Below are 57,671 nucleotides of genomic sequence, written 5' to 3'. Positions count from 1 at the left end.
AACGCACTGAACACATACCAAGCCGATGTTTGTCCATTATCCTCATCTCCGCAATATCCATCGGGGGTAGGAGCATAAAGTTTGGTCATTACCTCACGAATTTTCTCTTGGGTTTTATGAGGCTTACCAACGTAGTTGTACAAATAAATCATATGTTGAATCGGTTGGTTACCATGTGCATAATTGCCCATATCCATAATCTGCATCTCTCTGATTTCGTGAATAGTAAATCCATAATACGAGTGATCGAACAGAGGTGGCATTTCAAAAACCTCATCTAATTTTTTCTCAAAGGCAGCACCTCCTCCCATCAAATTTGCTAATCCTTGAATGTCATGGAAAACTGACCAAGTGTAGTGCAAACTATTACCCTCGGTGAAAGCATCACCCCATTTCAGTGGATTGAAAGGTGATTGAAATGTCCCATCTTCGTTTTTACCTCGCATCCAACCACTTTCTTTGTCAAACATATGGTGATAATTCAACGATTTTTGTTTGTAAGTCTGAGCAATGTCGTTTTTACCCATCGCTTTAGCCATTTGGTAAATGGTAAAATCAGCATAGGCATACTCCAAAGTACGAGCTACATTTTCATTAATACCCACATTGTAAGGAACATATCCTAATTCATTATAGAAATCAACACCCTCACGCCCCACGGATTTGACAGGTCGTCCTTCGTTTTGAGTAGCGTTTTTCAACATGGCTTCAAGCAAAATTTCGGCATCTTCATTGGAAATATTTCCTTTTAGAAAAGCATCAGCTATGATAGGAGCTGAATTTGACCCAATCATGCAATCACGATGCCCCGGACTCGCCCATTCGGGTAACCAACCTGACTCTAAATAGGTATTTACCAATCCCTTCATAAATTTCTGATTCATCTCTGGATACATCAGATTAAAGAACGGAAAAACAGCTCGAAATGTATCCCAAAAACCATTGTCAGTGAACATATAACCTTTCTCGATCTTTCCGTTGTAGGGACTGTAATGTACAATTTCGCCTTTTTCGTCCAATTCATAGAACGTTCGGGGAAAAAGTAACACACGATAGAGGCATGAATAGAATGTTCGTATATTATCAATATTGCTATCTTTGACACGTATCTTAGCAAGTTCTTCTTCCCAACGGTTCAGAGCCTTATTTTTGGTTTGTTCGAACGAATCGTTGCCTATTTCAGCGTTCAAATTACGCTCAGCTTGTTCCCAACTGATAAACGATGACGCTACTTTCACTCGCACTTCTTGCCCCCGTTTGGTAGCAAATTTCACAATTGCTCCAACGTGATTTCCTTCACTTTCAGTATTGTTTTCCAACAATCTCCATTGATCGCCCCAAGTAATAACATTCTCAAAATCAGTATCAAACTCTGCTACAAAATAATTATGGAAATTATCAGGAACACCTCCGTTATGATTCCGAGCATAACCTATAATTTTCCGTTTTTCAGGAATAATTTTTACCATCGACCCTTTGAAATAAGCATCCAAAAGTATGTAAGCCTTCTGCGATTCTGGAAATGTAAACTTAAATTGAGCTGCTCTTTCGGTTGGAGCTATTTCAACAGTAGTATCATAATCAGCCAGATATACCTTATAGTAATGCGGTTTAACTATCTCTGCTTTATGCGAAAACCAAGATGCTCGTTCACTTTCTTCAATTTTCAAATCGCCCACCACAGGCATCAAAGCAAAAGCTCCATAATCGTTGATCCATGGACTGGGTTGATGGGTTTGTTTAAATCCTCGAATTTTGTTGGCTTGATACTGATACGTCCATCCATCGCCCATTTTATTGGTTTGAGGTGTCCAAAAATTCATTCCCCAAGGTAAAGCTATGGCTGGATACGTATTTCCATTGGAAAGCTCGAACTTTGAATCTGTTCCCATCAAAGGATTCACATAGTCAATCAGTGGAGTCTGCTCCTCCAAAATAGGTTTCTCTTGGTGGTGACATCCATAGAGAAAAAAAGAAGATAACAAAAATAAAAGTCTGATTTTCATAGATTTATATTTTTTTAGGTCGGTTGATATATTTTTTGACTTCTTTTGGCTCGAAAACTGTCAAAAAAATAGCAATATTTCAGGGGGTAAATTGAGCCAAAAGACTTTTTAAATACTGAATTTGATTATCTTTATCCTGTAGCTGTGCTTTATATAGTTCAATTAATTTATTAACCGTATCTTTATTTTCTACAACCAAATTTTGTATATATCCATTGCAGTAGGCTTCACCGTTATAGACCTGTGAATGAATGTTTATTCCGCTGTTATCAAAGAAATCACTCACATTTGTTTCTAAAATTTTGGCTATCTGAAATAACCTATCCACTGTAATCTTAGTATCTTCACTTTCCATTCGTGCATAGGACGCTTGACTGATATTTAGTTTATTTGCCACATATTCTTGTGAATACCCCCGTAGTTCTCTTACTTTACGAATGTTTACCCCTATTTTATACATATTTTGCATATTATTATACGTTTTAAACATACAAATATAAAAACATTTTTGGGCATTCCAAAAAAATATTTATTTTTGCACCCTCGAAAAGCTGATAGGACTAAGGATTAATGATACTATATAGAGAGAGATGATAAAGTTAATGTAATCCTTTACCTTCAGCTTTTTCTTTCAAGTAACTGGAGGACTTCCACTAACAGTTGTACACTCTCTAAAGGCATTGCGTTGTAGATAGATGCTCGATAACCTCCTACACTTCGGTGTCCTTTAATCCCGCTAATTCCTGCTTCTTCACAAAGTGCATCAAATAATATTTCTGCAGATGTATCTTTCAAATTAAACACAACATTCATCAAAGAACGATCCTCTGTATTAGCGTACCCTAACACCAAAGGATTTCTATCTATCTCATTATAAATCAATTCAGCCTTAACTTGATTCAATTTTTCCATTCCTTGTAGTCCACCCTTTGCCTGAATCCACTCTAAAACCAACAAATTCACGTATATTGAGAACGTAGTTGGGGTATTGAACATACTCTCATTTCCAATTTGATTTTCATAACTCAAAATTGACGGAATTTTTCGAGATACTTTGCCTAAAACGTCTTTCTTGATTAACACAAGTGTACTACCTGATGGACCTATATTTTTCTGAGAACCAGCGTAAATGACACTGAACTTTGAGTAATCCATTGTTCTTGAAAAAATATCCGAACTTGCGTCTGCCACTAAGGGGACTTTCGTTGTAGGCAAACTGTGGTACTGCGTCCCGTAAATGGTATTATTGGTTGTAATATGTAAATAATCAATATCTTTAGGAATTGAATACTCCTTTGGAATATGCCGATAACCAGTATCTTTAGAGGAAGCAATAACCTCTACCTTTCCAAACATTTGAGCTTCTTTTAAAGCTTTATTTGCCCACGTTCCTGTGTCAATATAAGCAGCTTTATTTTCTAACAAATTATACGGAACTGACAAAAATTGAGTACTCGCTCCTCCGTGCAAAAACAACGCTTCATACGAATCATCCAATCCGGCCAATTCCAAAGCCAAAGCTCTGGCTCGTTCAATAACATTCAGAAATTCAGAACTTCGGTGGGAAATCTCTAAGATAGAGAGTCCCGTATTTTCGAAATCAATTACTGCTTGTGAAGCCTTTTCAAAAACAGTTTGAGGCAAGATAGAAGGCCCTGCACTAAAATTATGTTTTTTCATTCGTTTCTATGGTATATTCGTTAAAAATGCAACCGTGTCCACTCCATCAGCATAATCCCACAATGCTGGTTGTTGGGTTTCTCCAAAATGAATTTCATTGTGCGAAAATCCATCTGAGACAACACATTGAATTTTATGAAGGTCGGTTAGCAATTTATTTTTCAAATTGTTAATATCGGTATAGTATTCGTAAAAAAGCGTTGCTATAGGAGAAGCATATCGCTCATCTTCTTTCAAAATCAAAAAGCCGTTTTCACGAAGTTTGTACAAACTCATCAAATAAACAGCCTTGTTATAGTCATAATTGTTAGCATATTTCTGCCCATTGATGATGTCACTATAAGGGAAAATTGCCTTGAAAAAGATATCTAAATCATAATTTTCAGGAATAAAAATCTTAGAAACACTTCTACACCCCAATCCAAAATACGTAAAAATATCCTTTCCTAACTGAAAAAGCTGCTCCTGAGTCTCTTTTCCTGTTAAAACAGCTATCGAATTTCTATTTTTTCGAATAATATGAGGCTTATTTCCGAAATAATACTCAAAATATCGAGCAGAATTATCACTTCCTGTAGCAATGACAGCATCAAAGTGGGTCATTCGTTCGTTTGTGAACTCAAATTTTCCACGCCAACTCGGTTCTATATGTTGAAGGTAATTCGCTAAAAAAGGAAGTAGCACTTGGTCATCCGAAGATAGTTTGACCACAGCACGATGTCCTGAAATTAGTACACATAAAAAATCATGAAACCCCACCAAAGGAATGTTTCCCGCCATAATGATGGCTATATCTTTAGGAGTAATTCCATCAAAGGTGTAGTTTGATAGCCAACGTTCTATATTGTTCCGTTGCAACGCTTCCGCCCAAGATTTACAAGCAAAACGCAAATTTTCAGAAGTAAACCAACCGTTTTGTTGCTCAGCCAATCCTAAAACCTCAACAAAACCATCAAAAAAGACTTCATTCTGAGGCAAAGAAACGTTTTTTACATACGGAAAAACCGAAAACTGCTCCAAAAACTGCCCTAAAACAACAAAACTATCTATTTTATTTTTCATAAAGTGGTTTTAACATTCCTTTTCGGACATTTTTATTACATTTACTCTATAAAAGTAAAAGAATTTAATATTTTTAAAATATACACGCTTTTTTTCTTAATACTTAATTTTTCCTTTTTGAATGAAATGTTTTAATTTTTGTAAAAAGAATAATTCTTTTATCTCTGCGATATATTTTTTTAAGAATACAACTTTCTGATTTTATCTTAAAAATATCCGCTTTTTTTTCTGTCTTCCATTGCAGCTTCGGAGATGCGGTCGTCAATTCGGGTTTCTCCTCGCTCACTGGTTCGGGTGGCGGTAATTTCGTTGATAATATCATCAATCTGATAGGCTTCGGACTCTACCGCTGCCGTACAGGTCATATCCCCAACGGTTCGGTAACGTACTTTGCGTTTTACTATCACGTCATTTTCGTCAATCTGAATATATGGCGAAACGGCAATCAGTTGTCCGTTGTGGTCAATTACTTCGCGTTCGTGCGAGAAATACACACTCGGTAGCTCTATTTTTTCACGACGAATGTAGTTCCAAACGTCCAACTCCGTCCAATTGCTAATAGGAAACACACGCACGTTTTCGCCTTTATGTATTTTTCCGTTATAGGTATGCCAAAGCTCGGGGCGTTGTAATTTCGGGTCCCAACCGCCGAAGTCGTCACGCACGGAAAAAATTCGTTCCTTAGCACGAGCTTTCTCCTCATCGCGTCTTGCTCCACCGATACAAGCATCAAACTCAAATTCTTCGATGGTATCCAACAAAGTGTAAGACTGTAAGGCATTACGACTTGCAAATTTTCCTTTGGGTTCGGTCAAGCCCTTTGCTTTAATGGTGTCTTCTACCTTGCGGACGATGAGTCGCTCACCGAGTTTCTTCACTAAATTATCGCGAAAGTCCAACGCTTCTTGGAAATTATGCCCCGTATCGATATGCACAAGCGGAAACGGAAACTTACACGGACGAAACGCCTTCAATGCCAAATGCACTAACACGATGGAGTCCTTCCCACCACTGAAAAGCAATGCCGGTTTTTCGAACTGACCACCAACCTCGCGGAATATATGTATGGCTTCTGCCTCCAATTGTTCTAAATAATCCATATCTAAATGTTCAATATTATTTGTTATTTTCTTAATTTACCAAACTCAGGAAACAAATATATTATTAATTTCTATGCTTCCATCAGGTGAATACGAGCAAAAAAAATCAAAATACCTATTTCGAGATTAGTTAGCATATTCGCATACTTCAAATTGAAATATTTTGCAAATATACATTTTTCATTACATTTTTCATAGAAACAAAAGGTTGTAAAAAAAGGTATTGTGATGCCATCCTTTTACTTTGTAGAATGCAACCCACACTCTTTTTTACTTTTGTCCTCCCACCACCATCTACCTGCACGAAAGTCTTCTCCATCCTTAACAGCTCGTGTACAAGGCTGGCAACCTATGCTTATAAAACCTCTATCGTGTAATGGATTGTATGGCACTCCGTTAGCTCTTAAAAAATCCAAAACTTCGGTAGTTTTCCAATGCAAAATTGGGTGGAATTTGATAATCTGGTTGCCTTCATCCCATTCAACCATAGGCATTTGCTCTCGATTTGAAGATTGTTCGGCTCTCAACCCTGTAATCCATACTTTATTTCCTGTTAATGCTCGTTTTAAGGGTTCCACCTTGCGAATGTAACAGCATTCTTTTCGAAGTTCAACAGATTCATAAAAAGCGTTTATACCATTTGTTTTTACATAGTTCTCAATAAATTCTGCTTTTGGATAATAAGGAGTTATCTTTGTGTCGTAAGCCATCGCTGTTTTGTCCCAAGTGGCATACGTTTCTGCAAACATACGCCCTGTGTCAAGAGTAAAAATATTGATAGGTATGCGGTTTTTGAATATCAAATGGGTAATGACTTGATCTTCCATACCAAAACTCGTCGAGAAAACGACCTGATTAGGAAATTGTCCAGCAAAATAACGCAGGGTTTCTATCTCGCTTTTATCAGCAATTTCTTTCAGATATAAATCTATTTGTTCTTTCATAAACATAGTATAACGGAAGCAAAAGTACACATTTATTACCAAAATAAAAACATGATTTTCTTATACAGACTGTATCTGAATAACATCCAAAATATGTTGGTGAGATGTTGATTTTAAACACAAAAAAATTCATATCTTTGTACCCTATGCTTATTTAACAATTAAAACAACGATGAAAAACATTTCAGGATTTTCCAAACTGACTAAACAGCAAAAAATACAATGGCTTTGCGACACTTATTTCCCTGATGATAAGGATGCTTTCTCTAATTTTAAAAAATACCACAACGCCGATGAAACTCTCCAAAAATTACACGATGAATTTATTGAGAATACGGTAACGAATTTCTACCTACCGTTTGCCGTAGCTCCAAATTTTGTTATCAATGGAAAAACTTACACCGTTCCAATGGCAATTGAAGAAAGCTCTATTGTAGCGGCTGCAAGTAGAGCTGCAAAATACTGGGAAACACGTGGAGGATTTAAAGCCGAAGTCATTTCCACAGAAAAAAATGGACAAGTACATCTCATGTTTTATGGTAAAAAAGCTGATTTAGAGTGTTTTTTTGAGAAAATACACTCAAAAATGCTTACTGATGCAAAACACATTACCTCTAATATGGAAAAAAGAGGAGGAGGCATTTCAACACTTCGCTTGGTGGATAAAACCTCAGAATTAGCCAATTACTACCAATTGTTTGCTTCCTTTGAAACGCTGGATGCTATGGGTGCAAATTTCATCAATTCGTGCTTAGAACAATTTGCAGAAACATTTCGTCAAGAAGCTTTAAAACATCCTGAAATTGATGGGAAATACGAAATCGTAATGTCAATTTTATCGAATTATGTACCCGAATGTTTGGTAAAAGTAAGTACATCCTCGCCTGTGGAGGATTTGGCTGTTGCAGGATTGAGCGGTAAGGAATTTGCTGAGAAATTTGTACGAGCCATCGCGATAGCTAATTCCGAAGTACGACGAGCAACTACGCATAACAAGGGTATCATGAACGGAATGGATGCTGTCATTTTAGCCACAGGGAATGATTTCAGGGCTGTGGAGGCAGGAGTTCATGCCTATGCCGCTCGTTCAGGAAAATACCAAAGTTTGACAAAGGCGCATATCAAAGATGATATTTTTCATTTCGAAATCGAAGTACCGTTGGCTTTGGGCACAGTAGGTGGACTAACAAACTTACATCCTTTGGTAAAAACAGCCTTACAAATTTTAGAAAAACCCTCTGCCTCTGAACTAATGCAAATTGTAGCCACCGTTGGCTTGGCTCAAAATTTTGCAGCTGTAAGTTCTTTGATTACTTTGGGAATTCAGAAAGGACATATGAAGATGCATCTAATGAACATTTTAAACCAATTAGGAGCAAGTGACAGACAAAAAGAACAAATCACCGAATACTTCAAAGATAAAACCGTTACACACAGCGAAGTAGTTCGTATTTTTGAACAAACAAAATGATATTATACACACGTAAATACATATGAAAAAAATCTTCTCTCTTGGCTTTCTATTTCTCTTTTTAGGAACTGCCTATGCTCAAATTATTTCAGAAGAATTTTCGTCACGAAAATTGGGTGAAAAACGAAAATTAGCCATTTATCTACCTGAAAAATATTCTGATAAAGAGGCTTATCCACTATTAGTAGTGCTAAACGCCAGTTCTTTGATGGAGCCTGTACTTGCAAACGCTCGTTACTATGAGTATTTTGAAAATATGCCTAAATGCATCATCGTTGGAGTTTACAACACTCTTGAGGACGTAAAAACTGGAAAAAACGGGGAACTGACTCGCCAATCAGCTAATTTTTTGGATTTTATGGGCGGAGAACTCATTCCTTATATTCATGGAAAATATAGCGTAAATAACTTCAAAGGAATTATTGCCAAGGATGAAGGTGCTTATGTAAGTAATTATTTCTTTTTAGGAAAAGAACCTTTATTTAACGTCGTTATCAGTCTAAATCCCAAGACATTACCGGCTATTTCGGAAACCATTTCGGATAAACTCAACGCTGTTAAAAGAACTGTTTTCTACTACATTGCTACAACAAACTACGATCATGAAACAGCCTACACTAACACAAAAAGTTTGAATAGCCAAATTGTTAATAACCTAACAACTAAAGATGTAAAATTATTTTTCGACGATTTTCCAAAAACTTCATTACACTCGGTAGCTTTATCAGGAATACCAAGAGCTTTTGACCTGATTTTCAGCTCCTATAAACCAATTGATGCTAAAGAGTTCAAGGAAAACTTACAACCTTTATCTGAAGATATTTTTTACTATTTAGAGGATAAATACAAAAAAATAGAATCGGAATTAGGGTTCAAAAAAACACCTGTTTTGAATGATATTATGGCAACTTATGATGTAATTATAGAAAAAGAAGACTGGGATTCATTAATAAAACTATCTGATTATGTGAAAGATAATGGATATGAGAAAACAGCTATGCCAAATTTCTTCTTAGGAGAATACTACGAGCATACTGGAGATAACAAGAGAGCATTACGTGCCTATCAAAAAGCATATACTGAACTTCCTATTGATTTCATAAAAAAGGACATTATCGACCAACGTATCGTAAAGCTAAGAAAATGAAAATAAAAACATCATACTTTTGTCAGAATTGTGGTACTCAGTACAGCAAATGGCGGGGGCAGTGTTATGCTTGTAAACAGTGGAACACTATTGTTGAAGAAATCATCCAAAAAGAAGCAAAAAAAGCATGGCAGGACGATACTCCGAAATCCAAAAAAACACCTAAATATGTTCCCATTTCTGAAATAAGTACGCAAGAAGAAACTCGGCTCAACAGCAATAATAACGAACTGAACAACGTACTGGGCGGTGGCATTGTTCCCGGATCCGTAACTTTATTGGGCGGCGAACCTGGCATCGGAAAAAGTACACTTCTACTGCAAACCGCCTTAAATCTGCCTTACAAAACGCTTTATGTTTCGGGAGAAGAAAGCGAAAGACAGATCAAAATGCGAGCCGATCGCATTGTACATAAATTGGATAATTGTTTTATACTCACAGAAACAAAAACACAGAATATATTCCAACAAATCAAAGAGTTACAACCTGAAATTGTTATTATTGACTCCATACAAACCTTGCAATCGGATTATATTGAGGCTTCGGCAGGGAGTGTCTCACAAGTCAGAGAATGTGCTTCCGAGTTGATAAAATTTGCAAAAACTACACATACACCTGTTATCCTTATCGGGCATATCACCAAAGATGGGCAAATTGCAGGTCCTAAAATTTTGGAACACATGGTCGACACCGTATTACAATTCGAAGGCGACCGAAATCATGTTTATCGCATACTGCGATCACTGAAAAACCGCTTTGGTTCTACCTCTGAACTTGGAATTTACGAAATGTTGAGCAACGGATTGCGAGAAGTTAGCAATCCCTCAGAAATTTTGATTTCAAAAACTGAGGAAACCATTAGCGGAACAGCAATTGCGGCTACTTTGGAAGGAATGCGTCCATTGATGATTGAAATTCAAGCACTTGTAAGTACTGCTGTTTATGGAACACCACAGCGAAGTGCTACAGGATTCAATGCTAAACGCCTCAATATGTTACTGGCTGTACTAGAAAAACGAGCTGGTTTCCGATTGGGAGCTAAGGACGTGTTTTTAAATATCACTGGAGGGATTAATATTGACGACCCTGCTACTGACTTGGGAGTAGCCATGGCGATTCTATCCTCCAACGAAGACATTGCTATTGAAAAAAACATTTGTTTTGCTGGAGAGGTAGGCTTAGGTGGGGAAATACGACCTGTACAGCGTGTGGAGCAACGCATTACCGAAGCGGAAAAATTGGGTTTCACCACCATTTTTGTATCAAAATATAGCAAAGTGGCTTTGAAAAATACGGCTATCAACATCGTAAAAGTAGCCAAAATAGAAGATGCAATCCAAGAATTATTCGGATAAAAATCATAGAATAAAAATGACCTACTACGAAAAGTACATGAAACGCTGTATCCAACTAGCTAACAATGGATTAGGAGCTACCTACCCCAATCCAATGGTAGGGAGTGTCGTTGTTTTTGAAGATAGCATCCTAGGTGAAGGATGGCATCAAAAAGCTGGTAAACCACACGCTGAAGTAAATGCTATTGATTCAGTCAAAAATAAGAACCTACTTTCAAAAAGTACCATTTTTGTAAGTTTGGAACCTTGTAGCCATTTTGGAAAAACCCCTCCGTGTGCTGATCTTATTATTAAACACGGGATTCCCAAAGTAGTCATCGGAACAACTGACCCCTTCGCTAAAGTGTGTGGTAATGGCATAAAAAAACTGAAAGAAGCCGGTTGTGAAGTTATTGTAGGGGTTTTAGAAGATGAATGTCAAGAACTTAACAAACGTTTTTTCACTTTCCATCAGAAAAAACGCCCATACATCTTTTTAAAATGGGCCGAAACTTCTAACAAGTTCATTGCACCTGAGCAAAAAAAGGAAGTAAACCCTCATTGGATAACTAACTTATTTTCAAGACAATACACACACAAAATTCGCAGTAAAGAGGAAGCTATTTTAGTAGGAACAAATACTGTTCTTCACGACAATCCAAAACTAGACACTCGCCATTGGCAAGGTAAAAATCCGCTTAGAGTGATTATTGACCGAGAACTAAAAACACCCAAAAAATTTTCTGTTTGGGACGAATCAACCGACACCATTTTCATTACAGAAAAAAGAGAAAACGCTAAATTTAAGAATACGTTTTTTGAAAATATCTGTTTTTCGGAGAATATTGCTGAACAAATTTGCAGAATACTTTACAAAAAAGGCATACAAAGTCTTATCGTAGAGGGTGGTAGAAATGTTCTGCAGCAGTTTATAGATGCAAAACTATGGGATGAAGCCTTTGTTTTTATTGGAAAATCGACTTTCAAAAATGGTATCAAAGCTCCTGCGTTGAAAGATGCTTCACTGCAAAAAACAATGCTCTTTGGAGAAGATCACTTGTTTATTTACAAAAATTCACAACAATGAATGATGTGTTTAAAACTATTGCTTCTCCTGTAGAAGAAGTAATTTTTAAGGAAAAAAGTAGTAAATTTTTGGGGTATGCCTTTCCCATACAAACGGAAGAAGATGTCAAGCGTCATTTGGAAGCCGTAAAGAAACTACACCATTCTGCTCGACACTGGTGCTACGCATGGCAATTGGGACACGGAGCGCAACAGCACTACCGAGCGAATGATGACGGTGAACCCAACAACTCAGCTGGGATTCCTATCTATGGACAAATACAATCCTTTGACCTTACCAACGTACTCATCATTGTGGTACGCTACTTTGGTGGTATTAAATTGGGAGTTGGTGGCTTGGTACAGGCTTACAAAACATCAGCCCAATTGACCTTACAAGAAGCTGAAATCATCGAAAAAATCGTGACCCAAACCCTTCAAATTGTCTTTGATTACAAAGACATGAACAAAGTGATGCGTGTGGTCAAAGAAAAAAATCTGGAAGTAATTGACCAAAAACTTGGATTAGATTGCAGACTTTTCATAGAAGTACGCGACAGCGAATGGGATCACATTAAAGCAATTTTTGAAAGCATTTATGGCGTTCAAGTTATTGAAAATGAAAGAAAATGATTTTAAAATTCAACATTTCTTATCTCCTCTTCTTCCCTATTCTTTAATTCGCTCTACTCGATTGTCTTTTGTGAAATGAAGCGTATCTACTTTGGTGAAATAGTCAATAAGTACGTTACGGATTGCATAATCCGTTTCGTAAACGCTCACCGGATCTTGAAAAAAAAGCATCCCATCACCCATATGCATCAGATAGTCTGATGTAGCAACAATGTAAGTAGCGTTCAAATCAAGAGGTTTTCCATTGATAGTAAACAACTTAACATCGCCTTTATGAGTCATTTTTAAATTCACTTGCTTTGAAATAGGATGTGGTCGTTTGCCTTTATGGAGATATTCTGCAATTTCAAGCACCTTATTACCTTTAATTTCCAAACACACGAACTTATTTTCAAAAGGCATCAACCTATAAGCTGTTCCAATAGTAACTTCCCCTTGAGGCAAATCGGAGCGAATACCTCCCCAGTTCAAAAGAACAAAATCAATATTTTTGCCTGTTCTTTTAAAATAGGTTGGATTTAACATTTCATACGAAACATCTGCCATAAAATTAGCAATCGCCGCATTAGCTTCGTTTTCTTCCTTTCCTTTCTCCAATGCAACTAAGTTATAAGCCAATTTAACAGCCATTTCCTTTTGGATATGTTTACGAAAAGGACTTATAAAACTATCTATTTCAGTATCTTCTGAAATTTGGTTATCAATTTCAATGCTTTTTGCTTCAATGTGTGTGAGTTGCTGTTTTTTATCACCACATGACGATAAAAAACAAAATGTTGCAAAACCAACAAAAAAAAGTCGTTGATATTGGAATAAGTTTTTCATAAATGATATTTTCATAATATTTTATTTTTTATATTTGCATTCAGACCGTAAAGATAAAATAATTTTGGAATTTCTAAAAACATATTACGTAAAAAAACGCATCCAACGAAACATAGAAGAGCTAAAATCCTTTTCTTCAAGGTTTGACAATGGAATCGTGAAAATAGGATGCCTCATTGATATGGATGTGATTAAGGACATCGATCCTCTTTTACAATTGACAAAATTCTATGGAGTACGCCCTGAAAATTATATTTTTTTAGGATATAAACGAAAATCGGACGAAACCCATGCTAATGGAGTTCCTTTTTTAACGGACAGAGAAATTAATTGGCAAGGGAAAATACGTAACTATCATGCTGACAGACTTGCTGAGCAGGAGTATGATGTACTGATAAACTATTTCAATGAACCTAAACTCGCACTGTTATTGCTTTCGTCATCTATCAAAGCAAAATTACGAATTGGTTTTCAAGGTATTGATATGACTTACAATGACATCATCATCAATTGTAAACTTGAAGAGGAAAATATCTTCATTGAAGAGACTAAAAAAGTTTTGGAAACGATATTAAAATAAAACAGACATGGAACAACTAAAAGGAACAGGAGTGGCTCTAATTACTCCATTTACAGCCGATAATAAAGTAGATACTGAAGCATTAGCTAAGATTGTGGACTATGTAATTGATGGAGGTGTAGAGTTCATCGTGGCATTAGGAACTACCAGTGAAGCTCCTACTTTAACCAAAGAAGAGAAAAAATTGGTATGCAAAACAATCATTGAGGCAAATAAAAAACGAGTTCCTTTGGTAATTGGTATCGGAGGAAATAACACCCAAGAGGTTATACAACAAATAAAGGAAACTGACCTCTCCGATTTTGTAGCTATTTTGTCTGTTACGCCATATTACAACAAACCCTCACAGAATGGACTGTACGCTCACTTTGCTGAAATTGCAAAAAATGCTCCACTGCCATTGATTCTCTATAATGTTCCAGGGCGCACAGGTGTTTCAATGTCGGCGGAGGTTACTGTTCGTCTAGCAAAAGAGTTTAAAAATATCGTAGCTGTGAAAGAAGCCTCAGGCGATTTAGTGCTATGTATGAAAATATTACGCGAAAAACTTACCAATTTTACTTTCCTATCCGGAGATGACATGACTACGTTACCATCGGTGTACATGGGAGGAAGCGGAGTAATTTCGGTGGTAGCTATTGCATTTCCAAAGGAATTTTCAGATATGGTTCGCTTCGGAAGAACGGGTAACATTCAAAAAGCCAATGAGTTGCAGTACAAACTAATTGAAAAAATACATTTAACATTCAAAGAAGGAAATCCTGCAGGTATAAAGGCCTATTTAGCATCTAAGGGATTGTGTAAACCTCATGTTCGCTTACCTTTAGTTGAGGCTTCTGATAGTTTAAAGGCTGAAATTCAGGCTTCTTTACAGTAATTTTATACATTAATATCTACTTAACAAACAATAAGTTACATTTGCCATAACTGATAAACTTATCCGAGAGAAAAACTTTCATAATGCTCTCATTATGAACTTATAGGGAGATGAAAACAGTTTTTTGAAACAACCTCCTAATAGTTCTTCTTTTAATATCAAAACATGAAAAATTTAAGAATCGTATTTATGGGTACGCCAGACTTTGCTCTGGAGACTTTAAAGCAGTTAGTTGAAAATCAATACAATATCGTAGGTGTTGTCACCATTGCTGACAAACCTGCTGGTCGTGGACAAAAATTACACTCATCTCCCGTAAAAATATATGCAGAAAGTCAACAAATTCCGGTTTTGCAACCGACAAATTTGAAAGATGAGAATTTCATAAAATCACTCAAAGATTTGGAGCCCGATTTGCAAATAGTGGTCGCTTTTCGGATGCTTCCGAAGGTAGTTTGGCAACTTCCAAAATGCGGAACGTTTAATTTACATGCTTCATTATTACCTCATTACAGAGGTTCAGCTCCTATCAACTGGGCAATCATCAACGGAGAACAAAAAACGGGGGTGACTACCTTTTTTATTGATGAAAAGATTGATACAGGGGCTATAATCATGCAAACAGAAACTCCCATATCAGACCGAGAAACCGCAGGTTCATTACACGATAAACTGATGGTACAGGGAGCTGCTTTGGTATTAAAAACGGTCGATACTATACAAAAAGGAAACTGCCTCCCGAAGCAACAACCTATGAATGAAACTTTTACTGAAGCTCCAAAAATTTTCAAAGAAACTTGTAAAATTAACTGGCAAACCGAAGGAATCGCCATAGAAAGACTCATCCGAGGGATGAGCCCGTATCCAACAGCTTGGACGCTCTTGCGTCAAAACGAAATAGAAATGAACATCAAAATCTATGATGCCATTTTTATGGAAAAGGCTCACGACCTTCCGTTTGGAAAAGTTACCTCCGAGAAGAAAGAAATTCATATAGCCGTAAAAAAAGGATATATTAATGTGCTTGAACTCCAAATCCCCGGAAAAAAACGAATGAAAGCCTCTGATTTACTTAACGGATTTTCTTTTAACGAAGAGGCTATATTTCATTGATTTATATTGACTTATATAAATATACCACACTTTCTAAAACATAAAATATACACAATGAATCGCAATAAGTTTTCAGATATAAATAATGACAAATCTTAATTACCAAAAACTATGAAATACATTGCTTTATTTTTTACATTGATTATCGCATTGAATGTCAATGCCCAAAAACCAATACAAAAAGGATTTCAAGCCATTGACCGCAAAAAAGCTGAAGCTCATATTGAGTTTTTAGCAAATGACCTTTTAGAAGGTCGCGAATCAGGGTTTCGAGGGGGACGAATTGCTCGAGAATACATCGTCGCTCAACTCAAACAATACGGCATAGAACCCTTATTATCTTCAAATAACTACCTACAACACTTTACTGCTTACCGACCTGAAAACTCGGCTCGTGAACCGAAACGATACACGGTTACTGACTCGATAATCACACGTTTACAGAAAACTTTCCACGTTCGTTTGGAAATGGCTAATGTTTTAGGAATGATTCGAGGTAAAAAGGAAAATGAGTACGTTATCGTGGGTGCGCATTACGACCATTTGGGAATGGATGCAAATTTATTTGGTGACAATATATACAACGGTGCAGACGACAATGCTTCGGGAGTGTCAGCCGTACTGCAATTGGCAAAGGCTTTCAAAGAATCGGGAGAAAAACCTGAGCGAACCATTATTTTCGCTTTTTGGGATGGAGAGGAGCGAGGGCTTCTTGGTTCACAATATTTCATCGACAAATGCTCTTTTAGAGATAATATAAAGTCCTATTTGAATTATGACATGATTGGGCGTAATAATCGTCCTGCCGAACCAAAACATGTGGTGTATTTCTATACGGCTTCATTCCCTATTTTTGAAACATGGTTGAAACAAGATTTAAAAAGCTACAAACTTGATTTAGAACCTGATTACCGAGCTTGGGATAATCCTGTCGGTGGAAGTGATAATGGTTCATTTGCTAAGTATAAAATCCCAATTGTATGGTTTCATACCGATGGACATCCAGATTATCACAAACCTACTGACCATGCCGATCGCTTAAATTGGGATAAAATCATAGAAATTACACGTGCTTCTTATTTGATAATGTGGAAATTAGCCAACGATAAATATTGACAAAGATGAAAAAATCGGTCTTTCTTTTAAGTTTATTACTTCTTTTTTTGCAATGCAATTCACCTCAAATCACTGAAAAAGAGAAAGTCTATGGTTTACTGGCTAAAAATGCAATGGTCGTAAGCGCCAAGGAAGAGGCTTCAAAAATAGGAGTAGCCATAATGCAAAAAGGAGGCAATGCGTTCGATGCAATGATAGCTGTAGAACTAGCTTTGGCTGTGGCATATCCCAATGCAGGAAACATTGGCGGAGGCGGATTTATGGTTTACCGCTTAGCTGATGGGAAAACAGGAGCGCTGGATTATCGTGAAAAAGCTCCTTCGGGTGCAACTAAAGATATGTATTTGGATAGCAAAGGAGAGGTTATTGAACACAAAAGCACACTTGGTGCGTTGGCAATAGGCATCCCTGGAACTATTGACGGACTTTTTGAAGTTCATCAAAAATTAGGTTCATTACCTTTTGCTGAATTAGTACAACCTGCTATTGATTTAGCTCGTAATGGAGTAGTTATTACCGAATTACAAGCCAATGGATACATGAACAAAAATATAGAACTAATCAAAAAAGCTAACAACTACCCTACCCCTTTTGACAATGGATGGACGGCAGGTCAAGTAGTCAAATACGAAGATTTGGCAAAGACTTTAGAACGGATTCGTGACAATGGACGAGATGAGTTTTACAAAGGAGAAACTGCCAAACGGATAGTGGATTACGTACAGGAATTGGGGGGCATTATCACCCATGATGATTTGGCAAACTACAAAGCTCAGTGGCGAACCCCAATTTCGTTTCAATACAAAGATTTTAACATCATCTCCATGACCTTACCTTCGAGCGGAGGAATCTGTTTAGCTCAAATATTGAAAATGATAGAACCTTATGATATTGGTAATTATCCTCACAATCAAACAGAATACATCCAACTTTTAACCGAAGCCGAACGCCGTGCTTATGCCGATAGAGCCCACTATCTGGGAGATATAGATTTCGTACGAGTTTCATTAGATAGCCTACTCAATCCAAATTACCTAACATACAGAATGTCAGATTTTTCATGGGATAAAGCCAGTCGTTCATCGGAAATAAGTCATGGAAAATTATCATCTTACGAAAGTGAAGAAACCACTCATTATTCCATTGTAGATTCTTATGGAAATGCCGTAGCTGTAACAACAACACTAAACACGAATTACGGCTCCAAAGTATATGTTAAGGGAGCAGGTTTTTTCCTTAACAATGAAATGGATGATTTCAGTATCAAACCAGGCGTCCCTAATGTTTACGGATTAGTCGGTTCAGAAGCTAATGCAATAGCTCCTAACAAACGTATGCTAAGTTCTATGACCCCTACCATTGTGGAACATAACGGAAAACTCAAAATGGTCATCGGTACTCCAGGTGGATCAACTATTATTACCTCTGTCCTACAGAATATTCTGAACGTAATTGAATTTGGAATGACGATGCAAGAAGCTGTAAATCAACCACGTTTTCATCACCAATGGTTACCCGATGAAGTAAAGTTAGAACCTAAAGGATTTGATCGAAAAACAGTCGAAGAACTTATGGGTAAAGGGTATCTTATCAAGGAAGAAGATAACATTATAATAGGTAAAGTAGATGCCATTTTAGTACATCCGAACGGAGAATTAGAGGGCGGAGCTGATCCTAGAGGGGATGATACGGCAATCGGTTTCTAACCTAAAAATCAACAATGTATTCACTCTTTCTATAATAATATATATATCACTACATAACTATAAAACAATGTCTGTCAGTGCTTTCATAAACTATCTTACCATAGAGCGAAATTATTCCACAAACACTGTGGAAGCGTACAAACATGACCTGATATCATTTGAAAAATTTCTAAACGAACTAAATCCTAAAGAAAACCAAAATATCGAAAATGCCCAACAAGAAGACTTAAAAAAATGGATTATACATTTAACTGAGCAAAACATCACTTTTAAAACCGTCAATCGGAAATTGGCAGCCTTGAGAACTTACTTTTCTTTTCTGAAAAAATCAAGTCAAATTGAAGTAAGCCCTTTTGAAAAAGGAATTCCCTCGTTGAAGACAGAAAAAAACATAAAACTTCCCTTTTCTGAAGATGAAGTAAAAAAAGTACTGTCGCTATGTGAAGACAAAAATTGTTTTGAGGCTATTCGAAATCATGCCATTATAGAAACGCTTTACAGCACGGGTATACGTCGTTTCGAATTAATCAATTTACAATTGAAAGACATTGATTTTGGTTCGCATCAACTAAAAGTATTAGGAAAACGCAACAAAGAGCGCCTCATACCAATGCTTCCTGAGTTAGAAAAATCATTGAAAGAATATCTATTTGTACGACAAGAAGTTGCAAATTCAGAAAGTGAAAATTATTTATTTTTACTGAAAAATGGAAAAAAAATTTACGAAACACTTGTTTATCGCATAATTAATTCGTACTTTAGCACAATAACAACAAAGAAAAACGTAAGCCCTCATGTATTGAGGCACTCATTTGCAAGTCATTTATTGGACGGAGGAGCAGATTTGAACACTGTTAAAGAGCTGTTAGGACATTCCAGTTTGGCGAGTACCCAAGTTTATACTAATAGTAGTTTAGCAGAATTGAAAAAGCAGTACAACGGAGCTCATCCTCGAGCAATAAAAAATGAATAAATAAAAAAGTTGTTTAACCTTTTATAAAATTAAAGTTATGAAAGTACACGTACATCCAGTAGATTTTACTATTGACCAAAAATTGGTTGATTTTATCCAAAAAAAGTTAGATAAGTTAGACCTCTTCTATGATAAAATAATCGAAGCAGATGTCCATCTAAAATTAGAAAACACAAGCGCTAAAGAAAATAAAATTGTAGAAATTAAGGTTCATGTTCCGGGTGAAAGTTTCGTCGTAAAGAAACAATTTAAGTCTTTTGAGGAAGGAGTAGATGCATCTGTAGTTCCCTTGGAGCGAATGTTGTTAAAATACAAAGAAAAACGTTAAATATGACAAAATTTTTTCTCTAATTTTCAAATTAGTATTATTTTTGCTACCCCACAACAAAAAGCAGTATTAATTTATATAAAAAACGAGAAAAATGAAAAAAAAGATTTTTACTTTAGGAATATTTGCCTTAGCAATAGTTTCTGTAAAAGCTCAAGAAGATTACAACAAATGGTCAATTGACTTACAAGGGGGTGTTAACAGCCCTTTGGTTGAAATGTCTGAAGGCTATTCAACTTCAACACTTAGCCCATGGAACGTGAGCGGTGGTGTTCGCTATATGTTCAACAATAAGTTTGGTCTTCGCTTAGGTGGAGGATACGATTCTTTCAAGAATAAGGACAATACACCAAAGTTTGAATCAAACCTATGGAATGTTAATTTACAAGGAATTGCGAACATAGGTCGTGTTTTAGGCTTTGAAGAATGGACGAGTGATTTAGGATTGTTGGCTCATGCAGGTGTTGGATACGGTCAGCTAAAGGCAGATGCTTTCTCAGGTAAGGATCAAGTAGCTTTCGGCGTTGTTGGTTTAACCCCTCAGTTGCGTATTTCTAACAGAATTACGTTAGTTGTTGACGGTTCTTTTTACTTTAACGGAAAACAAGACAGAACGTTTGATGGCTTTACAGCAACTCAAAATAAAGCAATTCAGGGAATTAACTTTGTAACTACTGTCGGCCTACAGTTTGCTATCGGAAAACATGGAAAACACGCTGATTGGCATAGTATTGCAACTGAAAAATCAAATTTGAATGACCGTATAGCAGCGTTAGAGAAAGATGTAGCTGGTTTACAGAAAGAAGTGGCTAAAAAAGAAAATAAAATGAACGATGCTAACGGAAATAATATTCCTGATGAAATCGAAAACTACTTGAATGAAAACTACGCTACAAAGAACAGTGTATCTCACTCGGGTGAAATCAATAGCGACACAGCTAGTGATTTAATACGAAAAGGATATATTAACGTTTACTTTGATTTCAACTCAAGCAAACCTCAGTCTTATTCAATTTGGGCTGCTGATTTTGTTGCTAAATTCTTGAAAGAAAACCCAAGTTCAAGGGTAAATGTTGTAGGTTTTGCAGATGAGTTAGGAGGAACAAATTACAACCAAAGTTTATCTAAGAAAAGAGCTGACACTGTTAAACAATTGTTGATTGACTCTGGAATTAATGCTTCAAGAATTACCTCTGAAGGAAGAGGGGAAGATAAAAGTGTTAACAAAAACTCTGCTCAGGCACGTCAAATTGTTCGCAAAGCCACTTTCGAATTGAAATAGTTCATATGAAAGAATAAATTGAAAAACCGATTAGAAATTTCTAATCGGTTTTTTTGCTATTTGTGGTAAAAAGTCATAAATTTGGGTGCTAATTTTCTAATTAAGTAACAATGAAAAAATCATTTGTATGTTTAGCGTTTTTCATCTGTTATGTGGTAAACGCTCAAAAACAAGACGTTTCGGTGGTATTCAACGAATCGGCCAAGCATTTCACGGAAAGCCTTCCTATCGGAAACGGACGCTTAGGAGCAATGATTTTCGGAAAAACTGATGTGGAACGCATCGTTTTAAACGAAATCTCACTTTGGTCAGGAGGACATCAGGAGTCTGATAACCCAAATGCCAATGCCTATCTGAAAGAAATCCAACAATTACTTTTTGAAGGAAAAAATCTCCAGGCACAAGAATTACTTCAAAAGCATTTTGTATCTGAAGGACGTGGGTCTTGTCATGGGAATGGCATGAAATGTCACTACGGTTGTTATCAAATATTAGCAGATCTTACCTTGGATTGGCAAAACTCTTCTCCGGTAAAAAATTATAAACGAATTTTAGATCTTGAGAAAGCTATTGCCACCACCTCCTTTGAACGTGATAATAACCAAATTCAACAAATTGCTTTCGCTGATTTTAAAAACGACATTTTATGGATTAAAATTTCTGCATCGAATCCCTTACAACTTAACGTAGCTCTTTCGCGTAAGGAAAATGCTTCCGTTTCATATCAAGGGAACCAAATCATCATGAGTGGAACGTTGCCTAATGAAACTGAAAAGGGAATGAGGTTTGCTTCAGTCGTAGAGGTGGAAGCAGATGGAGTTTTAGAACAAAATAATGATTGTTTAGTTGTCAACAATTCAAAAAACATTATTTTAAAAATAAGTGCTTCAACAAATTACGATCATAATACAGGGAAATTATCTTCAGAAAACGTGGTAGAAAAAGCACATTCATACCTACATAAAAGTGCATCATTTGAGGCTGCCTTATCTGATAGTCAAAAAAAATATCAGGAAGTTTTCAATCGCAATCGTTGGTATATGCCAAGTAGCATTCTTACTGAAAATTTCACTACACATGAACGATTACACCGCTTTTATAAAGGCGAAAATGATCCTTTATTACCTGTTTTGTACTACAATTTTGGGCGTTATCTACTGATTTGCTCGTCACGACCTGGATTGTTACCAGCGAATCTGCAAGGGTTGTGGGCTGAGGAGTATCAAACGCCTTGGAATGGTGATTATCATTTAAATATCAACGTACAGATGAATTATTGGTTAGCTGAGCAAACTAATTTATCCGATTTAGCTGAGCCTTTGCATCGTTTCACTAAAAACCTAATGGAGAATGGGAAAAAAACGGCTAAGGCTTATTACAATGCTAACGGATGGGTAGCTCACGTGATTAGCAATCCTTGGTTTTTCACCTCTCCAGGCGAAGGAGCAAGTTGGGGTTCGACACTTACGGGAGGAGCTTGGCTTTGTGAACATATCTGGGAGCATTACAAATTCACTCAGGATATTAACTTCTTACGAGAATACTATCCAACTTTAAAAGAATCAGCTCATTTTTTTGAAGATATTTTAGTGAAAGATCCTCAAACAAATTTTTGGGTTACTTCTCCTTCAAATTCTCCTGAACACGGATATGTACTTCCAGAATTAAAAGATGGAAAAAAACAAGTTGGATTCACTTGCATGGGGCCTACAATGGACATGCAAATTCTTAGAGAATTATTTTCCAACACCTTAAAAGCGTCCCAATTATTGGGTGTCGACAAAGAAAAACACTCTCAATGGCGAGATATAATTAAAAACACAGCACCAAACACTATCGGAAAAGATGGTGATTTGAACGAATGGTTGGACGATTGGGAGGACTCTGACCCTAAACACCGTCATGTATCACATCTCTACGGGCTATATCCGTATGATGAAATAACCCCTTGGGACACGCCTGAACTCGCCGAAGCTTCTCGCAAAACTTTAAACATACGTGGTGATGCTGGAACAGGTTGGTCCAAGGCTTGGAAAATAAATTTCTGGGCAAGATTACAAGATGGTGATCATGCCCTTACACTGATTCGGCAGCTATTAAAACCTACTGAAATTAGTTCAAATAACTGGAGAGATGGTGGAACGTACGCTAATCTATTTTGTGCTCATCCTCCGTTTCAAATTGATGGAAACTTTGGAGGAACGGCTGGAATTTCAGAAATGCTTTTACAAAGTCACGGAAAAGACAATGTTATCCGAATTTTACCTGCTCTGCCAAGCCATCCTGACTGGAAAAATGGAGAAATGAAAGGAATGAAGGCAAGAAATAACTTTGAAGTTAGCTTTTCTTGGGAAGATCACAATCTTAAAGAGGCGGAAATCATCTCCTTAAGCGGAAGTACATGCTATGTGATGCTTCCTGCTGGTAAAAGTATATATCTAAAAACGAATAATAAACTTAAAAGAGTCGTTAAATCTTCTAAAACAAACAAAAAAATAGGTTTTAAAACTAAGAAAAATCAGATTTATATAATAAAATAGTTAATCCATATGCAAAAATTAGTAGAACGTTTCATTACGTACATAAAAACAGACACACAATCTGACCCTGAAAGTCAAACTACTCCAAGTACAGAAAAACAATGGAACTTGGCTCGATTCTTAGCCGAAGAACTACAACAAATTGGCATGGAAGAGGTTACCATTGATGAAAATTCATATGTAATGGCAACTTTACCATCAAACGTTGATTATGAAGTACCAACCATTGGATTTATTGCTCATTTCGACACTTCGCCTGACTTCTCGGGAGAAAACGTAAATCCTCAATTTATTGAAAATTATGATGGAAGCGACATCGTACTGAACAAAGAAAAAAACATAGTACTTTCCCCTTCATATTTTGAAGACCTATTGCTTTACAAAGGACAAACAATTATCACTACAGATGGAACTACCTTATTAGGGGCTGACGACAAAGCAGGAATTGCAGAAATTGTTACCGCTATGGAATATTTGATACAACATCCTGAAATTAAGCATGGTAAAATCCGTGTTGGATTCACCCCTGACGAAGAAATTGGACGTGGAGCCCACAAGTTTGATGTGGAAAAATTTGGCGCCGACTGGGCTTACACCATGGATGGAAGTCAAATCGGAGAATTGGAATACGAAAGCTTTAATGCTGCGATGGCAAAAGTGTATTTCAAAGGGAAAAGCGTACATCCTGGTTATGCGAAAAACAAAATGGTCAATTCCTTGTTGATTGCCAACAAGTTTATATCAATGTTGCCTGAAAATGAAATCCCACAAGAAACTTCAGGCAGAGAAGGATTTTTTCACGTAATGGATATAACAGGCGACATTGAAAACACAACTGTGCAACTTATCATCCGTGACCACGACCGTCAGTTATTCGAAAAACGAAAAGAAACTATAAAACAAATTGTTGAGGAATTAAACAAAACTCATAAAGATGCTGTTACGGTAGAAATCAAAGACCAATATTTCAACATGCGTGAAAAAATTGAACCTGTTTTTCATATTGTAGAAGTAGCCGAAAAAGCGATGAAAGAACTGGGAATCACCCCTATTATCAAGCCTATTCGTGGCGGAACAGATGGTTCGCAACTGAGCTTTATGGGGTTACCTTGTCCGAATATTTTTGCCGGAGGACATAATTTCCACGGGAAATTTGAATATGTTCCTGTAGAAAGTTTGGAAAAAGCTACACAAGTAATTGTAAATATTGCAAAATTAGTAGCTAAAAAGTAAAACAGCTAATTTCCAACATATTAATTATAAAGGCTTTCCGAAAAGTTTTTCTTATTGTACCACTATTTAAGAGCGTTTAAATATCAACAGCTTAGGATATTGCTTACTGCTCCGGGGTACGTCGTATTAACTTTTCAGGAAGCCTATTCTTTATTCCAAAAAACTATGGATTACTTTTGTTCAAATTTTGGCACAGATATTGTTGATTTATTAGTGAAGTCTATGATTTCAACATGAAGTGAAATTTTTAAATTCAGTATTATGAAAAAGTATAACAAAATCAGAGTTCTTGCGGTGAGAAGTTTTTTAGTGATGTTACCGTTGCTTTTGGCTTCCTGTGGTTCTTATTACACATATTACGATGACGGAATCTATGGAGAGCGTCCATCGGTACGATATGTAGAAGTTGTGGAGCATCGTCCTGCACAGCAAACAATAGTTGTACGCGAGAATAAATACAGTAATTACTTCCGAGATAAGGCTCAACAGTTTACCCCTGATGACAATTATACCGTGTTTACTGATGTAGATAACTATTCATCAAACACTTATACAGAAAATGGAAGACAAGCGTACGCTGGTTGGGGAGACAATCCTTCACAAGTGACTGTAAATATTTATGATTATAATAGCTATTGGTACGATCCTTATTATCGCTACAATTCTTATTGGGGATATGGAGCTTGGTATCCGACACCTTATTATGGAGGTTACTACCCATATTACAGAAACAGAGGAACCTGGGGATTTTCAATAGGCTGGGGTTGGGGATATTATGAACGCTATTACCACCCTTATCATTATGGATATTATCCTTACTATGGAGGCTATTATAACTATCCTTACTACGGAAGGAAGTACTATCAATCCAGAGATTATTATTACAATCCCAACGATTCAAATAGAAGAAATAATAACGGTTATTATGGAAGAGGGCGTGCTATTGTGAGGGAAAACTCACGTTATGGCGATTCAAATCGTTACTATAACTATGAGAATTCACGAAATACACAAGGCAACTACAATAACCGAAGTACAGTTCCTTCACGTGGATATAACAATGGTCATAATAATCAAACTGATAGACAAGTAACATCACAACAAAACGGTAATTCAAGAACTATTTACTCAAGAGGATATGAAAATAGGAACTATAATAATTCCTCTCCGAGTACAAACCGAAATTACAATAATTCAGGATATTCAAGAGATAATAACTCTTCCTCAGGAAGCAGTGGTGGAGGTGGACATAGAAGTTCCAGCCGTAGATAGCGGATACTATCATTAATATTTAATTGAATAAATATATGAAAAAAAGACTACTATCAATAATGTTATTAAGTGGAGGTATTGTGTCTGCACAAAATATAAATGACGCTTTACGTTATTCAGTAGAAGATTTAGATGGAACAGCGCGGTACCGAGCTATGAGTGGAGCTTTTGGAGCTTTGGGAGGGGATTTATCAGCTATTACAGTAAACCCTGCAGGAAGTGCAATTTTTTCAAGTTCGGAATTTTCAATTTCTTTGGGAAATGACGCTTACAAAAAGAACGTAACATTTAAAAGTCAGACTACCAATAATGAAAAATCAGATTTTAATGTAAACCAAGTGGGAGTGGCTTTAGTCATTCCAACAAATTCTGAACAATGGAAAAAAATAACGTTTGGTTTTAATTATCAACGTTCTGTAAATTTTAATAATGCAAATTTCACTTATTTTGGACAGAATAACATTGGATTAGATAATTATTATCACTATTTTGCTACACAAGGCAATGCGAGAAATACACCTTTTAATTTGGGAGTTTTCGAACAAGGTTTAGCTTATGATGTTTCTGATATAGAGGGACAAAAAAAAATAGGGGATTTTTATATAAACTTAAAGAATGCCAATGCTCGTGCAACCTACTTGGGGTTGATGACAGAATTGATTGTTCCAAAATCTAACGATTTTTACGAAACGGATTATGAATTAAATTCTAATGGAAGTTCTCGTTTTCAAAAATATGAAAATGAGCGATTTGGAAAGATTAATAAATATAATATGAATTTTGCAGCTCAATTCAATGATAATATTTCATTAGGAGCTAATATCAACATTCATAATCTTAACACAAATTCTTTATTTAGTCTTAGAGAAGACAAATTTAATGAAGCTTCTCTAATAAAGTATGCAAATCACCAAATGACTGTTAATACGGAAGGATATGGTTTTTCTTTTCAGTTAGGAGCTATAGCAAAACTCAATAAAAATATTCGTATCGGGACAAGTTATCATTCACCTACATGGTATTCATTGGTGGATATGAGGAGGGAAGTATTGTTTTCAGACATTTTTATCAACGCCACAAACAGAGTAGAAGGTAGGGATGTAGAGTTACTAAATAAGTATGGTGATGAAATTTGGTTCGAACGAAAATACAAATTCCGCACGCCAGGTTCATGGACTGCAAGTGCTGCTTATATATTTGGAAAAAACGGCTTAATTAGCTTTGATTATATCTACAAAGGATATGGGAAAACATATTTCAGAACAGAAAATTTAAAATCGGAAAACACAGTCATTCAAAATGAATTAGGAGACACCTCGGCTATTCGTTTAGGTGGAGAATACCGAATCAAAGCATTGAGTTTACGAGCAGGAATCCGTCATGAACAAAGTCCTTACAAAACAGGAATTAAATACATAGGTGATTTGACGGGATATTCATTAGGCTTAGGATATGCTCTTGGTGGTGTGCGTTTCGATTTGTCGTATGACGTTGCAAAGCAAGATAATTACCATCGTATCTATGAATCGGTCTTAACTACACCTGCAAAAATGACATCGACAAGAAGTAACATTCTATTGACAATGTCAATAAAATTATTCTAAAAATCTATACAATTTGTTATTTAATAAATAAGGATAGGCTATTCGTAAAAAGGATAGCCTTACTTTTTTGTAAACCAATATTTTTTTGTATTTTTGCTCTTATTTTTCACTATGAAACACATTGAAGCTATTGGGCGTTACTTTATAATGCTCTACGATATATTCAGAAAAAGGACGCGATGGTCAATCACAAAAAAGCTAATCATCAAAGAAATTGATGATCTGATAGTCAACTCATTAGGAATCATCCTATTCGTTTCATTTTTCATAGGGGGAGTCGTTGCTATTCAAACAGCATTGAACTTAGACTCTCCTTTGGTAATGAAATCACTAATAGGTTTTGCTACACGTCAATCCATCATTTTGGAATTTGCACCGACATTTACATCAGTAATTTTAGCAGGAAAGGTAGGATCATTCATAACTTCAAGCATCGGAACAATGCGAGTTACAGAACAGATTGACGCTTTAGATGTTATGGGAGTAAATTCACTAAACTATTTGGTTTTTCCGAAAATCATTGCACTGCTTTTCTTTCCTTTTCTGGTTGCGATTGGCATGTTCGTAGGTATTGTAGGAGGTTGGGTCTCAACTGTGGCAAGTGGAGCTGCTTTTTCAGGCGAGTTTATAGAAGGGGTACAAATGCAGTTCAAAACATACGATTTAGTTTATGCCTTTACCAAAACATTGGTATTTTCCTTTTTCTTAGCTACAGTCCCTGCATATCACGGTTACTACATGAAAGGTGGAGCTTTAGATGTTGGAAAGGCAAGTACAACATCGTTCGTATGGACGAGTATTGTGATTATTATAGTTAATTCGGTATTGACACAGTTGTTCTACGCCTAAAATTACTTCACTCATTTAAAAAAGGAACAAACAAAACTATGATTCAAGTTAAAAACCTACATAAATCATTTAACGGAGTACCTGTACTGAAAGGTATATCAACAACTTTTGAAAAAGGAAAAACTAACCTAATCATCGGTCAAAGTGGTTCTGGAAAAACTGTTTTTTTAAAATCTTTATTAGGATTATTCACACCCGATGAGGGTGATATTATCTATGACGGGGTTAGCTATGCTGAAATGAAGCGCAACGAACGCACAAAGCTACGCCAAAAAATGGGAATGGTTTTTCAAGGAAGTGCTTTATTTGATTCTATGACTGTACTTGAAAATGTAACATTTCCATTACAGATGTTTTCTTCAAAAACTCCAGAAGAAATTCGCGAAAGAGCTGATATGGTACTCAATCGTGTGAAATTGGTGAATGCTGAGCATAAATTGCCTTCAGAAATTTCTGGAGGTATGCAAAAAAGAGTTGCCATCGCCCGTGCAATCGTCAATCGTCCGAATTTTTTATTTTGTGATGAACCTAACTCAGGTCTTGATCCAAAAACGGCTATCGTTATCGACAATTTGATTCAGGAAATCACCGAAGAATTTAATATTACCACTATTATTAACACCCATGATATGAACTCCGTAATGGAAATTGGAGCAAAAATCATATTCCTCAAAAATGGATATAAAGAATGGGAAGGTTCAAAAGATACAATTTTTATAACTGACAATGAAGCTGTTACGGATTTTGTATACTCCTCGGAACTATTTAAAAAAGTACGAAGAGCTTATTTGGATGAACATTCCAACACACTCAAATAACGTAAGCATTTAACAATCAAAGTTTTAAATTATAATTATATACCATTAGAATTTTAAACACCTCTAAAATATATACATATGTTTAGTGAAAAAGCCTTAGCGATTTTTGAAGAAAGCATTCAAAAATATCATATCTTAGATGATGTGTATCAGCCATTTAGCAATCCATATCCTTCATCTTCGATGGAGCATTTACTCTATCGTAAAAATTGGATAGACACTGTACAATGGCACTACGAGGACATTATTCGTGATCCGAATATCGACCCTGTCGAAGCCTTAGATTTAAAACGGAAAATTGACGCTTCAAATCAAGACCGTACCGATACGGTAGAGTATATAGACAGTTACTTTTTACACACCTATAAAAATGTAAAACCTATTGAAAATGCAACAATTAACACCGAAAGCCCAGCATGGGCAGTGGACAGACTGTCGATTTTGGCATTGAAAATTTATCACATGCAAGAGGAAGTAAATCGACCTGATGCTTCAGACAAACATAGAGCCAAATGTCAAGAAAAACTCAACGTACTAATTGAACAACGCAAAGATCTTTCTGATGCTCTTGATCAATTATTAGCTGATATTGAAGCTGGTAGGAAGTACATGAAAGTTTACAAACAGATGAAAATGTACAACGACGAGGAACTGAATCCGATTTTGAGAGGGAAATAGCATAGAAGATTACTCTGAAATATTCGTTCGTGATGCCACGTTTCTTTTTTAAGCATAGCTTGTTTCTTTACAAAGACCTTAAAAACAAGATTTTGTAAAAAACACCTTTTGAAAATGCTTTCAATTTTTAATAAATAGTTTAGGATTTAATTAAATATCCCAATCGTCGTCATCGGCATCGTTGAGTAAGCTATCTATGGCACGTCGATCTTTTTTAGTAGGACGACCCTCACCTTTTTTTCGGTAGTACTCTTGTGATAATTTCATCAATTCAGCATGTTCAAAAGCTTCAGGAGGCGTCAGATCTTGTCGATATAAATCCAGTAACTTAGCTCCTACGCGTGATGGAGGAATATCCAGCACTTTCAATTCGTAGGTAATTTGGTTTTTGCGAAGAGCTATTTTATCGGCATTAAAAACCTCTCGTGAAGGCTTGGCAATGTCACCATTAATCCGTACATGTCCTTTTTTACAGGCCTCCGTAGCCATATTCCGAGTTTTGTAGTAGCGTACACACCAAAGAAATTTATCAATTCTCATAAAATCTGAATATTAACAATGAAAGTATATCGCAAAAATAATATAATTTCGTATCTTGCACCCTTGAAAAAACAAAAAAAATATATGTTGCGAAAAATAACACTAAGTATCAGCCTATTAGCTATTTTATCGATTATTTCCTGTAAAAAAGAGGAAGAATCAAAGCCTATAACGCCTCCTCGTGATGTAACTGAAGTACGTGATGAGAACGACGCAGCTATTACCAACTACTTAAAAACACACTTCCATACTTTTAAAAATAACGAGGTAGTTTTAGACACCATTGCTGGGGCAAATGCAAACCAAACATCTCTCATGGATTTGGTAAAAACCATAGAAATTGATGCTTATGATGCTAATAACAAAAAAGTACGTCATAAACTCTACTACCTGCCTGTACAAGAGGGAACAGGAATGAAATCAAGTATAGCCGATTCGGTTTACATAGCTTACAGAGGACAGTTATTAAAAGGAATAGAATTTGACAGGTCAGTAGGATACACACAGTCGAATTGGTTTGATTTGCTGGGTGATGTGACAAATCCAAATGCCATAAATGTAATTCGAGGATTCAGACACAGCATCGCTGAGTTGAAAGATTCAGCTTCTGAAATCACGGTCAATGTTGATGGAACTATTCAAACTCCAACTGATGGCGGGGTTGGTGTATTTTTTATGCCCTCACGTTTAGCATATTTCAACACATCAAAACAAAGTATTCCTGCCTACTCCCCTTTGATGTTTACAATACATTTGATAAAAACCAAACGGGCTGACCACGACAGAGATGGCAAACCTTCATTGGAAGAAATTCAAGTAGATGACTATGGAATAATTACATATACCAATTGTGATAACGACTCCCATCCCGACTACTTGGATGCAGACACTTGTAAATAATTATAAATTAATCACTTGACACAACACAAAATTTAACAAACTCAAAATAAAGGCTTTCCAAAACTATCGGACAGCCTTTTTTTGTCGAAAACAAAGCACAATTTTTATGAAAAAGCACATCCCAAATCTGATAACTCTACTGAATTTATTATGCGGAAGTATTGCGGTGATCTATGCCGTAAAAGGCAATTTTGCCATGACAGGACTTTTTGTTTCATTAGGGATATTCTTTGACTTTTTTGATGGTTTTTTTGCTCGTTTGTTGAACGTAAAATCTGAATTAGGTCTACAACTGGATTCCTTAGCAGATATGGTTACAGCAGGTGTAGTCCCAGGAATTGTAATGTTTCAACTCATCGCTAAAAGTGATTTTGTAAACGAAAATAAAACTCTACTAACTGATATTTTGCCCTACTTCGGACTATTAATAACTTTAGCTTCCGCTTATCGATTGGCTAAATTTAATATAGATACTCGACAGGCAACGGGATTCATTGGATTACCAACTCCTGCAAACGCTCTATTTATTCTATCATTGCCTGTTATTTTACAATTCCAACCAGCGGATTTTTTTGAAATCATCCTTCAAAACACTTGGTTTTTAGTATGTATTACGCTATTAAGTTCGTATATGCTCAATGCTGAAATTCCTCTTTTCGCCTTGAAATTCAAAGATTTTAGTTTCAAGAACAATAAAATTAAATATATCTTCTTAGGAATATGCGTCCTTTCATTGGTTATTCTGCAATTTGTAGCAATTCCTTTGATCATTGTTGCCTATGTATTCATTTCATTACTACAAAAAAGGAAGAATTAGCACAAAATATCATTTGTTTTTTGTACAAGTTTCACAAAAATAATTAATCAAAAAAAACAGAATATTTTTTTTTATAAAAATTGTTTTCTATCTTTGTGAATTATAAATAAATCTAAAAAATGAATTTACACGAATATCAAGGAAAAGAAATACTTTCGAGTTTTGGCGTACGCGTACAACGTGGTATTGTGGCTCAAAGTCCAAAAGAAGCAGTAGATGCTGCTAAACAACTAACCGCAGAAACAGGAACCCAGTGGTATGTAGTAAAAGCACAAATTCACGCGGGTGGTCGTGGCAAAGGTGGAGGAGTAAAATTAGCTAAAGGACTGCAAGATGTTGAGCCTCTTGCTGAACAAATCATAGGAATGAATTTGGTGACTCCACAAACCCCTCCTGAAGGTAAAAAGGTTCATCAAGTCCTTATCGCGGAGGATGTATACTATCCAGGAGAAAGCCAACCTGAAGAGTTCTATATGTCTGTACTACTAGATCGTTCAAAAGGGAAAAATATGATTATGTACTCGACTGAAGGAGGAATGGACATTGAAACGGTAGCTGAAAAAACCCCTCATTTGATTTTTACAGAAGAAATCGATCCTGCTGTTGGTTTATTACCTTTCCAAGCTCGTCAAGTGGCGTTTAATTTAGGAGTTACAGGCGATGCTTTCAAAGAAATGGTCAAATTCGTTACCGCTTTGTACAATTGCTATGTATCATCCGATGCAAGTCTGTTTGAAATCAACCCCGTATTAAAAACTTCAGACAATAAAATTCTTGCAGTAGACGCCAAAGTTGTTCTTGATGACAACGCTTTATACCGTCATAAAAACTATGTTGATTTACGTGACTTACGTGAAGAAAACCCAATTGAAGTTGAAGCTAAAGCTGTAGGACTGAACTACGTAGCTTTGGATGGAAATGTGGGGTGTATGGTAAACGGGGCAGGACTTGCAATGGCAACGATGGACTTGATAAAACAAGCAGGAGGTTCACCTGCAAACTTTTTGGATGTTGGAGGAACAGCTGACGCTAAACGTGTGGAAACGGCTTTCCGTATTATCTTAAAAGACCCACAAGTGAAAGCTATTTTAGTAAATATTTTCGGTGGAATAGTACGTTGTGATCGCGTAGCACAGGGAATCGTTGATGCTTACAAAAATATGGGAGGAGATATAGCAGTTCCAATCATTGTACGTTTACAAGGCACAAATGCTGAATTAGCAAAAGAAATCATTGACAATTCAGGATTGGCAGTACATTCTGCTATTATGTTCCAAGAAGCTGCTGATAAAGTGAAAGAAGTTTTAGGATAATGTAGTAATACAATTTTTAAGTTTATAAACACACAGACAAGAAGTTAAGTTCTTATCTGTGTGTTTGTACTTTAAATCAACACTATTATTTGTAGAATCGATCCGAGATTTCGCGGAGAATGTCTTTGGCTACCTCATTCTTATCTTTCAAGGGAAAAGAAACTTCTGCATCATGAGTGATAAAAGCAACTTTATTGGTTTCCGTGCCAAATCCTGCACCCTTGTCTTTGAGTGAGTTAAGTACAATAGCGTCTAAATTTTTACGCTTCAACTTTGACTTGGCGTTGGCAAGTTCATTTTCTGTTTCTAAAGCGAATCCTATAAGCAACTGATGTTTTTTGTTAGCACCTAATGAAGCAAGTATATCTCTATTCTTAACCAATTCTAAATGAAGTTCATTGTCATTTTTCTTAATTTTTTCAGAAGCAGGATTCTTAGGTTTATAATCTGCAACAGCTGCCGAAAGAATAGCCATGTCCGTGTTTTCAAATAATGAGGCTACCTTTTCATACATTTCATCAGCAGTTATTACTCGATGTAGCCGTATGTTTTTATGTATATTTTTCTCCGCAGAAGGCCCTAATACCAAATCAACGATAGCTCCTTGTTGTAAAGCCTCATTTGCTAAAGCTATGCCCATTTTTCCTGTCGAAAAATTGCCTATAAATCTCACAGGATCAATAGCTTCGTAAGTTGGCCCTGCAGTTATGAGTAATCGTTTGCCTTTCATCGGTAAATTATTATCAAACGTATTTTCGATGAAAGAAACAATATTCTCAGGTTCTGCCATGCGACCTTGTCCAACCAACCCACTTGCTAATTCACCAAAAGTAGCAGGAATAACATGATTTCCATGCTCTGCAATTTGAGATAAATTTTTACTGAGTGTAGGATGAGCATACATATCTAAATCCATAGCAGGAGCTACGAACACTGGAACGTTAGCTGATAAGTAAGTTGCTAGTAAAAAATTATCGCATAACCCCGTAGCCATCTTTGCTAAAGTGTTAGCTGTAGCAGGAGCTATGATCATGAAATCAGCCCAAGAGGCTAATTCTACGTGGTTATTCCAGCGTGCATCTGTCGTTGAAAATGAAGTATATACCTCATTTTTCGACAAGGTAGAAAGAGTCAGTGGAGTTATAAATTCTGTAGCACTTTGAGTCAAAATTACCTTAACATTTGCTCCTTTTTTTACAAAAAGGCGTACCAAATGAGCTGTTTTGTAAGCGGCAATGCCCCCCGTAATTCCTAAAACGATATTTTTCCCTTGTAGTGACATATCTTTTGATTTTCTTATCGCTTGTCTCATATAGATGTTCATCACAAATACATACAAATTCTTCTGGTGTGCCTTTACCCTAATTTTTAGAAAATGTAAGAACTTTGACGATACATGTACCGATATTTTTCTTTAGTTAAAGCAATTTCTAAATATAAAACAAAATTAGCTACAGAAACGAATTTGCTCAATCTGCTAATATTTAGCAAATTACCTGTGATTGCATAAATAACGGAGTTAAAGAATTAAGCATGAATAAATATATGTAGACAAAAAAAGGGACAGCAACTTCTTATTTCAATTGCTTTCCCCTTTACTATGAAAACGAAAATTTTTAAGTAGTTTCTCTGTGATATACCTTTTTGTCTAACCATTCTTTCACAGCAATTGCTTGTGGTTTTGGTAATCTTTCATAAAATTTAGAAACCTCTATTTGTTCTTTATTTTCAAATATTTCTTCCAAATTATCATTATTAGTTGCAAATTCCTCTAATTTATCAATCAATTCTTTCTTAATTTCCGCGTTAATTTGCACGGCTCTTTTTGCAATGATTGATATAGCTTCATAAATATTTCCTGTTTCAGCCTCAATATCGGCACGACTATAAGTAATCGTTGAAATAGGAGCGTCTATTTTTTTTAAATCCATAGTATTCAGTGTTTTATTGATGTTTTTATGAAAAATTTTTTAACGTTGATTCAATTTTTTCGAGCATTTTATCCGCCTCTTTTCTGTACTTTGTTTCAGGAAATGATCTCAACAAGATTTCATACGCTTCTTTGGCTGTGTTCAATCGTTCTTTTTTCTTGTGTTCAACACTGTTGATGGCCCATTCATATGCTGAGTTCAATCGCACATACAAAGCTTCTTCACGGAAAACACTCCCTGGATTATTTGCTAGAAAATTGTCCAGCGAGGTCATAGATGCCTGATAGTCACGAATGGTATTATACTGTTTCGCAATTTCAAACTCTTTTTTTTGAAGACGTGTCAATAGGTCAACAACCATATCACTCGCTTCCTTAGCATATTCAGAATTCGGATATTTGTCTAAAAATAATTGCAATTTCTCCAATGCCTCATTTGTTGGTTGCTGATCAACACTGTATTCAGGAGTATCGATATAAAACATTTTAGCTTCCAAAAATGCCACTTCTGCCACTTTTTCACTACGAGGATATAGATTTTGGAAACGCTGAAAAGGATATGCTGCTAAGGTGTACTGCTTCAATTTATAGTAAGCATCTCCATACATATAGAAAATACGTTCCCCCTGTGGTCGTCCGGCATATTCATTGGCAATCTGCTTAAACAATTCTGTGGCTCTGCGGTATTTCCCTGTCTTATACAATTCTTCCGCCATAGCATATTTACGTGCTGAATCATCGGATTTCAACACCTTGTGATATTCACCACATGAGCTAAATCCAACACCCAATAATCCTATGATAATATATTTTTTAAATTGCATTTTGATAGATATAATACATTGGTTTTAATTACGTTAGCATTCCTCCGTCTACATTCAGGACTTGTCCTGTGACGTAAGCAGACATATCTGATGCTAAGAAAAGACAAGCGTTTGCTACATCTACTGTTGTTCCGCCTCGTTTTAACGGAATAGCATCACGCCATCCTTCCACTACTTTTGGATCCAAAACAGCAGTCATTTCTGTCTCAATAAAGCCGGGAGCAATTGCATTACAACGGATGTTTCTTGAACCCAACTCCAAGGCAACCGACTTGGTAAACCCTAACATTCCTGCTTTGGAAGCTGCATAATTGGCTTGTCCTGCGTTTCCTTTAACTCCAACAACACTACTGATATTGATGATTGACCCTCTGCGTTGTTTTAACATTGCTCGTTGTACCGCCTTGGTCATGTTAAAGACTGATTTTAAATTCACTTCAATGACTTTGTCGAAGTCCTCTTCTGGCATACGCAACAAAAGATTGTCTTTTGTAATTCCTGCGTTATTCACTAAAATGTCTATACTTCCAAATTCGGCAAGTACGGCATCTGCCAATTGCTGAGCACTTTCAAAATCGGCAGCATTACTTTGAAAGCCTTTGGCTTTCACTCCTTTGGCTTTCAATTCTTCTTCTAGTTGTTGTGCTGCCTCAACCGATGCACTGTAAGTAAACACAACATTCGCCCCTTGTGATGCAAACACTTCTGCAATGCCTTTTCCTATACCTCGACTTGCTCCTGTGATAATCGCAGTTTTTCCTTCTAATAATCTCATTTTGTGATATTTAAAATTGTTACAATTAAAGAAAAGTATTTTCAATCGGCAAAATTACGAATATTTTTTTATTAAATGAAGTTTTGACATCTTTTTTCAAGAGAAATCCTTTCTATAAGATGAATTTGGCTTTGGTAAAAAGCCTAACTTACAATGTTAACAGGAATAGAATAAAGTTTTTGAACTTTTCACCGTCTAATTTCAGTCTTATCTCTGTTGTAGCTACGCCTTAATAAAGAATACGAAACAACCTAAAAAAGACAAAAATACAAGCGTAAAATATTTTGTAGACTATTGTAACTCTCGAAAAAAGTTGTATATTAGCCGACAATTTTATTAAACAATTTATTTTTTATGGAAAATCTATTCTCTTCGCTTCCCTTAATCATAGGGATACTAATCGTTTTTTTTGGAATGTTCTTTACAGTAAGACAACAAACTGCAGTTGCGATTGAACGTTTTGGCAAATTCCAAAGTATTCGTCATTCGGGTTTGCAAATCAAAATTCCAATTATCGACAAAATATCAGCTCGTATTAGTCTAAAAATACAACAATTAGATGTCATTGTTGAAACTAAAACTTTAGATGATGTATTCGTTAAAATAAAAGTTTCGGTACAGTATGTGGTTATTAAAGATAAAGTGTATGATGCGATTTACAAATTAGAATATCCTCACGACCAAATTACGAGTTATGTGTTTGACGTGGTTCGTGCTGAAGTACCAAAAATGCGTTTGGACGATGTTTTTGTTAAAAAAGATGACATTGCTATTGCTGTAAAACGAGAGGTACAAGAAGCGATGGAAACCTATGGTTATGACATCATCAAAACTTTAGTCACAGACATTGACCCTGATGCACAGGTAAAATCGGCAATGAACCGAATCAATGCTGCCGAACGTGAGAAAGTTGCTGCTCAATATGAGGGAGATGCTCAACGGATTCTAATTGTAGAAAAAGCAAAAGCCGAAGCGGAAAGTAAACGTTTGCAAGGACAAGGAATCGCTGATCAGCGACGCGAAATTGCTCGTGGTTTGGTGGAAAGTGTGGACGTACTAAACAAAGTTGGAATTAGTTCACAGGAAGCTTCAGCTTTGATTGTTGTCACACAGCACTATGACACACTTCAAGCCGTTGGACAACAAACAAATAGCAATCTGATTTTATTGCCAAATTCTCCACAAGCAGGAAGCGATATGCTGAACAATATGATTACTTCATTCACGGCATCAAATCAAATAGCCGAAAAAATGAAGAATCAAGATAGTAAATCAAAATCGTAGGAAATCAAGACACAAATAACACTTCGACTCGAATGACTATACCATAGTTTCAGAGTCGGAGTGTGAATAAATTAAACTGATTTTTAAACATCTATAAATTACGTCAACGACACTCACCTTCAAGAAAAACCAAACTTTTCAATTAAAAACATTAGCGTGACCGAGTATATTATTTTGAATTTAAGCATATTATACTCAAAATTATTTTCTCTCCCATTAAAAAAAACATCATTTGACAGTGTAAACACTTGAAAATAATCTTTTTCATAGAAATTCTCTTGATATGTATCCATAATAGCATATAGATGAGAAGAAAGTTCAATGCTTTACAACTAAAATTTAAAACTTTTTCTTTAACTATTATTTTGATTTTATTATTTTATTTTTTAATTTTGCTCAAAATATAATTCAAAATAAAAAAGAATACTATGAAAAGATTTATTATTATCGCTTCAGTGTTTTTCGGAACACTTAGCACAGTACAGATGTATGCTCAGAGCATTGATTTAGGAGTGAAAGCAGGGCTCAATCTGCAGAAAATTTCAGATGTAAAAGATATCAAAAACGATTTAAATACTGGATTCCACGCAGGAGCCTTCTTAGGAATAGGCATTCTGGATCAATTACAGGTACAAGGAGAGGTACTCTACAACCGATTATCATTTAAAAAATCGAATTTGGACTATATCAGTGTTCCTGTCCTATTTGAGGTAACTCCTTTAAAAACACTTTACATTCAAGCGGGACCTCAATTTAGTTTCCTTGCAAACTCAAACGAAAAATACCAAGATCTCTTGAAAAAATCTCCTATTGATTTAGCTTTGGGAATTGAGATTAACATTCCTGCGTTCGTATTTTACGCACGTTATGTGATGGGGCTTTCCGATATAACCATAGCAGGAGGACGTAGCAATGTTATTCAAATAGGAGCTGGATTTAAACTTTTATAAGTCCTGTTTTTACACCAACATACTAAATCCAAGAAAGAAATAAACTTTTCTTTTTTGGATTTTTTATTAATATTTTTCTAATGAATCTACTTTCGTTAGAAAAAAAATATATATCTTTGCTGAGTAATTTAATTAACTATATCAAGAATATTAGCTATGCAACAGAATCGTTATGGGGTTATTATGGCAGGGGGAGTAGGTTCTCGTTTTTGGCCTGTGAGTACAGAAAATTATCCAAAACAATTCCACGATATGCTGGGAACAGGAGAAACCTTACTACAGAGAACATTTTCTCGATTGAGCAAGTTTATTCCCAAAGAAAATATTCTCATCTTAACTAACGAACGATACGAAGAGTTGATAAAAGACCAAATTCCAGATATCGCCACACAAAACATTGTTTTAGAACCAGCTATGCGAAATACTGCTCCTTGCATACTCTATGCGGCTATGAAAATAAAAACAAGGAATCCTAATGCAGTAATGATTGTAGCTCCGAGTGACCACTGGATTGAAGATGAGGCTGAATTTACAGAAAATGTTCTGGAATGTTTTGGAAATTCACAAAGTCAAGATATACTCATGACTCTAGGAATTGTTCCTACCTTTCCGAATACGGGTTATGGCTACATACAGTATGACAAAAGTGATAATAACAACATCAAAAAAGTTTGTAAATTCAGAGAAAAACCTAATTACGAAACAGCTAAAGATTTTTTGACTCAAGGCAATTTTCTTTGGAATGCAGGAATTTTCATATGGAATGTAGGCAGTGTTTTAAAAGCTTTTGAAACCTACCAACCCACACTTTACGAGCTATTTAAAGAGGGGGAAAAATTCTACAATACAGAAAAAGAATTTGATTTTATTAAGGTAAACTATCCAAAAGCAACCAATATTTCGGTAGATTATGCTATTTTGGAGCCTTCAACGAATATTTTCGTATTACCTGCCCGTTTTGATTGGAATGATTTGGGGACATGGGGATCACTCTATGAAAAGCTCCCTAAGGATAATCAACAGAACGTGGCAGTCAATGCTCAAGTATTGTTTTCTAATTCAGAAAAAAATATTGTCCGTACTGAAACTGATAAAATGGTTATCATTGAAGGGCTTGACGATTACATAATTGTAGACAAAAAAGACATTCTTTTAATATATCCAAAAGAAAAAGAACAAAATATCAAAGAAATCGTAGCAAAAGTAAAAAATAATTTTGGAGAACATTGGGGGTAATTATACTCAATTTATGTTGTATTACAAGACATTTTCTCTCATTTGATGTTTTATTTTTTTTCACGAAACCTAATTAAAAAAACTTTACATTATGTACACATTAGATTATACCGACTTAATGCTTTTAGATGAATTGCAACAGGACAGTAAGCAATCCATCAAGAAGTTAGCTGAAAAAGTAGGACTTTCCATCACACCAGTCCATGAACGAATCAAAAAATTAGAATCACTGGGCTACATTTCCAACTACGTTGCTGTTGTTAATGGAAAGCTGTTAGGTAAGAAACTAATAGCCTATTGTCAGGTGAAATTACTTAGACATCAAGGCGAACTTTTTGAAGAGTTTGAACGATACATCAGTACCCTTGACGAAGTGTTGGAGGCTTCCTATATGGCGGGAGGCTACGATTTCTTGTTAAAATTAGTATTAAATGACATGGAAGAATATCAGCGGTTTGTCGTACATAAAATATCAAAATTAGAAATCATTTCAAACATCCAAAGTTCCTTTGTAATTAAGGAAATTAAAAACACATCAATGATTAAGTGTTTGCGTGATGAATCGGAGTTTAATCTAAAAAATCAATAAAGATGCATATCGCTATTGCAGGAAATATCGGTGCAGGGAAAACTACCTTAACAACTCTTTTAGCAAAGCATTACCATTGGGAAGCTCATTATGAAGACGTTGTTGACAATCCATATTTAGACGATTTTTATCATCAAATGGAGCGATGGAGTTTCAATCTGCAAATTTATTTTTTGAATAGTCGCTTTCGGCAAATCTTAGATTTTCGTGAGAAAGGCAACGACATTATTCAGGATCGCACTATCTACGAAGATGCCCACATCTTTGCTCCCAATTTACACGAAATGGGATTAATGAGCGGACGTGATTTTGACAATTACAGTTCTCTTTTTCAACTGATGGAAAAACTGGTATCTGCTCCTGATTTATTAATCTATCTAAGAAGTTCCATTTCTAACTTAGTGAAACAAATTCACAAGCGAGGACGAGACTATGAAAGCTCTATTTCAATCGACTATTTAAACCGACTGAACGAACGCTACGAGCAATGGATAAAAGGATACGACAAGGGCAAATTACTTATAATTGATGTGGATAATGTTGATTTTGTAGATAATCCCGAAGATTTGGGTGTGATTATAAATAAAATAGACGCAGTATTGTACGGATTGTTTTAAATGCCCCCTTTCTATAAGCAAATCTTTATGCTTGATTGGCATGGTATATTTCGATAGTATACAGCTGAGGTTTAATCTAAGTACTCGAAAAAAACTATCTTTTTTACCGTATTATCTAAGAAAATATGTATCTTTGCGAATGTTTTCATAACAATCTCAAGTAAAAATATTTCAAACGTATTGTAATTACTATGACAAAGATAAATGCTGCTATCACAGCTATTGGAGGATATGTTCCTGATTATGTGTTGTCTAACGAAATGTTAGAACAAATGGTTGAAACCAACGATGAATGGATTTTTACTCGAACAGGAATTAAGGAAAGGCGCATTTTAAAAGACCCTGATAAAGGAACATCCTATTTGGCCATAAAAGCTGCAGAAGATTTAATCAATAAAAAAGGTGTAGACCCTAGAGAGATTGACTTAGTTATTTTAGCTACTGCAACGCCAGATATGCCTGTAGCGTTAACGGCGCCTTATGTAGCTACTGAAATTGGAGCTACTAACGCTTTTGCTTTTGATTTACAAGCTGCTTGTTCAAGTTTTTTGTACGGAACATCAGTAGCTGCAAGATACATTGAATCAGGAAGATACAAAAAAGTATTACTAATTGGAGCCGACAAAATGTCGTCTATAATTGACTATACAGACCGTGCCACGTGTATCATCTTTGGAGATGGAGCTGGAGCAGCTCTTTTTGAGCCTAATTTTGAAGGATTCGGTGTACAAGATGAAATTCTAAAAAGTGATGGCATCGGGCGAAATTACCTGTACACTAAAGCAGGTGGTTCACTTTATCCCATAACCGAGGAACGACTAAAAAACAAAGAACATTTTGTTTTCCAAGACGGAAAAACAGTTTTCAAGTATGCCGTTTCTGGGATGTCAGGAGTGGCAGAGGAAATTCTGAAACGCAACAACCTGACAAAAGACGACGTACAATGGTTAGCTCCTCATCAAGCAAACAAACGTATCATTGACGCTACTGCACAACGCATTGGTTTGGAGGAAAATAAAGTGATGATAAACATCCATAAATATGGAAACACAACCTCTGGAACACTCCCATTAGTGCTAAATGACTACGAAAAACAACTCAAAAAAGGGGATAACATTGTGTTAGCAGCTTTTGGTGGAGGATTCACTTGGGGAGCTGTTTACCTCAAATGGGCTTACTAAATGATTTAAGAACATAAATAATTACGACAATAATCTAATAACGAATACTTATGGATTTAAGAGACATTCAAAACCTAATCAAATTTGTTGCCAAATCGGGGGCAAGTGAAGTGAAACTTGAAATGGAGGATATTAAAATCACTATCAAAACCAACCCTGATGAAAGTGCTAGAGAGCAAGTATTTGTTCAACAAATGCCTATATCTGCAGTGCCTCAGATACCTCTACAACAAGCTGTAGTAACACCTACAACCTCTGCTGATCCTGCTGAATCAAAACCAGCTGCAAATACTGATAATGACAAATATATCGTTGTAAAATCACCAATGATTGGAACTTTTTACAGACGACCAGGTCCAGACAAACCATTATTCGTTGAGGTAGGTTCCACTATAGCCAAGGGTGATGTACTTTGTATCATTGAGGCTATGAAATTATTCAACGAAATCGAATCAGAAGTTTCTGGAAAAGTAGTGAAAATCTTAGTAGATGATTCATCACCTGTTGAATTTGACCAACCATTGTTCTTAGTAGATCCTTCTTAATTAAGATAAGCATTTCACCTTTTTGAACTATAACAATTTAATTAGTAACAACTTAAATGATTATAGTTTAAATAACTCGTAAATTTGAATACTATGTTTAAAAAAATATTAATTGCAAACCGAGGAGAAATCGCTTTGCGTATCATTCGTACGTGTCGTGAAATGGGTATCAAATCGGTGGCTGTCTATTCCACTGCTGATGCTGATAGTTTGCATGTTCGTTTTGCTGACGAAGCCGTTTGTATCGGACCTCCCGCCAGCAAAGATTCTTACTTAAAAATACCTAATATAATCGCTGCTGCAGAAATTACAAATGCTGATGCTATTCACCCAGGGTATGGATTTTTATCGGAAAATGCAAAATTTTCAAAAATTTGTGCAGAACACGGAATTAAATTCATTGGTGCCTCCCCTGAGATGATTGAAAAAATGGGTGATAAGGCTACTGCAAAAGCAACCATGAAAGCAGCAGGTGTACCTACGGTTCCAGGCTCTGATGGGCTCATTGAATCGCTCGACCATGCTAAAAAAGTAGCTAAGGAAATGGGATATCCTGTAATGTTAAAAGCTACTGCTGGAGGTGGTGGACGTGGAATGCGTGCAGTTTGGAAAGAAGAAGATTTGGAAAAAGCCCTCGACAGCGCTAAACAAGAGGCAGGAGCAGCTTTCGGAAATGATGGTATGTACATGGAAAAACTCATCGAAGAACCTCGTCATATTGAAATTCAAATTGTTGGAGATCAATATGGCAAAGCTTGTCACCTTTCTGAAAGAGATTGCTCGGTGCAACGTCGTCACCAAAAACTAACCGAAGAAACCCCATCGCCTTTTATGACAGACGACCTACGTAAACGAATGGGGGAAGCTGCCGTAAAAGCTGCTGAATATATCAAATATGAAGGAGCAGGTACTGTAGAATTTCTCGTAGACAAACATCGTAATTTCTACTTCATGGAGATGAATACTCGTATTCAAGTAGAACACCCTATTACTGAGCAAGTTATCGACTACGACTTGATTCGAGAACAAATATTAGTTGCCGCAGGTGTACCTATTTCGGGTAAAAATTATCTACCTAAATTACACTCTATTGAATGTCGTATTAATGCTGAAGATCCATATAACGATTTCCGTCCTTCCCCTGGAAAAATCACTACCTTACATGCTCCAGGCGGACATGGAGTCCGCTTGGACACACACGTTTACAGCGGATATGTGATTCCTTCAAATTATGATTCAATGATTGCTAAATTAATCACTACGGCACAAACGCGTGAAGAGGCCATTGCTAAAATGAAACGCGCATTGGATGAATTTGTAGTAGAGGGCGTTAAAACAACCATTCCATTCCACTTACAATTGATGGACGACCCTGATTATATCGCAGGTAATTACACTACCAAATTTATGGAAACTTTCAAGATGAAAACTCCAAGAGAATAAGGTTGTTAATTAGATATCGCTCAAATAAAACTTCGGCTACACCTCTGATAAAAAACTTTAACTCAGGCGTGTGGTCGATTTTTTTATTCAATATTTTTATTTACCTTTGTAATCAACACAAAAATCAACTAAAATTCGTATTAAGTAAAAAATATAAATTTATTGAGTTCATTATTTATTTTCATACATTGTTCTTTTGCTTAGACGAAAAGAACCAAAAGTGCGAGCCTCACGGGCGTTAAAAAATAAGTAGTCGGATTCCGACAAATTTTCCAAACTTGCTTCCTACGGTAGCTTCGAATAGTGGAAAATTTTCACGCTTTATTCACTGATTTTCTTAACGCCAAATCTCCAATGCCGATGAAAAGCGGTCAAAATACTGAAAAATCAGTGTTGAACCATTAAAAAATATATCCAATTAAGTACTGAACTCAATAAATTTAAAACATTGCTAGATTGATAAAATAATATTGTTATTTTTTAATACGTAAGTTAGAGTATAATATTAGGTCATAAATTAACAATTGAAAATCAAAATATTACGAATACAATTTCATCATTTTTTTAAAAAATCATAAAATTCCATCATTGGATGTGATAAAAATCAAAATTATCAACCAAAAAAGAGTACAAAAAATCTTTTTTTATAACTAACTGATATATATCATTTTTTATTAACATAAACTCCCCTATTTTTGCGGGGTACTTGATAAGTATGACTGTTTCACTTATACAAAAATACAACGTTGCGGGGCCGCGTTACACGAGTTATCCAACGGTTCCATATTGGGATAATGAATCTTTTTCGAATGATAAATGGCTAAATAGTCTAAAAAGATCATTTCACGAAAGCAACAAAACAGAGGGAATCAGCCTTTATATCCATTTGCCATTTTGCGAAAGTTTATGTACTTTCTGCGGATGTCACAAACGCATCACCAAACGACACGAAATGGAGAGTCCTTATATTGATGCTGTTTTGAAAGAATGGAAATTATATTTAGATGTGTTGCAAGAAAAACCTCTCATTAAAGAGATTCATTTGGGAGGAGGCACACCAACGTTCTTTAAACCAGAAGAGTTAAAACGTTTGCTTGAGGGCATTTTTGAATATGCTGACATTGCTAAGGATAAAGAATTTAGCTTTGAAGGACATCCTAACAACTCTACAGAGACTCATTTAAAAGTTTTGTACAGTTTAGGATTCGAACGAGTAAGTTTTGGAGTTCAAGACTATTCTTTAAAGGTTCAAAAGGCAATTCATCGCATACAACCGTTCGAAAACGTAAAAAAAGTTACAGAATGGGCAAGAAAAATAGGATATAAGTCCGTGAGCCATGATTTAGTATTCGGATTGCCTTTCCAGACTCTTGACGACGTGCTGTTTACTATTGATAAAACGAATAGTTTGCACCCTGATAGGATTGCGTTTTATAGCTATGCCCATGTTCCTTGGATTAAAGGTAGTGGACAACGAGGATTTGATGAGAGCAACCTGCCTTCGGGGGAGGAAAAGCGGTTACTCTACGAAACTGGCAAGAAACATTTGATAGATGCAGGATATGTTGAAATAGGTATGGATCATTTTGCTTTACCAACTGATTCAATGTACAAATCATTTGAAACCAACAGCTTACACCGAAATTTTATGGGGTACACAGCCTCAAAAACCCAGGTAATGATTGGTTTAGGAATGTCCTCCATCAGTGATAGCTGGTACGGATTTGCTCAAAATGAGAAAGATTTGGAGGATTATTACGCACGGATCCAGCGGAATGAGATCCCTGTTTTTAGGGGACATATCTTAAATGAAGAGGATCTAATTATCCGTCAGCATATCCTAAATTTGATGTGTCATTTCAATACTTCATGGGAAGAAGATAAAATGTACACCTCTGAAATAGAGTCTATTAAGTCAAAATTAAATGAAATGGTCAGTGACGGTCTTATTGAGCTGAGGGAGAAAAGCATACGAGTAACCAATGAGGGAAGACCTTTTGTGAGGAATTTGTGTATGGCGTTTGATCTACGTTTACAGCGGAATATACCGAATACAAAAATTTTTAGTATGACTGTATAACAGATATAAATAAAAATGTTAGCTTCTTTTTAAGAAACTTCGTTGAATGTTATAAAGTAATCATAGTGATTGAGTTTTTTAGTTAGTGATTTGAGAAGGGATGGTTGTGAAATCTATCCCTTTTCTTTTTGTTTTATATAAAGATTAAAGTATATTTGCTCTTCGTAGAAATAATTTTAACAAAAACATCACTCTTTATGGATGCAATCATATATATATTACTGATTTTCTTCTGTTTACTTGTCGGATTTTTCATCGGAAATTACATCAATAAATTAAAAACAAACTCTTTACTTTCCACAACTTTGGAACGAGAGGAGTTGCAACAACGAACAATTCAAGAGTTGGAAAATCGTTTAGCAATCGAAAAAAGTGAAAAGGAAGAAATCCGAAAAGAAAAAGAAGAGTTAAGTCTTTATTTGGCAAAATCGGATGTTGAAAAAGATCACTTGATAACTAAACTCAGAGAAAAAGATAAAGAATCTGAACAGCTTCAAGAAAGGTTTACCAAAGAATTTGAAAATTTAGCTAACCGAATTTTGGAAGAAAAATCATCCAAATTCACAGAACAAAACCGTGAAAATTTAAAGAATATTCTGAATCCACTGCAAGAAAAAATCAAAGATTTCGAGCAAAAAGTAGAACACAGCCAAAAAGAAAATATCAGTATTCACTCGGCTTTGAAACAGCAACTTATTGACCTGCAAAGCCAAAATCTACGAATTACGAAAGAGGCTGAAAATCTGACGAAAGCACTGAAGGGTGACAGTAAAATTCAAGGGAACTGGGGTGAGTTGGTGCTGGAAAAAGTACTCGAAAAATCCAATTTGGAAAAGGGGCGGGAATATACTGTTCAGGAGTCATTTGTACGTGAAGATGGCACTCGAGCAATTCCCGATGTGGTTATTCACTTACCAGATGGAAAGAAAATAATTGTGGATTCAAAAGTTTCACTTACTGATTATGAACGTTTTGTAAATGCTTCAGAGGAAGAAAGACCTATATTTTTAAAGCAACATACTAATTCCATACGTAGGCATATTGAACAACTTTCTAGTAAAAAATACGAGGACTTATATACTCAAAGCCCTGATTTTGTGTTGATGTTTATTCCCATTGAACCTGCTTTTGCGGTAGCTCTACAAGAAGATGAATCGCTCTACACCAAAGCCTTTGCTCAAAACATTGTAATCGTGACTCCAACGACCTTATTGGCTACTCTTCGCACCATTGACTCCATGTGGACAAATCAAAAACAACAAGAAAACGCCTATGAAATTTCGCGTCAGGCAGGGGCTTTGTATGACAAATTTGAAGGCTTCGTCTCTGATTTGATTAAAATCGGTAAAAAAATGGATGAAGCGAAAGGGGAATATAGCAACGCTATGAATAAACTTGTAGAAGGAAAAGGAAATCTGGTACGTAGCGTTGAACGGCTAAGAGCTATGGGGGTAAAATCTAAAAAATCCTTACCCGAAGCTATTTTAAAAAGAGCTTTGCCTACAGATGAATGGAATGAGGAATAAAAATGCTATTCGAGGAATCAAAAAAAGTTTTAGATTCCTCAAATAGCTCTTTTTGAATTATTTATCTAAATTCCAGTATAATTTTCTGGCTTGATGGCTTTTAACTCGGCTTTTATAACGTCAGAAACTTCCAGGGTTTCGATGAACGCTGCAATGGTTTGTTGATTAATTTTTTCGTTCGTACGTGTTAATCCTTTGAGGGATTCATACGGATTTGGATAACCTTCACGACGCAGGATCGTTTGAATAGCTTCTGCCACTACTGACCAATTTTGCTCCAAATCCCAACGAATTTTTTCTTCATTCAATAGCAATTTGTTCAGCCCTTTGAGGGTTGCTTTAAGTCCAATGAGCGTGTGTCCAAAAGGAACTCCTATATTTCTGAGTACGGTACTATCGGTCAAATCACGCTGTAAGCGAGAAATGGGTAATTTTGCAGACAAATGTTCAAAAATGGCATTTGCAATTCCTAAATTTCCTTCTGAATTTTCGAAATCGATAGGATTGACTTTATGTGGCATGGCTGATGATCCTACTTCACCTGCTTTGATTTTCTGTTTAAAATAATCCATTGAAATATACGTCCATACATCACGGTTGAAGTCTATCAGTATGGTATTAATACGTTTGAAAGCATCAAACATTGCTGCTAAATGATCATAATGCTCAATTTGCGTGGTTGGAAATGAATGGTGTAGCCCTAATTTTTGTTCTACAAATTGAGTTCCAAAAGCCTTCCAATCAATAGCTGAATATGCAACCTTATGAGCGTTATAATTCCCTGTGGCACCTCCGAATTTTGCAGCAAACGGAACAGCCTTTAATTGTTTTATTTGTTCTTCAATACGTTTTTTAAAAACCTCAAATTCTTTCCCTAAACGAGTGGGTGATGCAGGTTGTCCGTGAGTGCGTGCCAATAGAGGAATATCTTTCCATTCATCAATCAACTGAGCCAATTTATCTATCACACCTTGTAATTCAACATAATAAACATTTGAAGTAGCTTCTTTTAGCGAAAGCGGAACAGCTGTATTATTAATATCTTGTGAAGTTAAACCAAAGTGAATAAATTCTTTAAACTGGGAAATATTCAATCTGTCAAATGCGGCTTTGATAAAATATTCAACCGCTTTAACATCGTGATTAGTAGTTTTTTCAATATTTTTAACCTCCTTTGCTGCCTCTTGATCAAAATTTATATACAAATTTCTCAATTCAGGAAATAATTCAGTAGGGAATCCTTCCAACTGTGGCAATGGCAACTCACAAAGAGCAATGAAATATTCAATTTCAACCAAAACTCGATATCTAATAAGAGCTTCTTCCGAAAAATAAGGAATCAAGGAAGTTGTTTTATCGGCATAACGACCGTCAATAGGAGATATAGCTTGTAATGACATTGTGCTTTATATTTTAAAAATAAGGTACAAATATAGAAAAATATTTGTTACCTCTCATGGTTTTTACGTACTTTTGTGATCTCAAAACAACTATTCTATGGAGAAAGATTTAGGAAATTACCGAAAAATTTATGATAAAAAGGTTCTTGTTGAAAATGATATCCCTGAAAATCCATTGCAATTGTTTCAAACGTGGTTTTACGAAGTAGAAGAAAGTGGCGGAGTGGACGAACCTAATGCAATGACGGTTTCAACCATAGGCTTGGACGGTTTTCCCAAAGCCCGAGTGGTATTGCTAAAAAAATACACTCACGAAGGATTTATTTTCTTTACCAACTACTCAAGTGAAAAAGGCAAAGCCATTGAAGTTCACCCAAATGTATGTCTTTCATTTTTTTGGGCTAATATGGAACGACAAGTAATTATCAAGGGAATAGCTGAAAAATTACCTGAAAATTTATCTGATGGTTATTTTGAATCGCGACCTCTCGGAAGTAAATTAGGCGCTTTAGTTTCGCCTCAAAGTGAGGTGATTTCAAGTCGTGACTATTTGGAAGAAACACTAGAAAATCTTGAAAAAGAATACATCAACAAAGAAGTGCTACGTCCATCATACTGGGGGGGATATTTAGTTCGTCCACAATCCATTGAGTTTTGGCAGGGTCGTCCTAATCGTTTACACGACCGAATACGATATACACTAACGGACGATTATGATTGGAGAATAGAACGATTAGCACCATAATAACAGATAAAAACTGTTAAAAAAAGTACAAAAAAAATCATGCCCTACAGAAAAAAAATTACTTTTGCAGACAAAAATATATTATGAATTTTACAAGATTGACACAAAAAATTACGATTGCTTTTTTAGTTGCAATCACGTTTGTGAGTTGTTCTAAAGACGGAAAAGAAGATGACACAACTCCGCTATCTCGAGAAGAAGCAAAACAATTCATTGAGCAAACAACTGATAATTTTTACAATTGTCTTAAAGATTTAAACGATGGAGGCTTTTCTAATTTCTTCTACGAGAGTTTTTTTACCATTGCCGAAACAGTAACAACAACTCATACATACGGAAATCCTCCTTATGAATATGTTTATACTCAAGTAGAAAATCACTCTTGGATGAGTATCTTATCTGATGCTTTTGAAGATCAGTATGGCGATGTGTTTGAAGACTCTTTTAATTATCAATTAATGAAAGGAGTCTACACTTGGGATAATACATCTAAAAAATGGAAGAAAAGCAACGGAAATAACATAACTTTGCATTTTCCTTCAAAAAAAGACGCAACTACTAACAACGCCACACTGATTTTAGATGGCTATACAGACCAAACATTCACAATTGAAGGCAAAGAAGTTAAGTTGCCTAAAAGGGGGAATATTTCAGTTACCGTTGATTCTTCTAAAATTTTCAGCATAAAGGTAAATGATGTCGCATACATGCAGACAGGGGAATCAATCATGATTGAAAAAGCAGATATTGAAGCATATGCAAACCCATTTACTGCAAATCTAAAATGGAATAAAACCAGTGAAAATATATTCAGATTAGACTTTGTTTTCAGTTCTCCAAACGCGTGTTCTACATCATTGAAAGGAGAAGTAAAGCTAACTCACACCGACATTGAAAATATCAATCCAGAATCAGATATAGAAAAAATCACTTTAGAAATAACTCATAATGAATTAATAATCAGAAATTTAGCTGATTTAAAAGGACTTTATGGTTCCAAAAAGGACATCGATGATATGTCAGCTGAAGAAATTAACTCATTCATCAAATCAGAGGTGTTCAAAAACTCAAAAAAGATAGCTGATTTAAAACTTGAAAAAGACAATACTGAAAAATTAATTCCTTATTTGATTTTTGAAGATGGTTCAAAAGAGAAAGCTGAGAATTTCGTTTCAGACTTTCCTGAAAGAGTAGAAAAGATTTTCAAAAGATTTTTTGAAGGAAGAAAATAATGAATAAAATAATCATTTTTTTTACAATATTATTTATAGCAAACATTGCTCTCGCTCAACAGGAGAGCAATGTTTCTTTTGTTACAACACAAAAGCATCAGGTTGGAATTGGTATATCTAAATTCGTGAATATGGCCTTTCCGAGTGACGCTAATGCTTTTTTGTTTGAATACAAATACTCTCCTAAGGAAAAACTCGGTTATCGCTTGGCTGGAGATTATCGAATAGAAACTACAGATGATGCCATTTACGATATTGGTCTAAAAATTGGGGTAGAAACAATATTAAAACAAAGTGGAAATTGGTCGTTCTACTATGGAATCGACCTATGGGGAAGACATATTGATTATACTTCGCGAAAGCAGCGAACTAAAATACTAGCAATCAATCCTTTTTTTGGAATTTTATATAGAATTAGTAAACACTTTTCTATATGTACGGAACCTGGATTCTTTATAAAATACAGTGTTACAAAGGATAACAATACTTTCGACTTGAAAAAAACTTCAGAATGGTTTGAAAGTCGGTTAGCAAAAATAGGCTACATTCAATTTAATTTTCATTTCTGATGATAGAAAACACCATTTATAAGAGCTACATAACCACACCCATCGGGGAATTGTTAGCATGTGTTTCTTCCCATGGAGTTTGTATGTTAGATTTTTATGACAATGAACAAACCGAAATAGAATTAGATAAGTTAAAAAAATGCTTTCAAGCCTCTATTGTTGAAGAAAAAACACCTCTATTTTTAGAGTTAGAAAAGCAAATAAAAGCCTACTTTTCAAAGGAAATCACCGAGTTTAATTTACCTTTAGATCTTCGCGGTACGGATTTTCAACAACGAGTGTGGGAATCACTTCTCAACATTCCTTACGGAAAAACGATTTCATATAAAGAACAAGCTATCACTTTAGGTAACATCAAGGGGATTCGGGCAGTTGCCTCCGCCAACGGAATGAATCCAGTTGCGATTATTGTTCCATGCCATCGAGTAATTGGTCAAAATGGCTCCCTCATAGGCTATGCAGGAGGGCTCTGGCGTAAGAAGTTTTTACTTGAATTGGAAAGCAACCAACTGATATTGTATTAAAAACCGGAAAACAAGCTTATTTTACAAATCCAAAAAGAGATTGTCTTTTGGAACAATCTCTTTTTGGATTATAAACTTTATGAACCCTTATCAAACGTGTAACGCTCTATTATCGGTTGCTGCTAAAGCAGCTTCTTTAATGGCTTCTGTAAAAGTTGGGTGAGCATGACTGATACGAGAGATATCCTCGGCACTTGCTTTGAATTCCATTGCGGTCACGGCTTCTGCAATCATATCGGCAGCACGAGCTCCAATCATATGCACTCCCAAAATTTCATCCGTTGTTGCATCAGCTAAAATTTTGACGAAGCCATCAATATCCATACTCGCTCGGGCACGTCCCAAGGCACGCATTGGGAATTGACCCACTTTAAAGGCAACTCCTTCAGCTTTCAACTGTTCTTCCGTTTTTCCGACAGCTGCTACCTCTGGCCATGTATAAACCACTCCTGGAATGAGATTATAGTCAATGTGTGGTTTTTGTCCTGCCAATTGCTCAGCCACCAAAACCCCTTCTTCTTCTGCTTTGTGGGCAAGCATCGCCCCTCGAACCACATCTCCTATGGCATAAATATTAGGTACCGAGGTTTGCAAATGACTATTTACCTCTACCCTACCTCGCTCATCTTTTTTCACTCCTACCGCTTCAAGATTTAATCCTTCGGTATAGGGACGACGACCAACAGCTACTAAACAGTAATCCCCTTGCAAACTAACTTCTTCGCCTTTGCTATTAGTAGCCTTAACATTTACTACCTCACCTGAACGTGAAACTTCTTTAACTTGGTGACTTGTGTAAAACTTAAAACCTTGTTTTTTAAGTACCTTTGTGAGTTCTTTTCCTAAACCTTTATCCATCGTAGGGATAATACTATCCATATATTCCACTACGGAAACTTCTGCGCCCAAACGTCTATACACTTGACCTAATTCTAATCCAATAACTCCTCCTCCTATAACTATCAAATGTTTAGGGATTTCTTTAAGTTTTAAAGCTTCTGTTGAAGTTATGATTCTCTCTTTATCAACGGTTATGAATGGTAAGGTCGAAGGTTTTGAACCTGTAGCAATGATGGAATATTTTGCCTCAATTTCCTCAACTTGGTTCTCATTCGTAATCTTAAGTTGGGTATTATTCACGAAACTCCCTACTCCATGGAATACATCAATTTTATTTTTATCCATCAAAAAATTGATACCTGCACACGTTTGCTCTACTACGGTCTTTTTACGATCAATCATTTTTTCTAAACTGATTTTTACCTCACCAGTGATTTCAATTCCGTGAGCCGCAAAATGTTTTAGGGCATCTTCGTAGTGATGTGATGAATCTAACAAAGCTTTTGAAGGGATACATCCTACATTCAAACACGTACCTCCTAAGGTGTTGTATTTTTCAACAATTGCAGTTTTAAATCCCAACTGAGCCGAACGAATCGCAGCTACGTATCCTCCAGGCCCTGAACCGATGACTACAACATCATATTTTTTCATATATTTTCTTTATTTTTTGTATTAGAACCACAAACTTACGAATAAAAAAGAAAGATTACAAGGATTTAGAATCAATCATTGTATATTTTTCTCGAAATAACTGTATGTGAAAAAAAACAGCTAATTACCGTAGCACTCTCTAACTCAACCATACAAATGCAATCATCGCACTCAAATAGGCTATGCCTGTCATAAAAGACCACTGTATTACTGTCCATTTCCAACTGTTGGTTTCTCGTTTAACAATGGCCATAGTACTGAGACATTGCATGGCAAAGGCATAGAATAATAATAAGGAAATACCAGTGGCGAAGGTGTAGACAGGCGTTCCATCGGGACGAACTTCGCTTCGTAATTTATTCAAAATAGTGCGTTCTCCCTCCTCCTCTTCCGTATCTAAATCGGCTCCTAAACTGTAAATCGATGACAAGGTACTAACAAACACCTCACGTGCAGCAAATGATGACAAAACCCCAATACTAATCTTCCAATCATATCCCAAAGGTTTGAAAACAGGTTCTATGGCTTTCCCGATATATCCCAAATAAGAATATTCCAACTGCATAGATTCTACAAAATGAGCCTTTTCTGTTTTGTCCCATTGATTTTGCTGTGCTAGCACTTCGGCTTCTGCCTCAATATTCTCATATTTTTCGCCAACACCGTGAGAGCCTAAAAACCAAAGAATTATAGAGATTGCCAAAATAATTTTTCCTGCTCCCAACACAAAACTTTTGGTTTTTTCATAAACCGTAGTCCCCACATTCCGTAGTAAAGGCATCTTATAATCAGGCATTTCTACAATGAAAAAACTTTTATTTTTATTAATTTTCAGTATCTTATCCAAAATAAAAGCTGATAACAACGCCACCACAAATCCCAAAACATAGAGAGCTAATAAAGTAAGAGCTTTATAACTGATAAAGCCAACACTACCATCAGGAATTACTAATGCTATGATTATCAGATAGACAGGCAAACGAGCGGAACAAGTCATAAAAGGAGTAACTAACACAGTTATAAGTCGCTCCTTCCAACTCTCGATATTTCTGGCAACCATTACGGCAGGAATAGCACAAGCAACCCCTGAAATGAGAGGTACAACACTTTTCCCGTTAAGTCCGAAGCGTTTCATCAGGTTATCCATTAAGAACACTACCCTACTCATATAGCCACTTTCTTCCAATAAAGAGATAAAGAAAAACAAAATAGAAATCTGAGGTACAAACACAACTATCCCTGAAATTCCAGGAAGGATTCCTTGAGTCAGCAGATTTGTCAAAGCTCCCTCAGGCAAGATTTGCTCAGCCTTTCTTGAAAGCCAATCGAATCCCTTTTCAATCCAATCCATTGGGTAAGAACTCCAATCGTAAACGGCCTGAAAAACAAGCAGTAAGATAAGTGCAAAAATTAGATATCCAAATACTTTATGAATCAAAATTTTATCAAGTGAAGCACGAAGTCCTCGGGCATCAGCCAGATTAACGGAATAAGTCTTTTTTAAGATTTCATTAATATGTTTGTAACGCAAAATGGTCTCACGTTGTTTCAATCGCTTAATTTCGCTCTCTGATTTTGAACTTTTTACACCACTGAGATCAATTTCTTTGTATTGGTCGATAATATCTACGTTGTGAGAAATTATTAGCCACAATTTATATGGATTTTCTTTGGGAAATAAATCTGCTATCCTTGTGAAATACCCTTCATCTAAGCTATTGATATTAAAAAACTTATCGGTTGAAAGTTCAGCATAATTAGTAATAACATCTTTTAGTTCATTCAATCCTTTTTTTGTTCGCGTACTCACTAAAACTACTTTTGTTCGTAACTCCTTCTCCAAGGCTTGAATGTCAATACTGATGCCACGTTTTTCCATCCGGTCGGCCATATTAACAATCAAAATCGTAGGCAAATTCAGATCCTTTATCTGTGTGAAAATCAACATATTTTGTTTCAGATTTTCAACATCGGTGACAACAGCTACCACATCAGGATACAATTCCCCTTTTTTATTCAACAGAATATTCACAGCAACGCGTTCGTCCATTGAGTTAGCATTCAAACTATAGGTTCCAGGTAAATCTATAATTTCTGCTTTTGTTCCATCCGAAAGCTTACAATATCCAATTTTTTTCTCCACTGTAATACCCGGATAGTTCCCCACTTTCTGATTTAACCCTGTCAGAGCATTAAAAATAGAGGTCTTTCCCGTATTAGGATTCCCAATAAGAGCTACTCGTATGCTGTCTTTTGTCATATTTTTTCAATTTCAATTAATGAAGCCATTTCTTTACGGATAGAAAGATAGGAGTTATTCATGTTTACGTAGATAGGATTTCCAAACAACGATTTCTCAATAACCATAACTTCACTTCCAACAAAGCACCCCAATTCAATCAATTTTAAAGGAACATTCTCAATATCAATATGTTTAATAATACCTCGTTCCCCTTTTTTTAGGTCTGAAATTGTCGTTCTATGTGCTGTGGAAATATTTTCCATAACTTATCTTTTATTTAGACTTATTTTTTGAGGCAAATATAGTAATAAATATATACATACAAAAAAAGGTTGCCTGAATGTTTCAGACAACCCCATATTAGATTATTTTTAAGTATTAGAATTTCAACTCCTTTTTCACTGATTCGTACAAATCTGTTCCAGAAGCTACGATTACCCCTGAACCAGCACTCGAGTCAAGTACATAGTGGATACCTTGTGCTTTAGCAACTTTTTCAATAGCAGCTTTCACTTTTTTCAAAATTGGCTCTACTAATTCTTGTCGTTTTTTCAATAACGTTTGTCTTGCGTTTTGCTCAGCTTGACGAATATTGTTTTCCATCGTTTGGATTTCTTCTCCTTTTTTCTCAAACTCAGCTTGTCTTGCTTTTAACTGAGCTTCAGATAGAGAAGCTGCC

The 57,671-nt window shown here is 35.9% G+C and carries 54 protein-coding genes (2 of these 54 cut by a window edge); 37 read left to right on the top strand and 17 right to left on the bottom strand.

The window, feature by feature from the left end; all coding sequences use genetic code 11:
• From CCAND38_RS00480 to CCAND38_RS00455, 6 genes are all read right to left on the bottom strand, one after another.
• Positions 1–2,006: the 5' portion of a GH92 family glycosyl hydrolase gene (locus CCAND38_RS00480; RefSeq protein ID WP_082024921.1), read on the bottom strand. It extends 289 nt beyond the left edge of the window; only the first 2,006 of its 2,295 coding nucleotides appear in the window; its start codon is at positions 2,004–2,006; its stop codon lies off the left edge, out of view.
• Between the two features lie 79 nt (positions 2,007–2,085).
• A complete protein-coding gene (locus CCAND38_RS00475) occupies positions 2,086–2,466 on the bottom strand; it encodes a helix-turn-helix domain-containing protein (RefSeq protein WP_042008106.1) in 381 nt (126 codons plus the stop codon).
• Positions 2,467–2,624: 158 nt separating this feature from the next.
• Positions 2,625–3,686, bottom strand: a complete 1,062-nt coding sequence (serC, locus tag CCAND38_RS00470) for a 3-phosphoserine/phosphohydroxythreonine transaminase (RefSeq protein WP_042342935.1) — start codon at positions 3,684–3,686, stop codon at positions 2,625–2,627.
• Between the two features lie 6 nt (positions 3,687–3,692).
• Positions 3,693–4,748 carry an acyl-CoA reductase gene (locus CCAND38_RS00465; protein ID WP_042342934.1) on the bottom strand — a complete coding sequence of 352 codons (1,056 nt, stop codon included), beginning with the start codon at positions 4,746–4,748 and terminating at the stop codon, positions 3,693–3,695.
• A 206-nt stretch (positions 4,749–4,954) separates the two neighbouring features.
• The gene (gene cysD, locus CCAND38_RS00460; RefSeq protein WP_013996864.1) at positions 4,955–5,848 is read right to left on the bottom strand and encodes a sulfate adenylyltransferase subunit CysD; all 894 of its coding nucleotides are present in this window, start codon (positions 5,846–5,848) and stop codon (positions 4,955–4,957) included.
• Between the two features lie 239 nt (positions 5,849–6,087).
• Positions 6,088–6,792, bottom strand: a complete 705-nt coding sequence (locus tag CCAND38_RS00455) for a phosphoadenylyl-sulfate reductase (RefSeq protein ID WP_042342933.1) — start codon at positions 6,790–6,792, stop codon at positions 6,088–6,090.
• 172 nt (positions 6,793–6,964) lie between these two features.
• Here CCAND38_RS00455 and CCAND38_RS00450 point away from each other — a divergent pair, with 172 nt between their 5' ends.
• From CCAND38_RS00450 to CCAND38_RS00430, 5 genes are read left to right on the top strand one after another with little or no spacing between them, the layout of a single operon-like run.
• The gene (locus CCAND38_RS00450) at positions 6,965–8,263 is read left to right on the top strand and encodes a hydroxymethylglutaryl-CoA reductase, degradative (RefSeq protein WP_042342931.1); all 1,299 of its coding nucleotides are present in this window, start codon (positions 6,965–6,967) and stop codon (positions 8,261–8,263) included.
• Between the two features lie 22 nt (positions 8,264–8,285).
• Positions 8,286–9,410 carry an alpha/beta hydrolase gene (locus CCAND38_RS00445; protein WP_042342929.1) on the top strand — a complete coding sequence of 375 codons (1,125 nt, stop codon included), beginning with the start codon at positions 8,286–8,288 and terminating at the stop codon, positions 9,408–9,410.
• Entirely contained in the window at positions 9,407–10,765 is a 1,359-nt protein-coding gene (radA, locus tag CCAND38_RS00440; protein ID WP_042342927.1) for a DNA repair protein RadA, read from the top strand. Before CCAND38_RS00445 ends, radA begins: the two co-directional genes overlap by 4 nt.
• A 16-nt stretch (positions 10,766–10,781) precedes the next feature.
• The gene (ribD, locus tag CCAND38_RS00435; protein ID WP_042343016.1) at positions 10,782–11,831 is read left to right on the top strand and encodes a bifunctional diaminohydroxyphosphoribosylaminopyrimidine deaminase/5-amino-6-(5-phosphoribosylamino)uracil reductase RibD; all 1,050 of its coding nucleotides are present in this window, start codon (positions 10,782–10,784) and stop codon (positions 11,829–11,831) included.
• Positions 11,828–12,442 (top strand): IMPACT family protein, encoded by a 615-nt coding sequence (locus CCAND38_RS00430; protein WP_042342926.1) that lies wholly within the window; start codon positions 11,828–11,830, stop codon positions 12,440–12,442. Before ribD ends, CCAND38_RS00430 begins: the two co-directional genes overlap by 4 nt.
• A gap of 36 nt (positions 12,443–12,478) precedes the next feature.
• Here CCAND38_RS00430 and CCAND38_RS00425 read toward each other — a convergent pair whose 3' ends face one another.
• Positions 12,479–13,282 (bottom strand): 5'-nucleotidase C-terminal domain-containing protein, encoded by an 804-nt coding sequence (locus tag CCAND38_RS00425; protein ID WP_231549979.1) that lies wholly within the window; start codon positions 13,280–13,282, stop codon positions 12,479–12,481.
• A gap of 49 nt (positions 13,283–13,331) precedes the next feature.
• On the opposite strand from CCAND38_RS00425, the gene CCAND38_RS00420 reads away from it, so the two are divergent.
• The 15 genes from CCAND38_RS00420 (at position 13,332) to CCAND38_RS00350 (ending at position 30,236) form a co-directional block, all read left to right on the top strand.
• The gene (locus CCAND38_RS00420; RefSeq protein WP_231549978.1) at positions 13,332–13,847 is read left to right on the top strand and encodes a DUF6913 domain-containing protein; all 516 of its coding nucleotides are present in this window, start codon (positions 13,332–13,334) and stop codon (positions 13,845–13,847) included.
• Between the two features lie 7 nt (positions 13,848–13,854).
• Positions 13,855–14,724 (top strand): 4-hydroxy-tetrahydrodipicolinate synthase, encoded by an 870-nt coding sequence (gene dapA, locus CCAND38_RS00415; RefSeq protein WP_042342924.1) that lies wholly within the window; start codon positions 13,855–13,857, stop codon positions 14,722–14,724.
• 165 nt (positions 14,725–14,889) lie between these two features.
• Complete coding sequence (fmt, locus tag CCAND38_RS00410) at positions 14,890–15,837, top strand: methionyl-tRNA formyltransferase (protein WP_042342923.1); 948 nt, start codon at positions 14,890–14,892, stop codon at positions 15,835–15,837.
• A gap of 111 nt (positions 15,838–15,948) precedes the next feature.
• Entirely contained in the window at positions 15,949–16,953 is a 1,005-nt protein-coding gene (locus CCAND38_RS00405) for a M28 family metallopeptidase (protein WP_042342920.1), read from the top strand.
• Between the two features lie 5 nt (positions 16,954–16,958).
• On the top strand, positions 16,959–18,659 hold the full coding sequence (ggt, locus tag CCAND38_RS00400) for a gamma-glutamyltransferase (protein WP_042342919.1): 1,701 nt from the start codon (positions 16,959–16,961) through the stop codon (positions 18,657–18,659).
• A gap of 67 nt (positions 18,660–18,726) precedes the next feature.
• Positions 18,727–19,632: a tyrosine-type recombinase/integrase gene (locus CCAND38_RS00395; RefSeq protein WP_042008055.1), complete on the top strand. Its 906-nt coding sequence runs from the start codon at positions 18,727–18,729 to the stop codon at positions 19,630–19,632.
• 37 nt (positions 19,633–19,669) lie between these two features.
• Positions 19,670–19,960, top strand: coding sequence for a ribosome hibernation-promoting factor, HPF/YfiA family (gene hpf / locus CCAND38_RS00390; protein WP_042342916.1), 291 nt, complete (start codon positions 19,670–19,672; stop codon positions 19,958–19,960).
• 94 nt (positions 19,961–20,054) lie between these two features.
• Positions 20,055–21,242, top strand: coding sequence for an OmpA family protein (locus CCAND38_RS00385; protein ID WP_042342915.1), 1,188 nt, complete (start codon positions 20,055–20,057; stop codon positions 21,240–21,242).
• A gap of 110 nt (positions 21,243–21,352) precedes the next feature.
• Positions 21,353–23,782: a glycoside hydrolase family 95 protein gene (locus tag CCAND38_RS00380; protein WP_042342914.1), complete on the top strand. Its 2,430-nt coding sequence runs from the start codon at positions 21,353–21,355 to the stop codon at positions 23,780–23,782.
• A gap of 9 nt (positions 23,783–23,791) precedes the next feature.
• The gene (gene pepT / locus CCAND38_RS00375; RefSeq protein ID WP_042342912.1) at positions 23,792–25,015 is read left to right on the top strand and encodes a peptidase T; all 1,224 of its coding nucleotides are present in this window, start codon (positions 23,792–23,794) and stop codon (positions 25,013–25,015) included.
• Between the two features lie 261 nt (positions 25,016–25,276).
• Positions 25,277–26,287 (top strand): hypothetical protein, encoded by a 1,011-nt coding sequence (locus tag CCAND38_RS00370; RefSeq protein WP_042008065.1) that lies wholly within the window; start codon positions 25,277–25,279, stop codon positions 26,285–26,287.
• 35 nt (positions 26,288–26,322) lie between these two features.
• Positions 26,323–27,891: an OmpP1/FadL family transporter gene (locus CCAND38_RS00365; RefSeq protein WP_042342911.1), complete on the top strand. Its 1,569-nt coding sequence runs from the start codon at positions 26,323–26,325 to the stop codon at positions 27,889–27,891.
• A gap of 111 nt (positions 27,892–28,002) precedes the next feature.
• Positions 28,003–28,740, top strand: a complete 738-nt coding sequence (locus CCAND38_RS00360) for an MlaE family ABC transporter permease (RefSeq protein ID WP_042008069.1) — start codon at positions 28,003–28,005, stop codon at positions 28,738–28,740.
• Between the two features lie 38 nt (positions 28,741–28,778).
• Positions 28,779–29,558 carry an ABC transporter ATP-binding protein gene (locus tag CCAND38_RS00355; RefSeq protein WP_042342910.1) on the top strand — a complete coding sequence of 260 codons (780 nt, stop codon included), beginning with the start codon at positions 28,779–28,781 and terminating at the stop codon, positions 29,556–29,558.
• Between the two features lie 78 nt (positions 29,559–29,636).
• A complete protein-coding gene (locus CCAND38_RS00350) occupies positions 29,637–30,236 on the top strand; it encodes a DUF4254 domain-containing protein (RefSeq protein ID WP_042008074.1) in 600 nt (199 codons plus the stop codon).
• A 150-nt stretch (positions 30,237–30,386) separates the two neighbouring features.
• Here the strand turns inward: CCAND38_RS00350 and CCAND38_RS00345 are convergent, their stop codons facing one another.
• Positions 30,387–30,776, bottom strand: a complete 390-nt coding sequence (locus tag CCAND38_RS00345) for an RNA-binding S4 domain-containing protein (RefSeq protein WP_042008077.1) — start codon at positions 30,774–30,776, stop codon at positions 30,387–30,389.
• A gap of 84 nt (positions 30,777–30,860) precedes the next feature.
• Here CCAND38_RS00345 and CCAND38_RS00340 point away from each other — a divergent pair, with 84 nt between their 5' ends.
• From CCAND38_RS00340 to sucC, 3 genes are all read left to right on the top strand, one after another.
• Positions 30,861–31,676: an FKBP-type peptidyl-prolyl cis-trans isomerase gene (locus CCAND38_RS00340; protein ID WP_042008080.1), complete on the top strand. Its 816-nt coding sequence runs from the start codon at positions 30,861–30,863 to the stop codon at positions 31,674–31,676.
• 106 nt (positions 31,677–31,782) lie between these two features.
• Positions 31,783–32,493: a CDP-alcohol phosphatidyltransferase family protein gene (locus CCAND38_RS00335; protein ID WP_042342909.1), complete on the top strand. Its 711-nt coding sequence runs from the start codon at positions 31,783–31,785 to the stop codon at positions 32,491–32,493.
• Between the two features lie 119 nt (positions 32,494–32,612).
• Entirely contained in the window at positions 32,613–33,806 is a 1,194-nt protein-coding gene (gene sucC, locus CCAND38_RS00330) for an ADP-forming succinate--CoA ligase subunit beta (RefSeq protein ID WP_042008084.1), read from the top strand.
• A gap of 85 nt (positions 33,807–33,891) precedes the next feature.
• Here the strand turns inward: sucC and coaBC are convergent, their stop codons facing one another.
• The 4 genes from coaBC to fabG form a co-directional block, all read right to left on the bottom strand.
• Positions 33,892–35,118: a bifunctional phosphopantothenoylcysteine decarboxylase/phosphopantothenate--cysteine ligase CoaBC gene (coaBC, locus tag CCAND38_RS00325; RefSeq protein ID WP_420896098.1), complete on the bottom strand. Its 1,227-nt coding sequence runs from the start codon at positions 35,116–35,118 to the stop codon at positions 33,892–33,894.
• A gap of 304 nt (positions 35,119–35,422) precedes the next feature.
• Positions 35,423–35,737: a DNA-directed RNA polymerase subunit omega gene (locus CCAND38_RS00320; protein ID WP_042008807.1), complete on the bottom strand. Its 315-nt coding sequence runs from the start codon at positions 35,735–35,737 to the stop codon at positions 35,423–35,425.
• Between the two features lie 25 nt (positions 35,738–35,762).
• Positions 35,763–36,560: an outer membrane protein assembly factor BamD gene (locus tag CCAND38_RS00315; RefSeq protein ID WP_042342908.1), complete on the bottom strand. Its 798-nt coding sequence runs from the start codon at positions 36,558–36,560 to the stop codon at positions 35,763–35,765.
• Positions 36,561–36,588: 28 nt separating this feature from the next.
• On the bottom strand, positions 36,589–37,335 hold the full coding sequence (fabG, locus tag CCAND38_RS00310) for a 3-oxoacyl-[acyl-carrier-protein] reductase (protein ID WP_042008804.1): 747 nt from the start codon (positions 37,333–37,335) through the stop codon (positions 36,589–36,591).
• Between the two features lie 354 nt (positions 37,336–37,689).
• Here fabG and CCAND38_RS00305 point away from each other — a divergent pair, with 354 nt between their 5' ends.
• The 10 genes from CCAND38_RS00305 (at position 37,690) to CCAND38_RS00255 (ending at position 48,786) form a co-directional block, all read left to right on the top strand.
• On the top strand, positions 37,690–38,619 hold the full coding sequence (locus CCAND38_RS00305) for an SPFH domain-containing protein (RefSeq protein WP_369800737.1): 930 nt from the start codon (positions 37,690–37,692) through the stop codon (positions 38,617–38,619).
• A 428-nt stretch (positions 38,620–39,047) separates the two neighbouring features.
• The gene (locus CCAND38_RS11295) at positions 39,048–39,569 is read left to right on the top strand and encodes a porin family protein (RefSeq protein WP_052458038.1); all 522 of its coding nucleotides are present in this window, start codon (positions 39,048–39,050) and stop codon (positions 39,567–39,569) included.
• 156 nt (positions 39,570–39,725) lie between these two features.
• Positions 39,726–40,805: a mannose-1-phosphate guanylyltransferase gene (locus CCAND38_RS00290; RefSeq protein ID WP_042342907.1), complete on the top strand. Its 1,080-nt coding sequence runs from the start codon at positions 39,726–39,728 to the stop codon at positions 40,803–40,805.
• A gap of 91 nt (positions 40,806–40,896) precedes the next feature.
• Positions 40,897–41,394, top strand: a complete 498-nt coding sequence (locus tag CCAND38_RS00285) for an Lrp/AsnC family transcriptional regulator (RefSeq protein WP_042008799.1) — start codon at positions 40,897–40,899, stop codon at positions 41,392–41,394.
• Between the two features lie 2 nt (positions 41,395–41,396).
• On the top strand, positions 41,397–42,011 hold the full coding sequence (locus CCAND38_RS00280; protein ID WP_042008797.1) for a deoxynucleoside kinase: 615 nt from the start codon (positions 41,397–41,399) through the stop codon (positions 42,009–42,011).
• A gap of 191 nt (positions 42,012–42,202) precedes the next feature.
• Positions 42,203–43,192 (top strand): beta-ketoacyl-ACP synthase III, encoded by a 990-nt coding sequence (locus CCAND38_RS00275; protein ID WP_042342906.1) that lies wholly within the window; start codon positions 42,203–42,205, stop codon positions 43,190–43,192.
• Positions 43,193–43,242: 50 nt separating this feature from the next.
• Positions 43,243–43,737: an acetyl-CoA carboxylase biotin carboxyl carrier protein gene (gene accB, locus CCAND38_RS00270; protein ID WP_042342904.1), complete on the top strand. Its 495-nt coding sequence runs from the start codon at positions 43,243–43,245 to the stop codon at positions 43,735–43,737.
• A 93-nt stretch (positions 43,738–43,830) separates the two neighbouring features.
• Complete coding sequence (accC, locus tag CCAND38_RS00265) at positions 43,831–45,180, top strand: acetyl-CoA carboxylase biotin carboxylase subunit (RefSeq protein WP_042008789.1); 1,350 nt, start codon at positions 43,831–43,833, stop codon at positions 45,178–45,180.
• 715 nt (positions 45,181–45,895) lie between these two features.
• Positions 45,896–47,260, top strand: a complete 1,365-nt coding sequence (gene hemN, locus CCAND38_RS00260) for an oxygen-independent coproporphyrinogen III oxidase (RefSeq protein ID WP_042342902.1) — start codon at positions 45,896–45,898, stop codon at positions 47,258–47,260.
• 197 nt (positions 47,261–47,457) lie between these two features.
• On the top strand, positions 47,458–48,786 hold the full coding sequence (locus CCAND38_RS00255) for a DNA recombination protein RmuC (protein WP_042342900.1): 1,329 nt from the start codon (positions 47,458–47,460) through the stop codon (positions 48,784–48,786).
• Positions 48,787–48,851: 65 nt separating this feature from the next.
• Here CCAND38_RS00255 and purB read toward each other — a convergent pair whose 3' ends face one another.
• Positions 48,852–50,186 (bottom strand): adenylosuccinate lyase, encoded by a 1,335-nt coding sequence (gene purB, locus CCAND38_RS00250; protein WP_042342896.1) that lies wholly within the window; start codon positions 50,184–50,186, stop codon positions 48,852–48,854.
• Between the two features lie 97 nt (positions 50,187–50,283).
• Here purB and pdxH point away from each other — a divergent pair, with 97 nt between their 5' ends.
• From pdxH to CCAND38_RS00230, 4 genes are all read left to right on the top strand, one after another.
• On the top strand, positions 50,284–50,931 hold the full coding sequence (pdxH, locus tag CCAND38_RS00245) for a pyridoxamine 5'-phosphate oxidase (protein WP_042342894.1): 648 nt from the start codon (positions 50,284–50,286) through the stop codon (positions 50,929–50,931).
• An 83-nt stretch (positions 50,932–51,014) separates the two neighbouring features.
• Positions 51,015–52,163, top strand: a complete 1,149-nt coding sequence (locus CCAND38_RS00240; RefSeq protein ID WP_042342892.1) for a hypothetical protein — start codon at positions 51,015–51,017, stop codon at positions 52,161–52,163.
• Positions 52,163–52,732 carry a hypothetical protein gene (locus CCAND38_RS00235; protein WP_042342890.1) on the top strand — a complete coding sequence of 190 codons (570 nt, stop codon included), beginning with the start codon at positions 52,163–52,165 and terminating at the stop codon, positions 52,730–52,732. Before CCAND38_RS00240 ends, CCAND38_RS00235 begins: the two co-directional genes overlap by 1 nt.
• On the top strand, positions 52,732–53,256 hold the full coding sequence (locus tag CCAND38_RS00230; protein WP_042342888.1) for a methylated-DNA--[protein]-cysteine S-methyltransferase: 525 nt from the start codon (positions 52,732–52,734) through the stop codon (positions 53,254–53,256). The genes CCAND38_RS00235 and CCAND38_RS00230 overlap by 1 nt, the downstream gene beginning before the upstream one ends.
• A 90-nt stretch (positions 53,257–53,346) precedes the next feature.
• On the opposite strand, the gene lpdA is transcribed toward CCAND38_RS00230, so the two are convergent.
• From lpdA to CCAND38_RS00210, 4 genes are all read right to left on the bottom strand, one after another.
• Positions 53,347–54,750, bottom strand: a complete 1,404-nt coding sequence (gene lpdA / locus CCAND38_RS00225; RefSeq protein WP_042342886.1) for a dihydrolipoyl dehydrogenase — start codon at positions 54,748–54,750, stop codon at positions 53,347–53,349.
• 139 nt (positions 54,751–54,889) lie between these two features.
• Complete coding sequence (feoB, locus tag CCAND38_RS00220; RefSeq protein WP_042008764.1) at positions 54,890–57,010, bottom strand: ferrous iron transport protein B; 2,121 nt, start codon at positions 57,008–57,010, stop codon at positions 54,890–54,892.
• Positions 57,007–57,255: a FeoA family protein gene (locus CCAND38_RS00215; RefSeq protein WP_042008762.1), complete on the bottom strand. Its 249-nt coding sequence runs from the start codon at positions 57,253–57,255 to the stop codon at positions 57,007–57,009. The genes feoB and CCAND38_RS00215 overlap by 4 nt, the downstream gene beginning before the upstream one ends.
• A gap of 115 nt (positions 57,256–57,370) precedes the next feature.
• Positions 57,371–57,671, bottom strand: the 3' portion of a protein-coding gene (locus CCAND38_RS00210) for an OmpH/Skp family outer membrane protein (RefSeq protein WP_042008760.1). It continues 233 nt past the right edge of the window; the window shows 301 of its 534 coding nt (coding positions 234–534); the start codon falls outside the window, past its right edge; its stop codon occupies positions 57,371–57,373.

The organism is Capnocytophaga canis, from assembly GCF_000827555.1.
GTDB classification, from domain to species: domain Bacteria; phylum Bacteroidota; class Bacteroidia; order Flavobacteriales; family Flavobacteriaceae; genus Capnocytophaga; species Capnocytophaga canis.
This window is presented reverse-complemented; position numbering and strand designations above follow the sequence as displayed.

Bases quoted from the DNA above. Each gene is read 5' to 3' on its own strand.
- ggt (WP_042342919.1), top strand. From the start codon at position 16,959: ATGAAAAAATCGGTCTTTCTTTTAAGTTTATTACTTCTTTTTTTGCAA.
- fmt (WP_042342923.1), top strand. From the start codon at position 14,890: ATGAAAAATTTAAGAATCGTATTTATGGGTACGCCAGACTTTGCTCTG.
- CCAND38_RS00215 (WP_042008762.1), bottom strand. From the start codon at position 57,255: ATGGAAAATATTTCCACAGCACATAGAACGACAATTTCAGACCTAAAA.
- CCAND38_RS11295 (WP_052458038.1), top strand. From the start codon at position 39,048: ATGAAAAGATTTATTATTATCGCTTCAGTGTTTTTCGGAACACTTAGC.
- pdxH (WP_042342894.1), top strand. From the start codon at position 50,284: ATGGAGAAAGATTTAGGAAATTACCGAAAAATTTATGATAAAAAGGTT.
- sucC (WP_042008084.1), top strand. From the start codon at position 32,613: ATGAATTTACACGAATATCAAGGAAAAGAAATACTTTCGAGTTTTGGC.
- CCAND38_RS00320 (WP_042008807.1), bottom strand. From the start codon at position 35,737: ATGGATTTAAAAAAAATAGACGCTCCTATTTCAACGATTACTTATAGT.
- CCAND38_RS00235 (WP_042342890.1), top strand. From the start codon at position 52,163: ATGAATAAAATAATCATTTTTTTTACAATATTATTTATAGCAAACATT.
- cysD (WP_013996864.1), bottom strand. From the start codon at position 5,848: ATGGATTATTTAGAACAATTGGAGGCAGAAGCCATACATATATTCCGC.
- CCAND38_RS00385 (WP_042342915.1), top strand. From the start codon at position 20,055: ATGAAAAAAAAGATTTTTACTTTAGGAATATTTGCCTTAGCAATAGTT.
- CCAND38_RS00340 (WP_042008080.1), top strand. From the start codon at position 30,861: ATGTTGCGAAAAATAACACTAAGTATCAGCCTATTAGCTATTTTATCG.
- hpf (WP_042342916.1), top strand. From the start codon at position 19,670: ATGAAAGTACACGTACATCCAGTAGATTTTACTATTGACCAAAAATTG.
- CCAND38_RS00380 (WP_042342914.1), top strand. From the start codon at position 21,353: ATGAAAAAATCATTTGTATGTTTAGCGTTTTTCATCTGTTATGTGGTA.
- coaBC (WP_420896098.1), bottom strand. From the start codon at position 35,118: ATGAGACAAGCGATAAGAAAATCAAAAGATATGTCACTACAAGGGAAA.
- CCAND38_RS00405 (WP_042342920.1), top strand. From the start codon at position 15,949: ATGAAATACATTGCTTTATTTTTTACATTGATTATCGCATTGAATGTC.
- CCAND38_RS00430 (WP_042342926.1), top strand. From the start codon at position 11,828: ATGAATGATGTGTTTAAAACTATTGCTTCTCCTGTAGAAGAAGTAATT.
- CCAND38_RS00230 (WP_042342888.1), top strand. From the start codon at position 52,732: ATGATAGAAAACACCATTTATAAGAGCTACATAACCACACCCATCGGG.
- CCAND38_RS00240 (WP_042342892.1), top strand. From the start codon at position 51,015: ATGAATTTTACAAGATTGACACAAAAAATTACGATTGCTTTTTTAGTT.
- CCAND38_RS00365 (WP_042342911.1), top strand. From the start codon at position 26,323: ATGAAAAAAAGACTACTATCAATAATGTTATTAAGTGGAGGTATTGTG.
- CCAND38_RS00305 (WP_369800737.1), top strand. From the start codon at position 37,690: ATGGAAAATCTATTCTCTTCGCTTCCCTTAATCATAGGGATACTAATC.
- CCAND38_RS00445 (WP_042342929.1), top strand. From the start codon at position 8,286: ATGAAAAAAATCTTCTCTCTTGGCTTTCTATTTCTCTTTTTAGGAACT.
- CCAND38_RS00360 (WP_042008069.1), top strand. From the start codon at position 28,003: ATGAAACACATTGAAGCTATTGGGCGTTACTTTATAATGCTCTACGAT.
- radA (WP_042342927.1), top strand. From the start codon at position 9,407: ATGAAAATAAAAACATCATACTTTTGTCAGAATTGTGGTACTCAGTAC.
- CCAND38_RS00275 (WP_042342906.1), top strand. From the start codon at position 42,203: ATGACAAAGATAAATGCTGCTATCACAGCTATTGGAGGATATGTTCCT.
- CCAND38_RS00465 (WP_042342934.1), bottom strand. From the start codon at position 4,748: ATGAAAAATAAAATAGATAGTTTTGTTGTTTTAGGGCAGTTTTTGGAG.
- CCAND38_RS00335 (WP_042342909.1), top strand. From the start codon at position 31,783: ATGAAAAAGCACATCCCAAATCTGATAACTCTACTGAATTTATTATGC.
- purB (WP_042342896.1), bottom strand. From the start codon at position 50,186: ATGTCATTACAAGCTATATCTCCTATTGACGGTCGTTATGCCGATAAA.
- CCAND38_RS00425 (WP_231549979.1), bottom strand. From the start codon at position 13,282: ATGAAAATATCATTTATGAAAAACTTATTCCAATATCAACGACTTTTT.
- pepT (WP_042342912.1), top strand. From the start codon at position 23,792: ATGCAAAAATTAGTAGAACGTTTCATTACGTACATAAAAACAGACACA.
- accB (WP_042342904.1), top strand. From the start codon at position 43,243: ATGGATTTAAGAGACATTCAAAACCTAATCAAATTTGTTGCCAAATCG.
- hemN (WP_042342902.1), top strand. From the start codon at position 45,896: ATGACTGTTTCACTTATACAAAAATACAACGTTGCGGGGCCGCGTTAC.
- lpdA (WP_042342886.1), bottom strand. From the start codon at position 54,750: ATGAAAAAATATGATGTTGTAGTCATCGGTTCAGGGCCTGGAGGATAC.
- CCAND38_RS00395 (WP_042008055.1), top strand. From the start codon at position 18,727: ATGTCTGTCAGTGCTTTCATAAACTATCTTACCATAGAGCGAAATTAT.
- CCAND38_RS00315 (WP_042342908.1), bottom strand. From the start codon at position 36,560: ATGCAATTTAAAAAATATATTATCATAGGATTATTGGGTGTTGGATTT.
- CCAND38_RS00345 (WP_042008077.1), bottom strand. From the start codon at position 30,776: ATGAGAATTGATAAATTTCTTTGGTGTGTACGCTACTACAAAACTCGG.
- serC (WP_042342935.1), bottom strand. From the start codon at position 3,686: ATGAAAAAACATAATTTTAGTGCAGGGCCTTCTATCTTGCCTCAAACT.
- CCAND38_RS00450 (WP_042342931.1), top strand. From the start codon at position 6,965: ATGAAAAACATTTCAGGATTTTCCAAACTGACTAAACAGCAAAAAATA.
- feoB (WP_042008764.1), bottom strand. From the start codon at position 57,010: ATGACAAAAGACAGCATACGAGTAGCTCTTATTGGGAATCCTAATACG.
- CCAND38_RS00255 (WP_042342900.1), top strand. From the start codon at position 47,458: ATGGATGCAATCATATATATATTACTGATTTTCTTCTGTTTACTTGTC.
- ribD (WP_042343016.1), top strand. From the start codon at position 10,782: ATGACCTACTACGAAAAGTACATGAAACGCTGTATCCAACTAGCTAAC.
- CCAND38_RS00475 (WP_042008106.1), bottom strand. From the start codon at position 2,466: ATGTATAAAATAGGGGTAAACATTCGTAAAGTAAGAGAACTACGGGGG.
- CCAND38_RS00280 (WP_042008797.1), top strand. From the start codon at position 41,397: ATGCATATCGCTATTGCAGGAAATATCGGTGCAGGGAAAACTACCTTA.
- CCAND38_RS00290 (WP_042342907.1), top strand. From the start codon at position 39,726: ATGCAACAGAATCGTTATGGGGTTATTATGGCAGGGGGAGTAGGTTCT.
- CCAND38_RS00350 (WP_042008074.1), top strand. From the start codon at position 29,637: ATGTTTAGTGAAAAAGCCTTAGCGATTTTTGAAGAAAGCATTCAAAAA.
- CCAND38_RS00455 (WP_042342933.1), bottom strand. From the start codon at position 6,792: ATGAAAGAACAAATAGATTTATATCTGAAAGAAATTGCTGATAAAAGC.
- CCAND38_RS00370 (WP_042008065.1), top strand. From the start codon at position 25,277: ATGAAAAAGTATAACAAAATCAGAGTTCTTGCGGTGAGAAGTTTTTTA.
- CCAND38_RS00355 (WP_042342910.1), top strand. From the start codon at position 28,779: ATGATTCAAGTTAAAAACCTACATAAATCATTTAACGGAGTACCTGTA.
- accC (WP_042008789.1), top strand. From the start codon at position 43,831: ATGTTTAAAAAAATATTAATTGCAAACCGAGGAGAAATCGCTTTGCGT.
- fabG (WP_042008804.1), bottom strand. From the start codon at position 37,335: ATGAGATTATTAGAAGGAAAAACTGCGATTATCACAGGAGCAAGTCGA.
- CCAND38_RS00285 (WP_042008799.1), top strand. From the start codon at position 40,897: ATGTACACATTAGATTATACCGACTTAATGCTTTTAGATGAATTGCAA.
- dapA (WP_042342924.1), top strand. From the start codon at position 13,855: ATGGAACAACTAAAAGGAACAGGAGTGGCTCTAATTACTCCATTTACA.